We start from the raw sequence: 49,515 nt of genomic DNA on the forward strand, positions 1-49,515 counted from the left end.
GGAAGGCATGGCGGCCGACATTGTGATCTTTGACCCCGAAAAAGTACAGGACCTCGCTACTTTTGAAAAACCCCATGCCTACTCCACCGGGTTTGCCTATGTGCTGGTGAATGGGAAAGTTACCGTGGACCGGGGGCGGCATACGGGGGAAAGAAACGGAAAAACGCTTCGCAACGGCCTGTAATAATAAGCCGGCATCAAAATTATTTCTTTTCTCGGTCAGTGAGGACACTGACCGTGGCGTGGGCCGTGGTTTGTGTCCTCACAAACCACTAGTAATTACGCATTTTAATAAAATTGATTCCGGTTCATTATAAGGCGGCTGTTATAAACCCATCGCACAACACCTAAAAAGAAGAAGCCGTCCCTGTTGTAAGAGACGGCTTCTTTCCTTTAATCCTTTTCTTTATTTTACCGGATAAATTCCTGGTCAAACTGGGACAACCATTCTTTGCCCTCCAGGCCCCATTCCGTTTTTACGGGAACCGGCCATCTATGGAGTTTACTATTTCCTGGTCAGCGTCCCCACCCTAAAATTGCTCGAATTGTACCGGATGTAAATATGCGCTATATCATACCCGTCCACATAAACCGGAAAGTTCAAATGGCCTGTTGCGTTTGGATGATAAGCAACTCCATATTGGTCAACAACTTTATAATCCCCGGTAGTTGGTCCTACAAAATAAAAGGTTTTCCAGCCGGTAGTAGCATGGTAAACCTTTGTACTATCGTTAACGCCTGGATAAAAAGAGCCTACCGGGAAATCATGCTGCAGCGCCATATTATAGGCTGACGAGGTAGTGGTTTCATTTACTACAACAGCAGTGAACGTGAGAAGAAGCTTGCTGTGGTTGCCTGACACCTGCTCAACTATACTATGGCAACTTCCCCATAAAGGTTTTGGCCACCATACAGAGGCCGCGGTGGTTTTTGTGATAACAGTCAGACAAAAAAAAGCGGTAAAGAGCACAATACGTTTTTTCATGGCAATAAAATTTTAGTTTACAGGATAATACTTTATAAAGTTAACGAATATTCGTATGTATACTGCTTATTCAGGGCAAACGCATCTAAATTGGGCGAAAAGAGCACACCAGGAGCATTTTCAGGTACTGTAAGTGCCTCGTATTTATAGCAAGATATTAAAGGGAAAAGCCGGCTCCTGTAGGAGCCGCGTAAAATTTCGGGCCAAACAAACACGCGGCTCCTACAGGGGCCGGGTTGATAAAACAGCAGATTACTATAAACACGCTGCTCCTCCGGAGCTGAACAATGCTGAAATCAGATGCGTTTGCCCTGACTACTTATTATTAATGCTATTTTCATGGTATATGCATGCCTGATAAGCGGTGTTTTTGCCCTGCAACAGCAGCAATCCACCGGTAACACGTGGGAGCAGCCCGGATGATTGAAACGAGCGCTGGAGTATGCTTTTGAATTGCCATCAGATCCGTATACCAACAACTAAAATGGCTGCAGAAATTATAGTTTCTGCAGCCATTTCTTGTATTCACTTCCTTTATTTACCGGATAAATTCCCGGTCAAACTGGGATAACCATTCTTTACCCTCCAGACTCCATTCCGTTTTTACCGGAACCCTCAGCCAGTAAAAGATCTGGGCAGCCACATCCTGGGTACGAAGCAATAAGGGGGCCAGCTGCTGACCTGTAACAAAGGGCGCACAGGGACTGTCATCTACCCAGCTCCAGGCATAATCGCCCTGGATCTTGAAATCATATCCAAGCGGCGCCTTATTCTTAAACACAGCACCCGCTCCTACACCATCGTTAGCCGGCCAGTAGCCGATGAGATTGTCCTTTTTCGGGTGTTGTGCCATATCTGCGATACACAGCCCGGCCTTGATCTCGGCTTCCGTAAGCGCTTCGTTATACATTTTGATCTCGCTGAAATAGATCGGAATATCCACTGCCCCATTCGAAAACATATATCCCAGCCGAAGGGGTGCTGTTGAATTAAGGTTACCCTGTTCCGTAATTTCCATGGGAGCCGAAGAAAGGCCATCCGTAAAGGTCTGCATATACCGTTTGTCACCAACCATCTTCACAACCGTAGTAAGGGTGTGCCATTTGTTATCGGCAATTTCAAGCGGCGAGTCTTCGGTCTCCTTCCATCCGTTGTTCAAAGGATTTCCTACCGCTCCGCGCCATTTCTTTTGCGCCATCATAATATACCAGCCCCGGTCTGTTTGAGCACCGTTAGGTGCCTGGGTACCGGCAAAGCGGGTATAACCATAGCCCTGGTTGGTGGGGATCTTTACCTTCATTTCAAAGGTAAAATTCTGCTTGTCTCCAAAACTATACAGCCCGTTATCGTTGGGAATGCTGGCATTTACCAATCCATTGCCCGATGTTCCTTTTAAAAGCACCCCGGTCCGCTTGCTGCTCTGGATCTCGTAACCGGTTAACTGTTCGTTATAATAAAGCGCGAACATATTCCGCTCTGCCTCGGTAGGGCCGCCATATTTATTGCCGGAACCGCCGTGATTGGAAACCACGATCACCAGCCAGTCTTCCTTCTTGTTGTATTCCGGCCGGGCCTTTAGGGCCGCCATGATCTCGCCTATATAACCATCGATTTTTGTAACGGCATCCTTATAACCGGGATCAGAAGCGGAAAAAGCGCCCTGCTTGCCCGCCTGGTTCAGCCCGCTGAACTCCAGTACCATCAGGTCCGGGTCCCCGTTCTTTAATTGCGCCACGGCAGAATCCTTCACCTGTTTATCATCCGCCGTTTGTATCTGCTTTTTAGAGTCCGCCAATAATGTACCCAGCCAGCTCTTCCAGGAGGATACCGTTACCGTGTTCAAAAGCCCCTTGGAGGAGGTTAACAGGTAGTTGAGGAAACTCGGGTAGGTCTTTATGTTTTTATGCTCATCCGTACCCGAAGGGGGGGTATAAATAAAACTGCTGTCCCTGATCCCGTGCAGCTCATATGATACACCGGTTACCATCGATTTCCAGGTAGCCGCATCCGTTGTAGCCGTTTCGGAAATGCCATCAAAAGAATATTTACTGTGCTTCAGCAGTTCGGTAATTGCCGGCGGTTTAATGGCTTTAAACGCAGGTCCTACCCCACCATCGATGCCGATGAGCAGCACTTTACGCCCTCCCCCCTGGGTGCTATCCCCTGTGGACAGGTCTTCAAAAACGGGAGGAGGATCCGCATATTTTGTACACGCCCCAACCGTGAGCGCCAGCATACCGGCAAAAAATAACCACTTTATATTTTGTTTCATAACGATCTTCATTTTACTTTTTGGTCTTTTCATTATTGCAGGCTCCCTTGTCCTCAGGGTTTTATTACATCCACTTCTGCCATAGAGCAGAAACCCTCGGCTGTTTGGTCGTAAGTATCTTGTATAGTTGGTACCGAAAGGCGAAGGTACCGGGCCGTAACAGTAGAGCTAAAGGCCAGAGTTTGCGGGGTATTATCCGTCGTAAGCGCGTAAGGACTACCCGAAGCCGTCGTCCAGTTTACCGCATCAATACTGGTTTCCAGCGTCAGGTTCTTGACCTTTCTAAATCCGCCGCTCGTCTGGCGCTGAACAAACTGGATACCGTTGATCTTCAGGCGGGAGCCAAAGTCGATGGTAATCCAATGCGGCACAGTGCCGATAGCAGCCTGCCATTGCGGGTGCCAGAAGGTATTTATGTTACCATCAATAATAGCGCTTGCCAACCCATTGGGAGGCCCTTCTCCATTGGGTTCCTGGGAGCTAAAGGCCAGGATCGACCAGTTGGATTTGGCATAAAAATCCGGATCAAAGAAGTCATCGCCACCGGTGCGGGTAATGGGGTTGTATTCCCATATTTTCTGGGTCATCAGCGGCAGGTCCTCCATTTTACCCAATGAAATATTGCTGATGGCAATACCCCAGCGCTGGAAAAAGATCTTCCAGTTCTGTTTGGTATAGTTACATAATGTTTCGTAGAAAAAGTCCTGCTTATCCTGGTCCGAGAGCGAGATCCGGTTGGCCCTCCGGGATTTTTTATACAATTCGGTTATAAAAGCCCATCCATCCTTTTGACCCGGGAATCCCCAGTTGGCCGGTATTTTATCGATGATCTGTACAAAGGGGGTCACCCTTGCAAATGGATCGTTCACGCGCTCGTCCGATCCGTTGAACAATTTAACCGAAATAGTACTGTCCTTTGCAAAAGCGATGGCCCGTTCCATGCTGGCAGCCAGCTTGTCATTTTTTGGGGGCCAGGCCAGGGGGTCATTCACTTCATTGCGGTGCGCTGCTTTAAAGGCAAACAGGAACCCGGTGGCCTCCGCCAGGCTGTTCCAGCTCCAGTAAAGGGGCTGCTGGTTGTTATGCCCTAACTGGTGATAGACACCCCAGGCCCCGCCTTTTTTCAGTGCATCCAGGTTGGTGAACTCATCAAACCATCCCTTGTCATTATACGTTACTACCGGATAACCGGAGTGCGCATACCCTCTTGCCGGCTGTATATCCTGCACCACCCGCCAGGGCAGCAGGGGCGCCTGGTCTCTTTCATCAACCGGGTTTTCCTCTAGCCCCTGCCATTTGTAAAAATCTTCCAGGATGGCATTATCCCAGGCGCTCATCAGTGCATTGGGATCGGCAATAGGATACTGGAGGCAATACTCGCGGGGCACCACAAATACAATATTTTTGGAACGCAGCTCAATAAAAGGTACGCAGGAACCGGCAATAGCGGCCTTCCAGTCTTCATTGGAAGTAACGCCCAGCACAAAATCCGGCGATTTTACCACGTTGCTGAATTTGATGGGTACAGGCTGTTCAACTGGCCGGGCCGGTATAATATAAATGGGGCCGCCATAAAGATTGCGTACATAATTGCGCCCCGGCGCCAACTGATTACGGGTTATAATTACGGGATCCCGCAGCGAGTTGGCGATAAAGGACAGGTCGTCCGTCCAGGCCCCTACCTGTACAGACAGGGAATATTCCGTGGAGGGAATGTCGATGATTACCAGTTCGCCGGGCGCCGCATACAAGCCGGTACTGAACTGTGGAACCGGGGGACGGCTGGTACGTAGAAATTCCGCCACATACTCATACTTCAGGTCCATGTTCAAACTCACTTCCACCCGTGGCTCTTCCTTACAAACCAGCCCCGGAAATACCCGGGCTTTGTCGAACTTGCTGGCATCGATGGTGGCAATGGAAGTATCGATAGTAATAGAAGGTCCGTCTGCACCCTTATTTTGCGTGCCATCTTCGCTGATACCCGGGCTGCTCTTACGGCAGGAGATCATCAGGATCCCCGGCAGCACCAGGAACAGCATATATTTCTTAAATATTTTCATGCGCTGCATCATATTCATTTTATTCATTATTGCAAATCATTAAAGGCCGGTATCCAGTAGCGCCCGTCCAGCTTCCAGCTATCCGGCACCGCAATGCCCAGCCACTGGTATACCTGGAGCGATACATCGGCCGAATTGGGTACTGTTTTGTACACCGTAGGATCAACCTTGGGGCACACTTTATCTGTTACATCCACAAAATCGGTGGGACTGTAGGTACTTAATGTAAAGGGCTGTTTGTGCTTGCTGAGATCTGGCAGCAGCACCTTGTTGTCCTCTGTTATGGGGCTGGTGCCAGGCCAGAACCCGAGAAGATAGTCATTATAAGGATCATCCGCGGCAATTTCGGTCTTACAATAATTACCACTGATATAGCTTTCGGGCAGTGCAGTATTATAAAGCCGGATATCCGTTACGAGATAGTCGCCTAGATTTGTATTATTATCCGGTATCAGGTTACCCACGGTAAGCGGTTCCGGGCTGTTCAGGTTGCCCCAGTCCGTAATATTCCGGTTCGCCATGGATACGCCATCGTAAAGCACCCCGTCGGTGTAGGTGTACACGTTGCGGGCGGCGCCTTCCTGTTTGATTACGGCGGTTAAAGCATGCCATTTGCCATCGGAGATGGCATGGCCGCGGATCTGCCGGTTGCTGGTATTGGGCGTGGTACGCCCGAAGTTGATCTGCCAGTAATTGCCTTCGAGGAAAAATACCCATCCTGTTTTCCCCCCGGAAAAACCCTGCCGTTTTGATAAAAAAGCGGGGTACCCATAGCTTCCATTAGGGATCCGCACTTTGCACTGTATGGTATAGCTGCCGGTGGTCCCCATATCGTACAAGCCGCCATCATTAAAGACCCGGGCTCTTTGATTTTTGTTTTGGGTACCATTGTACTGAGGCGCTTTACCTCCATAGGGCACCCCCCCCTCCGGTTTGCTGTACATTTTGCTTACAAAGCGGAGGTTAAAGGAAAAAAAGAAGGTATTGTGGCGTTTATCATTAAACGCATACCAGTAGCCGGATCCCGGGTCATAGGCGGTATTGCTGCCCTTGTTGGAAGTGATGATCACCATCCAGCTCTCTGTTTTGTAGGAGGCGCGCGCCTGCAGCGCTTCTAAAATTTCGCCGATGTATTGATCAGTGCTGAGCACAGCTGCTTTGTAGCCCGCATCGTCGGCCGTATAAGATCCGGCACGGCCAGCAGCATCCACATCGCCCAGCTGCACAAACATAAAGGCAGGGTTCTGGCTCTTAAGCTCGTTAATGGCCGCATTTTTTGTTTCGGCATCGGAGGCCAATGCCTTTTTTTCGGTGGCATCCTTTGCCACTCCGTCGGGGATCAGGGCTGAGCTGCTGAACGATACGGTGCGGGCAGCAGGATTAAAGGCTTTGATCCGGGTAAAAAGACTGGGGTACTGCGCAAAATCATTGGTAGCAAAATCATTGCCGGTTACCTTATGCTTGGCACTGTTTACCCCTGTTAACAGGGTAGCCCAGCCCAGGGCATTGGTTTGCTCAATATTGTCGCTATTTGATAAACCATCCCATGTGTACATGGAAAAACTGGTAAGGTTGTTCAGGGTGGGCGGGTTAATGGCCTGCACTTCGCTTCCAACACCTCCATCCACTTCTATCACTAATACTTTGCGGGCAATCACCGCATCATCTTTGCCCGCTCCCCCATCCAGCGGATTGAGAAACGGCTTATTGCAGGCCACCATGGTGGTTCCTAACAGCAATAGCAAAGCGGCTACATTCCTGGTATAAAAAGTACGCATCTTCCGTAATGATTTATGATATTCATTATTTTAATTTTCCTTACACCGGCAAGGGTTAGGGAGCAATCCTTATTTTTACGATATTCCCCACTTCTTTGTTATCAAACCGGTTAAAATCCCCTACAATAAACAGCACTTTAGAGCCACTCACATCGGGGCGCTCCAGTATGGCGGAAATGCTGCCGCTGAACATTCCCATGGCATTACAGCCGGGCGCCAGGGATCCATCGGCTTTCAGGATGGCTATCCCTTCCCTTACAATGCCATCGTATTTGGAGAACCCGCCGGAAATAATGACCCGCCCGTCTCTCAGCTGCCCGGCATAGGAGATGCCCGTACCGTCGATAGCTTTGAGCTGGAAGCCGGAATCCACACTGCCGTCCTCATTGATCATTACCACCCCGTTGGCCGGCTGGCCATTGTAATTTTTGAACCCACCGGTCAGTAACATTTTATGAGTGGTGCTATTGTAGGTGATCCGGCTAACAGCCCCATCGGCGCCAGCCTGGCCGGCATTAAAGCTTTCATCCACCAGCCCGGTAGCGGGATCGATCTTCGTAATATAATTCACCCTTTTTTTGTTAAACGTGGTAAAGCTGCCTACTACGATAAAGCTTCCATCCGGCAGACGGATAGCGTCGGTGACAAACCCGTTACCCGCTTCATACCCTTTTTTCAGGATAGGATCATAGTTAAAGGAAGAATCAAATTCTCCGCCGTGTTTCATCTGCACCAGCTGGTCGGAAATTACATAATCGTACTGGTAGCTGTATCTGGTGGACCGCTCGTATAAAACACTGGCATAGCGGTTAAAGTTGCCAAACGCAGTGTAGGTATACCGGCCCTCGTTTTCTTTATAAAACAGGTTGGTGACCCCGCTCAGGAAACCGCCTCCAAAGCTCTGAAGCTGTGCGTTGAAGATGGGCACCAGGGCCTTACTGTCTTCCGGGTGATTGTCCGGATCCGGATTTATAACATCTACGGAAGTACGCTCCAGCGCCCCGTTCCGGCCGGTAAAAATAACCAGACCGCCCAGGTTGTTGATGGTGTCGCACCTGGAAAAGGTACCGGCGATCAGGTATTTTCCGTCCGGAGTTTCTGCTACCGATGTTACCGGACCGTCAAAGCCTGTTTTGCCCAACTCAAACCGTTCATCCCCGGTTACAAAGTCGCCGTTGCCATCGATAACGGCTATACGGGACACCGCTGCATTGGCCGTAGCCGCATTCTTGTAATCCGTAAACTCCCCGTAAACCACCAGTGAATTATCGTATCCTCTTCTTGAAAAAATGCCTCTTATGGGCGCGTTCGACCGGTAGGCTCCCGGGTTAAAATTCGGGTCTATCGACACCTTCCCGGTTACAATAAAGGAAGGGCCAAAATAGTACTCGTTGTTGATCAGTATCGATGATCCGCCGGAGCTGGCGTTTTCCGGCACTTTTACATCAATGGCATCCTCCCTTACCGCCACCACTTCGGCTTCCATTTTGTTGATAAAAAATTTGAACTGCCCTTTTTTCCCATCCAGACCTTTTACCGCAAAAGTGGTTACGATACCCGCACCCCCGCTGGCAGGTGAGGGCTTGTCGCCCAAAAACTTAACCAGGGGCAAGGGCGAAGGCGGGTATACCTCAGTGGCCTTAACATCCTCCTTTTTACAGGAACCGAAAAAAAGCAATAAGGAAGCGAGAAAAAAACAAATATGTTTCATCATGTCAATTCTATTTTTAATAAACACTATTCGATCCCGGCATTGACCGCATCCAGGTAAAAATTAAAAGGATCAAAGCCAAAAAAAGCAAGATTATAAACCACCAGATCGTCGCTATTATTATCGTTATAAGCATCCGATGCATAACTGCTCAAGGCATGTACGTAGCCGTTTGTTGGCTTAATATTGACCGAAGCTACATCCACCTTTCTCCAGCTGAAATAATCGCGTGCGGCTGCTTCTGAGGGAATGTAGGCCAGCTGCAGGTAACGGTAGCCTGCATATTTTACGCCGCCGGCACTCATTTGGATCACCCCGGCATTCATCAGCTGCCCGTCGTAAGAGGAGTATACCTGACCGGAAAAGGCAGAAAGATTCTGCGGGTCCAGTTGGGGGTAATCGTTCATTGATTTGGCTCCTTTAAACAGGTACCGGCAGAGGTATTTTTTCCAAACGGCCGGTTTGATCTGCTCCATACGGGTTACCGGGGGCTTCCCCTGGAATCCGAGGATACCGTTCACTGTCTCCAGGGTGGCTCGCACCGTAGAGTCCATGGGCGCATAAAAAGTGATGGTTTCCGTATTGAATACATTTTCCATCCCAGCCATCTTTATGATCTTTATGGTGGAATCGAAATAATGCGGCCTCGACCGGAGATACTCCAGCACGGTACCATTGAACTCCGGGGACAGGGTGCCCGTATCCCTGTAATAGTCTTTTTTACAACTGCCGCCCAATACCAGCAACGCTGCCAGTACCAAATAATAACGGGTCAATATATTACGCATCTCAATCATTTCATGGTTTTTATAAAATACCTTATCCTTAGTTGAGCCAGTACTGGTTTAAGACAATATCCGGGTTATTGTTTCTTGCGGCGGGATCAATGGGCCAGGTCCAGGCGCCCGCCTTAAACTGCTCCACGGAGCAATGGAAACCATAGCGGTACTGCAGGTTGGTGATCCGTTTGGTACGCACCACATCATACCAGTACTGCGCCTCGCCCATAAACTCGCGGCAGCGTTCATAAAAGATATTGTCCAGCAGCGTCTCTTCTCCATCATCCAGGAAGGGCGTTGCACCGGCGCGGGCCCTTACCTCGTTCACCAGCCGGAGGGCCTTGCCCCGGTCGCCCAGGTGCGTAAGGGCTTCTGCCTGCAAAAGGTTTACATCCGGCAGGCGAAACACGATCTGGTTATCATCCGGGTTCACATCCTCCGCGTTTTCGTTGGCAAATACGTTTGCATATTTAAGCATAATGAATTTACCGGTGCCGCTGTACATGGTAGCGGGGTTAAACCAGGCCGTCTTGCGCAGGTCCGGCTTATCCTGGGGATAGAGCTCATACATAAAGTCGGGGATGTAGTAAATATAGCTTTCCGTAATACCCGCCCGCTTATAGGGCGCATACAGCACATTATCCGAAAAAGCGCTCCAGCCAAAGGACTCCCCGTAGTTCACATTCTGGGGTATTTCAAAAAGTCCCTCCCGGCTGCGGCCTTTAAAGATCTCCTTGGTACGGGTCAGCGGCAGCAGTTCATAAGCCTGCTTGCCCCCCTCGTTCCAGAGCTCATCGCCCAGCGCGTCTACCTTTTTATAATAAGTCTCCTGGTTGGTTTCGTCAAAAGCAGCCAGCCACATATTGATGTGCATCTGCAGTACAATGGCAGACCCCCGCATGGCCCTTACCGCCAGCAGGGCCGGGTTATCATAGGTCCAGGGCAGGCCCTTGCGGTATTGGTCCAGGTCGGCCGAGCAGCTTTTCAGGACTTCGGCCATCGGCGCCCGCCTCAGGCTGCCGTTAAAATAGGGTTCTGTGTAATAGGGTACATCGCCATAGATCCGTATCATAAAAAAGTAGCAGAGGTTGCGCATAAAGGCCGCCTCGCCCAGGTACCGGGCTTTGTCTGCATCCGACATAGAGGGGTCATCAATACCCGGGATCCGGTCAATAGCAATATTGGCCGATGCGATGGTCTTAAAAAAACGGTCCCACTGGGTAAAGCGATTGGTATTCCAAAAGTCAACACTGTAATTTACAACTGCTTTGATGTTATTGCTGGTCAGGTACCCGAAATATTCCCTTCCGCCGCCGGGGTGCACCAGGGGAGCGCCCCTCAGGTCGCCCGTCCAGCACAGGAACGGAAATTCGCCGGCACCGGAAGGCGCTGTCATATCCGGGCGGAACACGGCCTCGCGGAACAGCTCATACAACCCGTTGGTATACCGCTCCACATCCGATTTATTGCGCCAGAAATTGTTACCGGAAAGATCGCTGGGCGGGTTCAGGCTCAGGAATTTCTTGCAGCCTAGGTTGCCCAGCAGCACCCACCCGATCAAAATAATATATAAGGCTTTTTTCATCATCGCACTGTTTTTAAAATTGAACATTAATACCCGCCGCATAACTACGCGCAGAGGGATATCCACCGGAAACATCCCTTCCCAGCGAGGTAACATTTTCCGGGTTGGGTCCGCTGTATTTGGAGAAGGTATACACATTATTGGCCGTTAACGTAACCCGGAGCTGCGAAATCCCAAAACGTTGTGTAAAGTTACGATCCACCATGTACCCCAATACAATGGAGCCTATTTTCAGATAAGAACCATCTTCCATAAACAGGGTCTGGTTGGTACGGAAGGGGTCCAGGGTACCCGCCCTGCGAAAATCAAAGGGATTCGGGTATTTGGCGCCTTCAGTGCCCACGGACCGGTCCGCATTCAGGGGTTTCCAGTAATTATACTGGTCAATCGGTGTGAGCGAACCGCCGCCGCTTACATCAAAATAAAGAGGCCGGGTGTATCGCTGAAGATCAGAAGCGGTTACGGTATTCAAAAGATCCCGTTTATACACATAGGCCATATTAATGCTTAAGGAAAGCGACCGGTTCAGCATAAATTCATTTAAAAGACCGCCAAAGAACAGGGGCTCGGGGTTGCCGATGGGCTGCAGGTCTTTTTCGTCAATGATATAATCCCCGTTCACATCCGTCCACCGGGGATCACCCGCCTGGAAATAGAACCCGGACCCGATACCCAGTTGCTGGCGTTTACCGGTGGCGGGATTTACAGGAACATCGGCCGTGCTGGCATACACTCCCTGGGTATAGTACAGCAGGTTGGATATAGGATTGCGGCCCAGGCGTTTAATAACGGGAACGGACCCACTTATCCCCTGCAATAACTCCCTGCTCCCATCCGGAAGACGGGTCAGTGTGCCCTTATTATAGTTACCCGTTAACCGTACCGTCCACTGCAACGGCCTTTCCGGCTTAAAGATCCGGAAGGTAAAGGTCCAGTCAATACCCTGATTTACCAGGCTACCGGTATTGGTTGCCTTACGCGAAAAGCCATTGGTATTGTTCAGGTCAATATCAATGATCTGGTTATCGTTGGAACGGTAGTACGGCTCTAAACTCACTTCCACCCGGTTCTGGAACAACCCCAGTTCGAGCGCCCCGGTAATATCTGAGCCAATTTCGGGCAGAAATTCAGGACTGGGGATATTTCCAAAGTCAATGGTAACTGTGGGGTCATTGTTATACCGGGGTCCGTAAATGTACTTTCCATACACATTAAAAATGTTCCCGCTGGGCCGTATATTCCGTCCCCATCCCATCCTGATGCCCCCATAGCTGAGCCAGGAAACATTTTTAAACCAGCTTTCCTTGCCAAAGTTCCAGCGGCCGCTTACAGTAGGGCTTTGGGTATAGCCCCGGGAAGGGCCGTTGATGGAAGTTCCGTCAAGCCGGTAACCAAAGTTCAGGACATATTTTGACATATAGTTGTACTCTACGGTTCCGCCATAGCCATGTTGCCGGCTGTCTGTCATGTTGGTGGTTCCCCCTTTGGAGTTTCCCCCATTGGCGCCAATGGGGCCCTCGACCTGGTCATCCGGAGTTTGCGAAAGGAAAATGGTATTGGCCTTTGCCCCGGAACTTGATACTTCATTAAACATATAGGCACTTACCATGTGTGCTTTTTCCTCACCACCAAATGACTTTACATAGCTGAGCATTGTACGGTTGGTTAAGGAATAGTTACGATCGTTATAATTCTCCGCCCTGGAAGAACCATTATTCAGAAACGATGGGGTAAACCGGTCCGAGGTTCCGGAGTTGAATCCATAGCCCAGGTCATTCTGCAGCTGGAGTCCCTGCAGCAGCTGGTACCGGATAACCAGGTTGGAAAGGATATTCGACGTTTTATTATGATCCCGGATACTCTCCGAGCTCAGCACACTGTTGTTGTCTGAAAAAAGTGTGGGCGGCGGCAACAGCGATGAGGCGTTGGCCCCGGAAGCCACCCCTGTCTGAAACAGGCCTACGCCGCTTCCGTTCTGCTTGGTGCCCAGGCCTCCCTGCAGGCTGGCGATCATCTTGAATTTTTCGGTTGGCTCATAGGTCACATTCATATTGATATTGTACCGCGTAAAGCCGGTATTGCGGATGATCCCGTTCTCCTTATAATAGTTCAGGTTGGTTTTATAGCTGAATACCCTGTCCCCTCCGTAAATGGAAATATTATGCGTTTGGTTAAAGGTGTTGCCGTAAAAATATTTCTGCCAGTTGGTAGAGTTATTATAATAGGGGTTCAGGCTATCCGTTAAATACGGGATCAGATTGATCTCCTGCCGCGACCGCTCCGGCGAGGCGGTATCATAATCCATGATGGTACGCAGACGGATGGCTCTTTCCTCCGCGCCACCCAGCACCTGCCGCAACCTGGGCGGGGTGTTCATAAAGAAATTCGCAGAATAGCCTACTACCGGCACTTTGGAGCGCCCTCTTTTGGTAGTGATGATGATCACCCCGTAGGTAGCTTTGGCACCATACTGGGAGGTGGCCGTGGCATCCTTCAAAAACTCGAACGACTCAATATCTTCCGGCGGTATCAGGGATACAGGATTGATACCCGTAGACCCGGTCTGGTAGCCATACTGGTAGCCGGAGTTCACATCTACCTGCACCCCATCGATCACGAACAGCGGGGACGTAGGCGTTAACATACCGTCTGAAGACACGCCGATGCTGGAACTACCCCGGATATTGATGGTACCCATGGCGCCCGGGGAACCGGTATTGTTCTGGATATTTACACCGGCCACACGCCCCTGCAGCAGCGACATTACGTTACCGGCGGGTATATCCTGGATCTCCTTACCGCTGATGGTAACACTGGAGCCCGTTGCCAGCTCCCTTTTGGTTTGCCGCAGCCCCTGCACCACTACCTGGTTCATCGGGTTATCCTTGGTCTTCATCACCACCCGCATGCTGTCTACCACATTGCCCGCTTTCAGGGTCACTGTTTCAAAACCAATGGAGGAAAATATAAGATTCGTGCCAATGGGTACACTTACGGTAAACCGTCCTATAGAGTCCGTTTGCCCCAAATGGTTCAGGGCGGTTTCCTTCCCCCTCGATACCGTTACCCCCGACATGGGTGTTTGAGAATCGGCATCGATCACCGTTCCGCTAACCTTTACCGTGCCCTGCGCCGATGCGCGTTCTGTTTGAAAAGCGAACAGCAGTAATACAAGGCTTATGTGCACTATGGCTCTCATATCGTATAGTTTATTAATGCTCATCAACATCCTGTGCATATCCTGAAATTAATCGTTGTCAAATTTTGGATTATCCGTTATAAACGCAAATACGATCTCCCAGTTGCCGGGCTCATAAATAGCAAAGTCGAGCGCCAGCAAACCGTTGTCTGCAAAACCGCCAAAACCGAGGCGGTCAAAGGTGAACCATACACTTGCCCGGTCGCCATTCGTATTGGTATACCTGGTAGGTAAAGTAATAGCAGGCAGCGGATAGGCTACATCATAAGTAACCTCGGTGGCCGTTTTACGCATATTAAACCCATGCACCAGGTGCGCCCAGTCTGTAGTAGCAAAACGGGCCGGGTCTATGGGATTGAAAAGGGTATCCAGGAACCGGAAGGTGAGCGTATTGCCCGAAAGCCCGGGCCGGTCTACCTTACGGATATAGACCTGGATATCAAAAGGGCCCAGGTACCGGCCCTTGGTCGTGCCTTTTATCCTGATTCCGCTGGGAAATACCCCGTTGGACACCGGCTGCCCGGTAATAGCATCCCGGTTGGAGGGCTCAAAGGGCCGCTCGTAAAAAGGCTGCAACTTCAGATCCCTGAAGTACTTCCGACCGCCGGAGTTGGATAGCTCTACATCAAACCGGTACCCCGAGTCGGGCTGGGGTTTGATCAGCGCCGCCCGCGACTCCGACCACATGGTGACGGTTCCGCTATGTTCCCCGATATCAAAGAGCGGCCGGTACTGGATCTCTCTTTTTGCTTCGATCTCGGCCACTGATTTTTCGTTACCATCGTAAGCCGCCTTCCATACTTTTACCGGGAAGATGTCGGTTAATTCGGGTGCGGGCAGGCCATTCCAGCGCCGCGGGTTTACGATCTTGAACGTAGCCGGGAACGTAGTGGTTCCTTTAAAAAAGTTATCCTGGAAAAAAGTGGTCCGCCCCAAAACCGGCTGGAACACAGTGGTGGTAAACCGGCTGTTGTCCCCTACATTCTCTCTCTCCTTTGGCAGGTTCTTGCTGCACGACACTGCCAAAAGCACTAATGCAGCCAGGCCCGTCCAATATGCGAATGTTAATCTCTTGTACATATATCTTTCTTGTGTCATGATGATTGCTGGTTATTGAATTATCGGGTCTCTCCGGTTCATCGCCCTTACAAAATCGGATCCGAAACCAAAATCATGGCCCGGCGGCAGCAGGTTGATCACCGCGTTCTTTGCCTCTATATCTACCACCATGGTGTTTACACGGGTCCAGTAACGGGTAAAGATCTTCTTGGTGCTGTCTGAACCGGGGTAGCTGAAAATAACGGAGAGCGGCCCTCCGCCCACATAGCCCGAAGCATCAGAATACCCCAGCTGCAGCTGCATATCAAAGTTGTATTTCATCGTGGGCAGGAAAACACCATCGGTGGTATGGCGCAGGTCTGCAGAATGATGCTTGTCTTTCACAAAATAGCGGCATAAAAAAGTATCCAGCACAACAGGGTCCATACTGGCAATGGAAACGGGCGGCATCTGGGGCACCGAATCTCTCCGGGCTATATTGATGTTGCCGATGGCCAGCGAAAAGCTCCGGTTGTTGACCGCAAACAGGGTAAGCTCCCTGGTTTTAAGCGTATCGCTAAGGCCGTTGATCCGGCTGATGGCCAGCAGCATGGAATCATAGAGGCCGGGCTGCGATTGCAGGTATTCATAAGCCGTGCCGGCAAACTTACCCGCTGTGGGCTTATCATCACGGTAACGGTTATCTGTTTTTGTACAGCCGGCATACCCCAGTGCCAGCAACAGCAGCCAGGCGGCTCTTTTTCGCCTCAAAAATGTATACAGCAGATCCTTCATTGTCTTACAATTTTTTATTTCCAGTAGGTATTTTGTTTCAGCTCGGGGTTCCGGGTCAGCACATCCTGGGCAACAGGCCAGTAGATACCGTCATTATCCAGGAGCTTGTTAAATTCCGGATCATTCCTGCGGATGCGATTGTAGCGTACAATATCGTACCAGCGCCAGCCTTCTCCCATCAGCTCCCGGCGGCGTTCGTCAAAAATATCCTTCAGCACATCCCCATTCTCCGAAAGCGAAACGGCTTTCAGGTTACGGTTACTTCTTAATGAGTTTAAAATAGTAAGCGCCTTCCCGTCGTCGCCGATGGCAGCATAGGCTTCTGCCCTCAGCAGCCGCAGCTCTTCCAGGCGGGTAAAAATGATGGAAGAGTTAAACACCGCGTAGCTTCCGGTACCCGTACCACCGTCCAGCACCCTTATCTTTTTGAAAACCGGGATCTCCGCATTGTAGTTTTCAAAATAAGTGGTGTACAACAAAGGGGGAGTATAGCGGTTATCATAACCAAAACGGTCGTCATTACCGGCGGCGGATGGGAACAGTTCAGCGATCACATCCTTGGGCACATAAATATCCGGCAGCTGTTTCGACATGGCAAAATTCACTGTATTAGCCAGTGCCAGTTGCTCAATATGGCCGGTGATCGTGGTTTCCTTCTGGTTCTTCGGGAACCGGAACCCCAGCAACTGCCGGTAATTATCCGTTGCATCTCCCGAAAAAAGCCCGGAAGGCGATGTAATAAAGGCCACCGAACTGGCGGAAACATTGCTCTTTGAAAAATTATTCTCAATAAAGTCGGTATAGATCACCACCTCTGTATACTGTCCCTTCCAGGCGGCAATATGGGCCAGCAGGGCATAAGCTGCCAGGCGGGTAACCGGGGCGTTGAGCCAGGTGCCTTGGCCATAGCCATAATAGTTGGGCGGAAATTTTTGTTCCGGGTCCGATCCTGAATAAAGATAAGGCAGGTTATCTGCTGCAGCGATCAGCTCCTGTTCCGCAAAGGAAAGAATTTTGTTTTTGTCGGTACGGGGCAGGGCTTCAAAATTACCGCCATCACCGGAGGAGGTCGTGAATGGCACATCACCCCAGATGCGTACCATGTAAAAGTAGGCAAAGGCGCGCAGGGCCCGGGCCTGTGCAATATCCAGCTTATAATAAGCTTCGGTATACCGCTTGTCTGCCATGCATCCCTCAACCCGCTCAATAAAAACATTAGCGGCATTGATCACTGCATAAAACCGGCGCCAGTTGGCCACTTTTTCCAGCAAGGGATAGGCGGCTGTCAACTCCCCGTCTACCACTGCTTTCAGATCCTGGCGGGATACCGATCTGAAATCCCCGGCCCTCAGCTCACCCCACATCCAGTGCGCATTATTATCGGCCAGCGCTGCCCGAAACAGGCCATAGATCCCGATAAGGCCACTTCTTGCATTCTCAAAACTTTGCCAGGAGCCCTCCTCATCAGCGATGCGCGACGATTTTTTGTCGAGGATCTTATTACAGGAAAACAGGAGGCTGCCAAAAAGCACTGCAGTAAAAACAAATTTCAGCTTATATAACATTCCGATGTTTTTAATCTATTTAAAAATTTAACCTGAACCCAACGATCACAGAACGGGGCATCCGCAGTCCAAAGCCGGTATAGACACCATTGTAATCTGCCAGCTCCGGATCATCACCCTTGAATTTTGTAACAGTGAGCAGGTTGGTTCCGGTAATATAAACCAGGCTTTGCCTGAATTTTTCAAAGAACTTTGAAGGGTTCTTTGCTTTTGAAAAATCATACCCCAGCGAAACCGTACGGAGCTTGAGGAATGATGCGTTATCCAGGAACAGGTCCTGGTCGGCCCGGTAGGGCAACACAGAACTCCAGGGATTATACTGGGGATAACCGGAAAGATCCATCTTCTTTTCCCAGAAGGTTATTTCCTTAACAGAGTTGATATCATTGTTGGCTTCCACGTTCACAAAATCCAGCCGGTTGGCCGCATACTGGTTCAGGACATTACGCCCGCCCACATAGTAGAACTGGAAATCCAGGTTGAAGGCCCCATAGGTCAGCGTACTTCCAAAACCACCGGAAAGTTTTGGCATATAATTACCAGCCAGCACTTTATCCTTCTCATCGATCACATAGTCATTGTTCTGATCGGTCCAGCGCGGGTCACCCGCCTTCAGTGCCATGCCCCGGTAGCTCAGGGGCTTGTTGGTATTGGGATTCAGCGGCACTTCGTTATCGCTGGCATAGATCCCGTTGTTTTCAAACATCCAGAAGGCATCTACCGGTTTTCCTGTTTCCAGCTTGCTGGTGCCCAGCACCAGCTCCTGCAAACCATCCGGCAGCGCCGTTACCTCGTTCCGGTTATAATTTAAGTTGGCATTGAACACCCATCCCAGCTTTCCGGCTCTTTCTTCCAGGATGCTGGCGTTTACCGAAAGATCCAGTCCTTTATTATTCACCACCAGACCCGGCTTATACACCCCGGTATATCCCCATTCGGAGGCTACCGGTATCGGCAGTAATGTTTGTTTGTCATCCCGGTTATACACGGCAACACCGGCCTGTATCCTGTTGTCCAGCAGGCCTGCGTTCAACCCCACCATCAGCTTGTCGTTATAGGCCCAGGGCATACCGTACCCCACCCATCCGGAGGTATAGGGTCTTGTAAGCCCCGGTATGCCTACATAGGAGCCCATGGCCGGCTCACCGCTCCAGCCCATATCCACCCGGTAAATGGCCCCCCCGGAAAAGCGGTCGTCTGAAAGCAATTTGCCCAGCCGGCCCCAGGAGGCATTCATCTTTAAAGCACTCAGCGTTTTACCCGGTGTAAGCAGGTGTTCTGTAATATTCCATTCCAATGCCCCGCTATAGCTGGTAAACCAGCGGCTGTCCGGCTGCATAAAGGAAGAGCCATCGCGTCTTACGATCGCATTAAAGCTGAGCGCATCCCCCATTTTCCATATTGCATTCCCAAAAAAGGATACCAGCGCCGATTCCATACGGGCGGGATAATATTTAACCTGGAAGCCCTTGGGAATCAGGTAGTCCGAAGCACTGGGATCCCCATTTACCATATTGATCTTGATAAAATCATTGGGACCGTTAAAACCGGAAGCATACTCATATTTATTAACGTCGGATGTAACACTTTGACCACCCTTGATGGTGAGGGATTGTTTGGGAGAAAAATCAAAAGTATAGCCCAGGGTATTGGAAAGCAATATCCGCTGGTTATAGCCAAAATAAGCGGATACAAAATTGTTTCCCTCCAGCAGGGTGGTGGGCCAAAAAGCATCCCGCATGTTTTCGTTATAATCAAAAGCCAGGCGCCCGTCGTAATTCACTTTGCCGATATTGGCCGATAAGGCCAGGTAACCCTGTATGCTGTTGGAGATATTATCGTCCACCACTTTGCCAAACTCACCCAGGTAAGAACCATAAACGGATTTATTGGGGGTAAGCGGGTTGGTCAGGTCTGGGATATAGCCCTGTTCGGCAATGCGATCCCGGATATTGCGGTTACGCTCCCGCGCCAACCGGGTAAAATTGATCATACTGGAAACCATCAGCCATTTTACCGGGGCCACATTGATAAAGAAGGAGCCCGCATAGCGCGATAATGAAGTGTTGTCGACATCCGACGCATTCTTCATAGCACTTCCAAAGAACCGGAAATTGGCCCTTTCAACCCCGCCGGACAGGCTGAAATCTGCTGCATATACCGGTGTATTCTTGTAATAAAGATCCGTCCAGTCTGAAGGGCCATAGTAGTTGGCGTTAGTGGAGTCTCTTAAAAAAGCGGGGTATCTCAGGCGATCGTTAAGCGTGGCGTACCGGTCATAAAAAGGCGTCCGGAACTGGTTCTCGTAGTTGGCGTTCAGCGGCGTTACTTTCTCAGCCGGCACCACCCCGGTATACGCGTTTACGCTGAACGTGCTTTTCCCGGGACGCGCATTTTCTGTAGTGATCCAGATGGCGCCATTAGCCGCCATCGGGCCCAGGAAGCCCAGGGAGGCCGGGTCTTTAATGACTTCTATCGACTTGATATTGTCAGCATTCAGGATCGAATAAAGGTTGGTAGCAGGCCCTATCCGGTTAATATCAAATTTCTGTACCTCATACGCAAAGGGATTTTCCCTTATGAGGGGAATACCGTTTATAAAAACGGCTGCCTGCTGCTCAAACAGGTCTTTTTTATTCAGCAAGGGTGCCCCGATACCGTGTACAAAGATATTCTGCTCTGTACCCGGCTCGCCACTGGGCTCCTGCACATACACACCGGCTACATTGCCTTTCAGCATTTGCTGCACCGACACATACGGCTGCTTCTGAATAAATTTAAGGGGTACTTTATTGACAGAGATGTCTGCAGAATCGGCATCAGCAGCAGCAAGCGTTATACCTGCCGTTGCCTTCAGCTTTACGCTATCCCCGGCAGTAGCCGTTGAGTCCTCCTGTGCAAACACAACACAGCAAGCCATCAGCAATACCGCCAGTAACGATCCCCTTCTCAAATTACCTATAAACCCGATCCTCATATGTTATGTATAATTTGGTTATAAACAATATACACCCGCCTATTGCTGCACTCCATTTGTACAATGACAACGGACACAACAAGAGTAATAAAAAACGTCTCCTTTCGCCTGTCAGAATGTAATCGATTACACTCCGTCAGGCCCCCTCAAACATGAAGCATCTTCACGGAATAAGAAAACTTTGTAGCTGTGGCAAACAACCTGTACATTCTCTTCTTAGCTATGTTTGATTTAATAAATTGTGTTTTGCACAATTACCCGACTAAGATAGGGGCAATTTTGAATTAAAAATATTTTTTTTTGATGCAACCGTTTGCACAAATCATTTTTCTTTAAGAAAATTTTATGCAACCGGTTGTATAAGTGTTAAATCTGACAAAAAATTGATGTGGAAAATTTTTTTTTAACACTTTGAATACTTCTCATTAATTAAAACCCCCTATTGAAAATTGCTGTTCATTAAACAAGAACAGATGACAAAAGTAGCGTATGCGGGACCCCTCCGATAGCCGGATTTTAACAGATCGTGAGCGCAATTTAACAGGTTCAATTATTTCTTTATGGGCTCCTTCAGCATTTTGCTCAGGAACTCGGGCGTAATGCCAATATAAGAAGCTACATATTTTTGGGGGAGACAGGTAATGAGTGAAGGGTATTGGCGACAGAAGCTGGTATAGCGCTGTTTTGCCGTAAGACTCAGGGAGTCGATCAGCCGGTGCTGGTGGGTGGCAATGGACCGCTCGGAAAGGATGCGGAAAAAACGATCGAGAAAGGCAATCTCTTTATACAGGCGCTGCAGATCGCCGATATTGATCAATATAACCTGGCTATCGTCTACCGCATCAATATTTAGGGAAGCAGGTGTTTGCTCCAGCGAACTGCGCATATCGCTGATCCACCATCCGGGCGGGGCAAACTGCAGGATGTGCTCAAAACCATTTTCATCCACTGAATAACTTCTTAAACATCCCTCTACCACAAATACAAGGTGGCGCTGCACTTCTCCTTCCTGGAGAAAGAACTGTTTCTTCTTTACCTGTTTTACCAGGCAAACTTCCGCCAGCTTTTCTTCCTCCGCCGGCGTCAGCGCTACATGCTTCTTGATATTTTCCAACAGGAACTGCGTTTCCATGTTCATAATTTTTTTATTTTATTGAGTAAGAAGTTGTTAGTGAAAAGTCGTTGGTGAAATGTTGTGAGTGAGCAGTGACGCATTCATCCTATTAACCATTCACTTCTCACTATCAACATCTCACCATTAACTTCTTACCCTTAATAACCCATCAGCTCCTCAATCGATTGCCCCAGCCGCTGTTTTGCCAGGAAGTTTTTTTCCAGTTCTTTATTAAAAGGGACCGGCGTATCCAGTGAGGCACATCTCAGAACCGGTGCATCCAGCATGGGGAAGCAATGTTCACCAATCCACGCGGCAATTTCCGCACCTACACCAGCAGTAAGCGTATCCTCATGCAGGACCAGTACTCTCCCGGTTCTTTTTACGGAGGTACGGATCGCTTCATAGTCCAGTGGCAGCAGGCTCCGCAGGTCCAGTATTTCAATGGATATTTCGGGGTGTGCCGCGGCAAAGTCCTCTGCCCAGATAACACCCATCCCGTAGGTGATCACCGCAATATCCTGTCCCCTGCGCACCTGCCGGGCTTTGCCGATCTCAACCACATAGGGCTTATCGGGTACCCGCCCGCTGATGCTCCGGTACAGGGCCTTATGTTCAAAGAACAATACCGGGTTTGGATCTTCGATCGCCGCCATCAGCAACCCTTTTGCATCCGCCGGCGTGGAGGGATACACGACTTTCAGCCCCGGTGTATGCATAAACCAGGCTTCATTGCTCTGGCTGTGAAAGGGGCCCGCACCCACACCTGCACCGGTGGGCATACGTATGACCACATTGGCAGCCTGCGCCCAGCGGTAGTGGATCTTTGCAAGGTTATTTACAACCTGGTTAAAGCCCATTGATACAAAATCGGCAAACTGCATTTCTACCACAGCCTTCTTTCCCTCCAGGCACAGTCCTAATGCAGCCCCCACAACAGCGCTTTCGCATATGGGCGTGTTCCGGATCCTTTGTTTTCCAAAAATAGTGACCAATCCCTCCGTCACTTTAAAAGCCCCTCCGTATTCCGCAATGTCCTGGCCCATCACCACCAGGTCCTTATCCTTTTCCAGGCTTTGAACAAGCCCTTCTCTGATCGCTTCTACAAACCGCCGCTCCGTTGCGGGCATGCCCACGGTATCTGTTGGCAAACCGGTAATACCCGGTGCGGCATAAACGGACTGCAGCTCTTCCGCGGCGTCGATCATCAGCAGGCTTCCCTGTTCTGCCTTTGCCAGCTCTTCGTCGATTTGCTGTTTCAATAGTTGCCGGGTTGCCTGCAAGATATCTTCCGTGATGATTTTCTTGTTTAAAAGCAGTTGTTCATACTGCAGCACCGGATCCTTTTGTGCCCATAATGCCAGAAGCTCTTCGGGCACATACCGGGTACCGCTGGCTTCTTCATGTCCGCGCATCCGGAAAGTCATACACTCCACCAGGTAGGGTTTGCGGTAGCGGATGCAGTATTCGCGCACGCCCTTTATTGTATCATAAACAGCAAGCAGGTCATTTCCATCAATGGTTACGCCTTCGATCCCATACCCGCGGGCCTTATCGGCTATGGAGATACAACGGTACTGTTCCTGTACAGGGGTACTTAATGCATACCCGTTGTTTTCTACCAGGAAGATCACCGGCAGGTCCCAAACGGCAGCCAGGTTCAGCGCCTCATGAAAATCCCCCTCGCTGGTGCCGCCTTCCCCGCTGAATGCCAGCACCACCCGGGGCACTTCCTTCAGCCGGTAAGCCAATGCCACACCATCGGCCACCGCCAGCTGCGGCCCCAGGTGGGAGATCATGCCACAGATATAATGCTCCGGGCTTCCAAAATGAAAACTCCGCTCCCGGCCTTTTGAATAGCCCCCCTGCATCCCCTGCCATTGCATATACAGCCGGCTCAGAGGCAAATTGCGCGCTGTAAATACGCCAAGATTCCGGTGCAGGGGCATGATCCACTCATTGGGCTCCAACGCCAGGGTTGCCCCTACGGCGATCGCTTCCTGGCCAATGCCGCTGAACCATTTACTGATCTTTCCCTGCCGGAGCAGGATGAGCATTTTCTCCTCGATCAGCCGCGGGTACAGCAGGTGCCGGTACATTTCTGTTAACTGATCCGGGCCAAGGCCCTTCAGATCCATTGTCATACCACAAACCTAATGAATCGTTTTCATTTTTTTGTTAGAAGGCACTGAGGTGTTGAAACACTGATTTTTTTATTTTCATTTCATGGCACCCATAGCAACGCTGGACCAGAAGCCTAAAGTCATCTGTACTTGTGACAAACATAGGAGAGGCACTGAAGCACTCCGTTTTCTTTGACGAAAGCCGCAGAGACGCTGAAAACTTCTGCTTTCTGTGTTTTCAGTGGCAAATGCAGTTCAAAAAAATCAGGCTCAAAAGAAACAAATACGCCGATTTATTTTTAGGTTTGCTCTTATTAACCATGAATCATTAAACAGAGCTAAAATGAAAACAATGTTCCTGATGGCCTTTATTGGCCTTACCCTTTTTTCCTGTTCCAAAAAAGATAAAGTAGATAGTAGCGGCGCTCCGCATATAACAGCAATCCCCGGTTTTGGAGACAACCAGGGCGCCATACCAGGCACTGCATTTTCCCTGCCCCAGGGCATTCAGCTCCAGGGCAGCATTACGGGTGAAAATATGTCTCCGGTTTGTAAAACAGCCGGCTTTGGTACCCTGGTGGATGTGTACCTGGTCCTTAAAAACACCACTGCGGCTGCAATCAGGGTTACATTTCCTGCGGGGCTTACGCTGCTATCGGCCAGCACTGAGGACCAAAACGGCATTGTGGCGCAAAATTATGAAATAAGCATTGCCGCAGGCATTGCCTGTACCGTAAAACTGGGAGCTTATTGCATCAATTCGTCCCGGCACCCGGCCGGCTCTACATCGCGCTACACCTGGGGCCCCGTATGCAATGCCCCGGCAATTGTATATTTATTAAACCTGCTGAAGGATAAAGACCTTGATAAAGATAATGACGACGGTGTGCAGCCTTCCGTATGGATGGTCAGCGCCGATAATACAGACCCGCAATCATCCAAACAAACCTGGAACATCGTTAGGGAATTTATAGCGGGGATTCCCAATAAGTAAGCAGGCATACAACAAGTGCCGGCAATCTTGTTAACGTTCAGGTTTGCCGTGTTTTTGTTCCTATGAACAAATGGGCCCTATTTGTATTCATTTTAACCGGAGCGATTGCTTCCATCACGGGTGCAGGAAAGCAATAACCGGCAGCAGGTACTTTGTTGTAAAAAACAAAGTGTAAAAAAATACTATTACACCCGGGACCGTTTCAGGATCAACCATTGTACAATCACTTATCCGTTGCATTCCCCATGGCCAGGGTATTATATCATTGACGGAAACGCCGGAAAACCTGAATTTCCCCCATTGAACACCCGGCCACTATCGAAGTGAGATCCTGCTGTTTGTTTATGAAGCAAAAACTCTATTTTTACGAAGAAGCAATCACCGATTAAACCCTGGATCGTGCCCATCAAGAAAGTCATAGCCGTTCTGTTGTTTTTTAGCCTGGGCCTCATGGCTCCTGCACAGGAAATGGATGCAGGCATAAAACAGGATACCGGCTACTACCGGCGATACAATCATAAACTGACCCTGGGGCCCCTCCTGGTAAAAAAGAACAGCGTTTATTCCATCCGCTCTATAGACGAGGCATTTCCTTTGCGGTACTCCACCAATAATCCTACACGGCTGGGACTCTCCATTGGTTACGACTGGCTTTCTGTAAGCGGTTCTGTAGGATTGGGCACCCTTGATCCCGATTATAAAAAAGAAAAAGGAAAAACAAAAGCTGCCAATTTCCAGATGTCGATAACCGGTAAATCTGTGCTGGGCGACCTTCATTTCCAGGTGAATAAAGGATTCTATTTAAGAGGACAACAGGACCCTGATTTTGCCTCCGGTACTTATTACGTACGGCCCGATATCAAAACACAGATCTTTGGAGCCACGATCAGGAAAATATTGAACGGGGACCGGTTCTCTATAAAGGCCCCGTTTGTATACGATAGCTGGCAGCAACGATCGTCCGGTACCTTTATGATCGGCGGCGAGTTTATTTACGGAAACGCAAAGGGCGACAGTGCCTTTGTGCCGGCAAATCTTTCATCCTTATTCCCCAATGCCTCTGTAAATTATATGCGTTATATTATGTTTGGCCCCACCGCGGGTTATGCGCATACTTTTGTAGTTAAAAAACATTTATTCGTAACAGGCCTTGTATCAGTTAACGGCGATGCAGCACAAACTCTTGAAAAAATGACCACGGGGGAACAACGTACCCGCTGGTATTTTAGTCCCAACCTGAGCCTGAGAGGGGCCGTTGGATACAATACTGAAAAATGGGAGCTGGTAGGCTCCGTGATCTCCAACCGGTTCTTTATCGGCTCCAATATACAGGCTGCTAATTACCAAAATTATTCCGACCAGTTCCGGGTGGCATACCTGCGGCGTATCAATGCCGGAAAAACCATCCCCGCAGTCATCAACTGGGGGCGCAGGGCGATCAATACGCTGGGATTTGGATGGCTGCTGGATTAAGAAGTTTCAGGTTTAAGGTTTCACGTTCAAAGTTGTGGCGAACCTAAAACTTTATCCCGAAGTTTCGCATGCGCGGCAGGTTAAGGAACATAATCTTAAAGATCAATCCTGTTATAATGAACCGGAATCAATTTTATTAAAATGCGTAATTACTAGTGGTTTGTGAGGACACAAACCACGGCCCACGCCACGGTCAGTGTCCTCACTGACCGAGAAAAGAAATAATTTTGATGCCGGCTTATTATTAGATGAAGAACGGCTGCAGAAATTTCTACCGTCAATCCCGGGATTGGTGCTCCGGATGGAGGATCGTGTTTATAGCAATGTTTCATTATTGGGATCAGGCTCCGTAGGATGCCGCGTAACACGGGGGTATCCTACGGAGCCGGTTGCTTTATGGTCACTGTTCTATAAACACGCGGTGCCCATGGCACCCAGATTCTTATATACCCCTTTTATCCCTTTAATCTTAAACCGGTTTTATGAATCCTGTTAAAGTTTGCTTGACGCACATGCGAAGTTTCGGGACTCAAACCGGGAACCTAAACCACCGTCAGCTCATAAAACGCCTCCGGGTGCAGGTATTTATTGGCCATCTCCTGCAGATCGGCGGCCGTAATGGTTTTTATATTTTGTATCGAACGTTCAAAGAAGGCATTGTCCAGGTCGTTCAGCACAATGTTCTTCCAGCGTCCAATGATATGAAAAGGCCCGTCCAGGTCGCCCAGGATCGATCCCATCATAAAATTCTTAACCAGCAGGAGCTCTTCCGCGTCAACCGGCTCTTCCCTCAGGATGGCCATTTCCCGGTATACTTCTGCTATGGCGGCGGCGCTTACCTCCCGGCCGGCTTCTGTTGATATCATCCAGCCGTTATCATAACGGTTATTCAGCAGGTAACTATGAATGCCATAGGTATACCCCTTTTCTTCCCGGACATTGGCCATCAGCCGGCTTCCGAAATACCCTCCAAATACCACGTTCAACACCTGGCATTTTAAAAAATCGGGGTGATGCCGATTAAAAAAAGGCCGGGCGATCCGTATAGAGCCCTGGTTATTTTTGTCGTCATTGATCACTTCATATTTTTTTTGCGCTGCGGGATCAATACTGAAATTCCGGTTTTTTACAGCAGCGTTGGGCAGGTCGCCAAAACAGGCATCCAGCAGCTGATCAATATGCTCCGGCAACCTTCCGGCAATAAAGATTTTCAGGCTTCCGTTCCGGTAATAGGTTTCATAAAACGACAACAGATCTTCACGGGTCAACCGGTCAAAATCTTCATGGCGGCTAAATCGGCCATAGGGATGCATTTCGCCAAACAGGTATACATCAATCAGCCGACCGGCCACAAAGCTGCTCTTTTTCAGGTTCACATCCAGCTTTTGTTTCATATTCTGCACGGCAATTTCCATCTCCTTTTGCGGCATGGTGCTTCCGGCAATGATCTCTTTTACCGCAGGTAACAATTCTTTGATGTGCTTTGTAAGACAGTGCAGGCTGATCGTTGCGGTTTCCGCATAGCAGTTCCGGTTCAGGTAGGCCCCGTAATAATCAAAATACTCATTGATCTCATACGCGCTTTTAGACCCGGTTCCGTTCTTTAGCAAATGGTTGGTTACCGCGGCCTGCAGGTTCTTTTCTTCCTGCCAGTTCCCGGCATCAAACACCCATTCGATCTGCAGCACATCTTCTGTTCCTGCGTCAATAGCATATACTTTTACGCCGTTTTTCAGCGTATATTTCTGGTACGGTTGTAACTGTAGATTGAAATTCACGGCATCCACAAAGGGAGGCGCCACGGTTCTGTCCGGCATTGTATCTCTTGTTTAGACCGCAAATATACGGTTGAAGCTTCTGAAATACGGATGATGAGGAAGGGTTTACCGGAGGGCCTTCCGGTACCAGCCAATGAGCAGGTTGGCGATAAAGACCAGCTGCACTGCAATAAGCCCAGCAATGCTGCCAACCAGGACGGCATTAGCATTCCTGAAAAAAGATACCGGCTCCTCACCCGGTTCCGCCATATACCGGCGGGGCAGATGTGATAAGCCGTTGGGATGCCTGTATCCATACCACAAAATAAACAAAAGGATTACCAGGGTGGCCAGCGTGTGAAACCAGGTCAGCTTATTTGAAAAAAGGATCCTGTGGGTTGCCATATAAATGAGCCATAATAAAAAGAGAAAAAAAGCGGCAAATCCCAAAATATGCGCCTGCGCCATAACAAACATGGTATCATACAGGTGAATATCGATCCATTCCCTGTTGCTGGTAAAAAGCCCGGTAACAAATAATACAACAGCGGTCACCAGCAAAAATACGTAGGGCATTCTCTTAAGCATGTATCGATCCTTTATCCGGCAAATATAACGAGATAAAAGGACCAAAGCCCCTGTCTGTGAGAGGGAATCCGGTACCGGTGCTCAACCCGGAAAACACAGCCGGTCTTCAAAAAAACCTACGCGTCCGTTTTGCCCTGCTTTTTTCCTTCTGGTTGCTTATGCCGGTTGGGCTTATGCCTGGATTGCTGCGGGCGCCCGCCTTCTGCCTTTTTTTGCTGGGGCTGGGAAGATGGCTGCTTTGCGGGTTGCTGCCTGGGAGCCTGGGCCTGTTTCTGACCCGTAGCCTGCGAACGTTGCTGCTGCTGTTGATTTTTCTTTTGCTGGCGCTTTTTTTTGTCGGCCCGCTCCAGGCTGCGCAGGCTGATCTGGCCCACCACATCCACAAACTCCGGCTCCACCTCCACCGGCTTTGAACTGGTTACTTCCACCGGCTCCAGTTCTTCGGGGATCACGTTCTGGCGGTTCAGCGATTTTATCTTACGCACCCTTTCAATGGTCAGCGGGTACTGTTTATTACTGTCTGGCAGGGCATACCACATCAGGTTTTTGAAGATATCCTTTTTGATCAGGTAAGCATTACCCTTGGCCACCTGGATCTGGTCACAGTCGTTCGGGAATCCCTGAAGCGCATCCAGGTAAGTGTCCAGTTCATAGTTCAGGCAGCATTTCAGACGACCGCACTGGCCACTTAATTTGGTTTGGTTGATGGAAAGGTTCTGATAACGGGCTACCGTGGTATTCACAGATTTGAAATCGGTTAACCAGGTGGAACAGCACAATTCTCTTCCGCAGCTTCCAATACCGCCCACTTTCCCCGCCTCCTGGCGGGCACCGATCTGGCGCATTTCTACCTTTACCTTAAATTCCTGGGCATACACTTTGATGAGCTCCCTGAAATCCACACGACCGTCAGCAATATAGAAAAAGGTCGCTTTCCGCCCATCTGCCTGCATCTCTACCTGGCTGATCTTCATGTTGAGATTCAGCTGCTTGGCAATTGCCCTACTCCGGATCACCGCTTCCGGCTCCCGGTCCTTATTGATCCTGCGCTGGTCCAGATCCCTGTCTGTTGCCGTCCGCAGCACTTTCTTCATTTCGGGGTTTTCTTCTTTGACTCCATACTTTTTCATCTGGAGCCGCACAATTTCGCCTGTAAGAGAAACTTCTCCCACATCAAAACCGCTTACGCCTTCCACGGTCACAAGATCCCCTTTCTCAAATAATTGTAATGTTGTATTCCGGTAAAAATCCTTCCTCGTTCCTTTGCTGAAGCTTATTTCCACCACGTTGCACTGATCTTCGGTGTTTGCCATGGGAAGGTTGCGTAGCCAATCATAGGTATTCATCCTGTTACAACCACCTGTACTGCAACCACCATTACTTTTACATCCATTCGGTTTTCCACCAGTGGCGGTACCGCAATTTGAACAACCCATTCTGAATTTTTTATAGGGAGGGTGGCAGCGTGCTATGAACTTTTGATGTAATATTATTATACCAGGCCAAACAATATATTGGTCTTAATTGCAATAATAACCGGAAAGTCGACCGGTTATGATATATCTGGCTAATAAACGGCAAAAATCAAATTCACAAAACGCACAAAAACTTCAACACCCCATTTGTTTTTAAAAAATCAATTCCTCTCCTTACCAAACACCTCATTCATTCAAAAATACGATTTTGTCTTTAATGATATGATAAATTTTAATGGTAAGGGCCATAAACAGCATTTTACTATTAGCGTTCCGTTCTATATAATAAGCAGCATTATCCAGCTCCGTAATAATCGCTTCCTGCTGCTCCATACCCGTGATCTTGTTAAAACGGCCCGCAAAATCCCGGTCTTTCTCCGGATATCCTTCGCCGGCGTTCTCCAATACCTGCATTTTTAGCGCCAGTTGCAGCAGATGATTGAAATACTGTAAAAATTGCTTCTGCTTTTCCCGGCCCAGTTTACTGACCTCATCCACCCACTTTGACTGGGCTATGGGCCCTGTTTTCATAATGGCGTTCAGCCAGTCGCGCAACAGCTCCTGCCAGTCTTCATCTGCATGCTGCACCATTTGCAGGGCAGTATGATAGTTTCCCTGGCTTACAGCGGCAATCCGGGCGGCTGTTTCCTGTGTTGTATGATTGTTTTCCGTCAGGGCCATCTCAATATCCCTGTCTTCAAGCAGCGGCACTTTTATCAGCTGTACACGGCTGAGGATGGTTGCCAGTATCTGGCTTTCATTTTCAGCCACAAATAAAAATACCGTGTTGGGGGGCGGTTCTTCAATCAGTTTCAAAAGCTTGTTACCCTCGTTGCCCAGGTACTCGGGAAGCCACATGATCAACACCTTATATTCGCTCTCAAAGCTTTTTAGATTTAATTTTTTTATGATATCATTACATTCCTGTGCGGTGATATTTCCCTGTTTATTCTCTGCGCCAATAAACTGCAGCCAGTCGTAGGCATTACCATATGGGTATCCCCTTAAAAACTCCCGCCATTCTGTAATATAATCAGTGCTAATGGGCGGAGTTCCGGATTTTTTGGTAACCACCGGGTAGCTGAAGTGTATATCCGGATGGGCAAAAGCTGCTGCCTTTACACAGGATGGACAGGTACCGCAGGAATCAGCTTCCCCGCTTACTTCCGGCACCGGGGCCGGCGTCAGGTCGCCAAACAGTGAAGCGCCCTGCTGCGGAGGATTTTTGGGGGAAGCCCTTTCACAAACAATATACTGGGCAAATGCCAGGGCCAGCGACAGGGCACCACTGCCTTCTTTGCCTAAAAATAAAATGGCGTGTGCCAGCCGGTTCTCCTTCATCAGTTCGGGGAGTTCCTTTTTCAGCGTATGCTGACCAATAACCTGCTTAAACTGCATGCGGCAAATGTAGGAAGATAATACCACTGAGGCACTGAAGCTCAGAATTTTCAATATTCCCCGTATGGAGTGTCCGGTAGAATACATGTGCAAGCAGGTGGTTATGGCTCAAAAACCAATTCCTACTGTTTATATATAGTAGTAAATACGAACTTTGCACCTTGAATTTTTCTGAATATGAAAATAGAACAGATCTACACCGGATGCCTGGCCCAGGGTGCTTATTACATATCCTCCCGGGGTGAGGCGGCCATTATTGACCCCCTGCGGGAAGTTCAGCCTTATATTGACAGGGCCGCAAAAGATGGGGTTACCATCCGGTATATATTTGAAACGCATTTTCATGCCGATTTTGTGAGCGGACATATTGACCTTGCCGCAAAAACCGGCGCACAGATCGTGCTGGGCCCCACAGATGCCCACCTGGGCTATAACGCCCACATAGCCAGGGACGGGGAAACATTTAAGATCGGCAACGCCACCATAAAAGTGCTGCACACCCCCGGGCATACCCTGGAAAGTGCCGTTTATTTGCTAATAGACGAAACCGGGAAAGAAACCGCCATTTTTACGGGGGACACCTTATTTATAGGAGACGTGGGCCGGCCGGATCTGGCCCAAAAAATAGCCGGGGATCTTACCAAAGAAAAGCTGGCCGGGTTGCTGTTCGATTCGCTGCGCAATAAGATCATGCCCCTGCCCGATGCGCTGATCGTTTACCCGGCACACGGCGCGGGGAGTGCCTGTGGCAAAAATATGAGCCGCGAAACCACGGATACCCTGGGGCATCAGAAAAAAGTGAACTATGCCCTGGCCCCTGAACTGACCAAAGAGCAATTCATTACAGCGGTTACCGACGGGCTGACAGAGCCCCCCCAGTATTTTCCCCAAAATGTAAAAATGAATATTGAGGGATATGATAGTGTGGATGAAGTGCTGGAACGGGGTAATCATGCGCTGGACCCCGATGCATTTGAAGACGCGGCCAACCATACCGGCGCCATTATGCTGGATACCCGTACACCACAGGACTTTGCAAAATCCTTTATACCTAACTCGATCAATATCGGGATCGATGGCAGCTTTGCTGTTTGGGTAGGCACCCTGATCCCGGACCTTAAGCAGGAGATCCTGATCATTGCCGACGAAGGCCGTGAAGAAGAAGTGGTAACCCGGCTGGCGCGCGTGGGTTACGATTACAGCATTGGCTACCTCAAGGGTGGTATTGACGCCTGGGAAAAGGCCGGTAAGGAAACGGATCATATTGAAAGCATTTCCCCCGATCAGCTGGCCGCCATTAGCCAGCCTCATATCCTGGACGTACGCAAGGAGAGCGAGTACCAGGCCGAGCATATTGAAGGAGCTGAAAATATACCGCTGGACTATATCAATCATCATATTGCAGCCATCGACCGGAACCAGCCTGTTTACGTGCACTGCGCCGGCGGTTACCGTTCCATGATCTTTTCCTCTATTTTAAAAGCCCGTGGGTTTCACAATGTGATCGATGTACAGGGGGGATTTAAAGCCATTAAGGATTCCGGCAGGTTTAACATTACCGACTTTGTGTGCTCCACCACCAAAAAATAGATTGTTAGCCTGCCATACTTTAAGAGCCTGTTTAAAATTCATTCAGTGGCTTTATTATGGCTGTTTTGGGCTGCAACTGCGTTAAATTTTTCGCCATAGTGGCCTACCATGCCTGCAAAATTTTCCTTGTTTCGCTCCAAAATAGCTTCATAATAAATTCCATCAATAAAATTTAAACAGGCTCTAAGATACCCCGTTACAAATGACTTCAGCGATTTTGAAATAGTATCCGTAAAAAACATGACCGGCACCCCCTGAGGAATGACGAAACATTAAGCCCCCCTTAACTACCCTTCATTTCTTAATGAGTCAATATCAACCGTACATGATTCTCAATCGATCGGTTTTACTTTCTAACTTGCCCTTTTGTGCTGCAGGAGCATGTCCATAGCGTGCTCAAGGGTTCCCGCAGGGATCAGCTCACCGGCATTGACAAAGAAAATTTCGTCGGCATTTTCGATCGTATTCAACCGGTGCGCAATGATGATCTTCGTGGTGGTTGCGGGCAGCCTGTCCAGGATCCCGTCCAAAAGCTTTTCCGTTACCGTATCGATATTGGCTGTTGCCTCATCCAGGATCACGATCTGCGGTTTACGCAATACAGCTCTTATAAATGCAATCAACTGTTTCTGGCCGAGACTGACAGAATCCGCCGAAGCCGTCAGCCGGGTTTCCAAACCGGCATCAAAACGGGCAAGCAGGTCGCCCAGCCCCGCATCGCTGATCACCTGCAGTAGCTGCCCGTCGCTCAGCCGGTGCAGTGTTTTATTGCCATACAGGATGTTTTCCCGTAGTGTTCCTGTAAATAAGAAGGGTTCCTGTAAAATAAACCCGATCGCGTTGGTACGCTCTTCTGCTGTATAGGTACGGATATCACTTCCGTTCAACAGTACTGTTCCCTCTACGGGATCATACAACCTTGCGATCAGGGCTGCCGTCGTGCTCTTTCCCCCGCCTGTAGGCCCTACCAGCGCATAGGTCTTACCGCTTTGCATTTCAAAACTGATGTCGTGCAACACTTTCTTGCCTCCGGGATAATGAAAAGATACATGCTGAAATGCCATTACCGCTTCAGGAGCCCCTGCGATTGCACCCGGTTTGCCTGCTATGGGCAGGTTCGATTGCCGGGAGAGGATCACCGAGATGCGGTCCCAGGCAGCCAGCGCCGTCTGGAAGCTGGCCCACAATGCTGCCAGTTCGCGCAGCGGACGGTAAAAGAATTGCACATAACTCATAAAGCTGATCAGCAAACCAAGCGTGAACTGCCCGTTCAGGATCAGGTAGATCCCAAAGCCCAGCACGATCAATTGAGCCAGGTTGGAGAAAAATCCAAATACCGGGGTAAACAGGTTATTGGCAATACCTGCTGTAACGGCGGTTTTATAGTTTGCATCATTTGCTTGTGCAAAACGATCCCTGAAATAGTCGCGCCGGTTAAACGCTATAATGGTTTTAAAATTTTGCAACCCCTCCTGTATATTGGCACTCAGCCCCCCGTTGGCTTTAAGACTGATCGCGTTCTTTTTCTTCACCCAGGGAGAAACCAGCAGCACAAACAACAGGATAAAAACAGCAGGTACCAGGGACGCTGCCCCCAGTTTCCAATGGATCGACAGCACAAAGACAGCCACGCCGATCATGGAAAAGATGCTATCCATGAACCGCATCAGCGACTGCGAGAAGAACTGGTTCACAGTATCAGTATCATTATTGATCCTTGAGATCAGGTCTCCGGAGCGGTTACTGTTAAAAAATGCGACCGGCAATTGCTGCAGTTTATCAAATACCTCGTTTCGCAGCAGGTACAACATGCGCTGTCCTACCCCACCCATCAGTTTAGCCTGCAGGTATTCTGTGCCGGCCCATACAATATAAATACCCAGCAGCAGGGCACTGTACTGCATCAGGGGGCCATATTGCTTTTTAAGAATAAAATGATCCACAATATAGCCGATCAGGTAAGGGGTAAGCATGGTGATGCCGGCGTTCAGCACCATAACAAAAAAGGCCACCAGGAGGTTTCTTTTTTCACCCTTCATAAACCGGAACATCTTGCGCAATGCAGCGCCTGCAGAACTTTTCTGTTCCCGGTCGAGGTTATAATCCGTTTGATGATTCCCGCTTTCTTCCTGCATTCTGTTTAAGCTTCAGTGGTTTGATAATTGTTCAGACTCTGCTGGCTCTGCAGGATCTGGTTATATTCCGGGTTGGAGCGCAACAGTTGCTCATGGGTGCCTCTGGCGATCAGTTCGCCTTCCATCAGCAAAATGATCTGCTCGTAATCCTTTACCGGGTCCAGGTTCTGGGTAATAGAAACGATGGTGATGCCCGGGTAATTTTCCGCAACATTTTTCCAGATCCGCTGCTCGGTATTCCGGTCTACCCGCGCCGTAAATTCATCCAGCAACAGGATCCGGGGGTTACCTGCCAGGGCCCTGGCCAGCATGATCCGTTGTTTTTGCCCTCCGGACAAACTGAGGCCCCGTTCAGACACCTCGGTATCCAATCCCCCGGGAAGACTGTCGACAAAATCGGACAGTTCTGCCGTACGCACAGCCTTTTGCAGCGCTGCTTCCGAAACATCCGCGTTGAAGGCGATGTTTTCCCGGAGGCTCATATTAAAAATAATGGCATCCTGGAACACCAGCCCTATCTGCCGCAGCAGTACTTCCTGGTTATAGGTTTGTATAGGTACCCCATCATAACAGATCGTTCCCTGCTGAGGGTTGATCAATGTGGTTAAGGCATAAAACAACTGCGTTTTGCCGGCGGCAGTGGGACCAATAATAGCGGTACGGGAGCCCGCTTTTATACTAAAGGAAACATGATCCAACGCTTTTTTTTCACCAAACATTACTGTGAGGTCCTTCACTTCAATAGCACCTTCCAGCTGTTTCTCAAAACTGCCGCCCTCTTCGGTATCCGGGGCATTCAGTACTTCATGAATGCGGCTATACGAGGCGGAAGCCCGCGCTATCAGGTTACTCATAAACCCGATCAGCAAAATGGGAAAGATCAAAATAGCGATATAACTGTTAAAAGCGGCAAATTCTCCCATGGTCATGGATCCCGTAATAGCATAGTGCCCGCCTATTGCCACAACTGCCAGCACCGCAAGGTTGGCCGTAAATACGATGATAGGGATCAGCGTTGCGAACAATTTCAGAATCGACAGCCCCAGGTTCTTTGCCTCACCGCTGGCTTCCATAAATTTATTGTACTCCAGGAACTGTGCGTTGAGTACCCGGATGAGAGCTGCCCCCAGGATCGATTCATTAATGGTCTTATTGAGTTTGTCGATCACCTCCTGTGATCGTTTGAACAGTGTTTTTATTTTTTTGAACACAAAAACAAACGCCAGTGCGATGATGGGGATCACCCCAAGCACGATCAGCCCCAGCCGCCAGTTGATGCTCAGCAGCAGGGCAGCCGTGCCCAGGATCAGTACCACCGACGATATAATATTGACGATCGCCTGCGAAACAAAGGTCTTCACTGCGTTTACATCCGAAGTGATATTGGTCAGCAATTTATTAGGGCTTGTATCCTGTATAAAAGCATGCGTTTGCCGGGAAATTTTATCCGCAAGCTGTTTCCTCAGATCCCGGGCAACCCTTTCCGATGCATAGGTTTGCACCAAACTCTGAAAATAGGTAAGCAACAGGATCAGCACCGATACAGCCAGGAAATAGACCACCAGCCGCTGCATGTGGAACCGGCTCTGCGAAAAATCATCGATAGCCGACTGTATGAGTTTCGGCACAACCAGGCTTAGCCCGTTACTGAATAACGCAAGGACCAGTAATAAACTGATAAGTCCCCTGTAGGGCCTGAGCATGCGGAACATGCTTGGCTTTGCTGCCTTACCGATATTTGTTGTTTGTTCTGTCATATACACTTTACAGGGGCAATTCAGCAGAATTGATGCTGCTTTTATTGATAACGAATGGCACGCTTCTTTACTTTAAACCTTAACCCCGCAGGATTGCGAAATTAGAGATAAAGCCACAGAGATTCTGAAACACTGAGTTTTTTTATTCTCATTCTCCGGCAGCCATAGCAATGGTGGATCAGGAACACCTGCTTTTTGATATGCCCTCCCTCAACCGGCAGCCGGGAGGTTTTAATTCGGAAAAGTAAAGTATGCTGTGTTCCGACCGTTCGGAACGGTGCTTCAGTCGTAAACCGGCAATGAGGTCAGGGATCAGTTACGGATCTCCCTTCTCATAAAGCGCTGATACGCCAGGGCAAAACACAGCAAGGTTGCAGCCAGTAAGCCACACAACTGCGGCCATACGATCAATAGGCTCTCCCGCAGCGAAAGCGGTGTAGGAATAGCTCCTGACATCTGTTCCATCGACAGGGGCCCCAGGCTTCTTACCGAAGGCATCAGCAAAGTAGTCGTCCCATCTGCATAAAGCTGGCTGGGCACCAACCTCAGAAAGGTCATGATGGTGTTATTATAACCGGTTACTTCATCCGGCGAAAGCAGGGCAGGATCCGGCAAAACGGCTTTGATCACCAGGCTCATGATCATCTGGTAAAAGACAGTAAAAAATAACCAGATCCCGATAGCGGTGAGTGCCGAGGTGGCCGCCTGCTTAAACACAACCGAAAGCAGGATAGAAAGGTTCAGCCAGAACCCCACATAAACAATCGTCAGCACAATAAAACACAGGATGCGCAAAAACTCCTGAGGCTCTATACGCACCCCGGTAATAATAAGCCCGCCCCCGATCATCAGCAACCCAAGCGATAAGAAAAGCACGCTGATCACAATGAGCGCACCTGTGAACTTTGCCAGCAACAGGTTATCCCGGTACACTGGTTGCGCCAGTAAGCGGATCAGTGTACCATTATTCTGCTCGGCATTGACCGCATCAAACCCCAGGCCAATGCCCAGCAGCGGCCCCAGGAAACCAACAAAGATGTGAAAAGGCGGCAAGCTGTTATCGGTGATGGTCAGTAACTTCAGGTATAAGAACAGGCTGTCAGGATCCTCGGCATTCCCAACGGCTTTGGAGATATTGGACAAGGATACATACATAGACCCCAAAAAAGTAAGCAGCATCAGGACCAGTAAAATAATGAACCGCCAACTGCGTATATGATCCGCTACTTCTTTGCGGACCATCACTGAAAACGGCCGGTCGCCCACCTTCGTACTCCTGCTACTTACGTTTCCTGAAAAAAGACCTTTGAAATAAACCGCTGGATTTTTCACTGGAACTATTCTCGTTTAAATTGGTTTCAAAATAACGTTCATAAATTTCATCTAGCCCATAGGAGCGCTGCTGCACGCCTGTAATATGCATTCCCTTTTGAACAAGGAAGCGTACCAGGTCCGGGGTGCATCCTGTACTGCCCGATATCTGCAATAAATGATCATTTACCAGCACCTTCTTTACGGTTTCGATAGCCAACAGATCCGTTTCCAATGTTGGAGGAACCGGGTTTTGTACAGTCACTTCAACTACAAAAGGCTCGCGGGCAAACAGGTTGCCAGCCAGGGTGTCAATATTTCCTTCCGCTAACAGCTTTCCTCCTACAAAGATCCCCACACGGTCGCATACCTGTTGTACCTGGTGCAGGTGATGTGAGGAGAGCAGTACGGTAAGCCCTTGCTGCCTGCTCAGCTGTTTGATTAGCGCCAGGAAATCCTTTACCCCACTGGGGTCAATCCCCAGCGTAGGCTCATCCAGGATGATCACTTCCGGCTGTTTAATAAGCACATCTGCCAGGCCCAGCCGCTGTTTCATCCCACGCGAAAATGTGGCCGTCCGCTTATTCATGGCACCCGAAAGTCCTACCTCTTCCAGCATTTCCCGTGCCCGTTCTTTTACCTCAGCTTCAGCAATACCATTCAGCCGGCCTACATACACGAGGTTTTCCAACGCAGTCATATTGTTGTAGAAACCGATATTATCCGGCATATAACCAACCTTTTGCTTAACCGGTATGGGGTTTTTGGTAGCATTGAAACCGCAAACCGTGGCCACGCCTGAAGTGGGTTCGGTAAGCCCCAGCAACATCAGGATCGTGGTAGATTTGCCGGCCCCGTTGGGTCCCAGCAGCCCAAAGATCTCTCCTTTATTAATGGTAAGATCCAGGTCATCCACGGCTCTTAATGAACGGTAACATTTCGTTAACCCCTTCAGTTCAATGATCGGAGCTTCCATGATTATCGTCTTCCATATTTACGGATCAGATAATAAATGATACCGATCGCCAGAAGGATCACCAGCAATCCGATCCAACCTGATAACAGCGAGGTTTTTACTGTCATACGGAATGCCGCACTGGAATTAGCGTTTGGATTTTTAACACTGAAGTTGGTTACATAATCTCCTGCAATAGTTTTCCCGGGTACCTTCAGGGTTGCTGTTACGTCGAGGGTCTTCCCCGGTTCCAGCTGGTTGATCTTTGAAGGCTCAAAAGAAGCATCCCATTGTGAAGGCGCCTGTGCAGAAAGCTCCAGGTTATCCAGCGCAATAGTACCGGTGTTGCGTACAACAAGATGCAGCTGTGTATTGCTGCCCTCGGTTACTTCATCGCTCAGTCTTCCTGTTGGGGTACTCAGCTCCACGGCATAGGCCCCTTTTACTACGGCTTCAATAGTTAAAGCAGCGGTATCCATTCCGGAAATCGCTTTTAAAGGGATACTGTACTTACCAGGCCGGGCAACAGGCGAGGGATTTACCTCTATGGAAATGTCCTGCGTTTTGTTTGAATCCAGGCGGAACGATGCAACCTGGCTGCCTTCCACTTTAAAGGCCACGCTCCAGCCGATGGGTGCATCCGACCTTAATTCATAGATCCGGGCCTGCCGGGCGCCATTATGCAGGGTGGCATTATACCGGAAGGTTTCATTAACTGCAGCTTCCAGGTTCATTAACCGGGCCGTAAAGGCTGAACCGGTCCCTCCTCCGGATTGGGAAAACGAAGATCCCGGATAAAAAACAATTGCTGATAAAAACAGCAGGCAGCGGAATACCTTTCTCTTTCCGCCCCGAAACGAAAGTAGACTTTGTTGTGCTAACATATACATTAATAAATAATAAAATTCATTAATAAAATAATAGCGCCTCAAATATGGGAATACCTTTTTGAGTGCAAACGTTGATTGTTCTTGAGTAAAAGGTGGACTAAAATTATAAAAAGATTGGTTTCCACAAAAAAAAATGGATGAACGGTAAGTTCGCGCTTACAACTGGTCTGTTCCCGCCGGTATTATATCAACCCTACATGCACCTGTTTGCCGGAAGGGTAAGCCGGCCTTAAGTAATTTTATTCTATTGGCTTTTCACATGCGCGCTACATCGCTACGCGGGTACGATATAGTTGATGCGCTTTTGTAAAACTTCGCCGGCCAGCTTTGTACTCGGGTTGCAGAGCTTCGGCGTTGTGCTATGTACATGCAACATAGCCTGATCAAATTCCTGGTAATAAATATTCCGATAAGATCGGACCCTTCTTCTACATTCCGAAGGCAGATGCCTTCCCAGATGAATACTCAACGCTTGTCACCGGCCCTGCGCCTGTCGGACTGGCTGAGCGCCAGCCCTGCCAATACCAGTATTACTCCAAGAATAGTAAAGATGCTTACAGGATCCCGTACCCAAAGCGCTGCAATGATAATTCCGAATACCGGCGAAATAAACAGCCACATTCCTGCCTTAACAGCATCCTGTTTCAGCAGATCCAGCCAAAGCAGCACGGCCCCTATGGAAACCGGTATTGCCAGCCAAAGCGTACCACCCCAAAACGCCCAGGTATAATGGTTGGCAGGTGCTTTATAGGTAACCAGGGCTACCGGCAGCATCAACAGCCCCCCAAAAAAAGTTTGCCAGCCGTTGATCACAAACAGGTGCATTTGTCCCCAGCTCCTTGAAGAAAAATACATGGTTCCGATAGAGTAAGAAAGCATACTGGCCAGCAGCAGTACAAGGCCCCATGGCGTAACCGAGGCTCCGCCCAGCAAGGGCCAGGCCACTACCAAAATACCCAGGAGGCAGATACAAATAGCCAGGATAATGCGCAGCGGTAAGGGTTTTTTTAGAAAGAAAACGGATATAAAACTAATGAATACGGGGCTCACAGCCACTGTCAGGGCCCCGATGCTGGCGGTTACCTGCTGCATGGCAAATACATACAGACCCAGGTAAACGGTGATGTTCAGCATACCATAAATAACCAGGGGCTTCCATTCTCTTTTTTGTGGCAACGGTTTGCGAAGCACCAGGTGTGCTATTATAAGCATAATGAGAGAAGCCACGCCAAAACGTGTTACAGCAATCACGAGCGGTTGGGCAACGTTCAATGCAACTTTTGTTGCTGTTGAAGCAGATGACCACAATACGGCAAATACCAGCCCTGCCAGTATCCATTTTAACCCGTTATGTTTTTTTTGCATGTTCACCTAAAGAATCCGGCAAAAATACGGGGTTAGCGGAATAATGACGGCATTGCATTTTTCAGGCACTATGAATAACTATAGCTCCATAATAAAAAGGACGGTCACTAAACAGATAGTGACCGTCCTTTTTCGCTATTTCGAAAATCTTATTTGCCCTTCTCTAAAGACGCCCGGATCTTTTTTACAAAGTCAAGCGATACTTCAGCAGCATTTATGACCTGCTCATCCGTAAAGCCAAATTTGCTGATCAGGTTCGTAACAACTTCTGCCTTCCCTTTAGCCTTTCCTTCTGTTATTCCAATTTCCTCGGCGGTCTTTAACACTGCGTACCCGGTCCATCTATCCAAAACATCTTTTTGATATAACATAAATTCCCTCGCTTTTAAGTTAGCTACCTTTGCCATTTCAAACAGTTCTTGAAAAACTTCTCCTTATAAAGTCACCGGAATTTCTTCTAATTTCCCCATATCGCGCAGCGCATACAATCAACGCTCCAGGTCCGTTTTTATATCCTTTTCCTCAAGCTTAAAGTTCGGTAATGCTAAAAATATGAACTCCAATTTATTATAAAATACGGTACCATCGTCTTACCCTATGCAGGTATTTTCGGGGCTGGGAACGGTTAAAATTAAAGTCTGCCAGCCCAATAAAGTATACTTCCTCCAATTCAAGATCCCAATGTTTATAGCCCTTCGGCCCTTACTCATGCAGCCTGCTTGCAGTATAAAAGATAGCCCGGTCTATAAACCGTTTCTGAATGGTCCGTTGTACTTCAATGATAAAGATCTCCCCATCTGCCCCCGTGCAGGTAACATCAAAAATGGCCTTACGGTAATGCCGTGCAGGACCATTATTTTCCTGTTGATTATAGACCAGGTCGCATATTACCTTACAGCCTTTGAACAACTCGTTCAGGAAAGCGTTCAGCAACTCTTTCTGAGTTGAGCCGAATATTCTTTTAACGCCAAAATCAGTTAGCAGGTCAATATACCAACCTGTCGGAGGAGCCTCCGTTTCTTTCATAGCAGCCATGCTTAAGGATACAAATTTTCAAAATAAGAAATCCCTTTTTTACAGGTCCGGCATGCCGTCAGCGTTTTACTATATTTACAGTACCTTAAAATCATCATTTAATGAGCACAGAAAAAGAAAAAATGCTTTCCGGTGCACGCTATACACCTGCAGACCCGGAGCTGCGGGCCATGAGCACCCTTGCGCACCGGCGCTGCCAGGAATATAACCGGTACGATGCAGCGGAATATGAAGCAAAAGCTTCCCTCCTCAAGCAACTGATCCCGCACCAGGGAAAAGATCTATACATTGAAGCTCCTTTCTTTTGTGACTATGGGGTAAACATTGCCATCGGCGATCACGTCTTCTTTAACTTTAATTGCACCATCCTGGATACCATGCGGGTGACCATCGGCCATCATTGTATGTTTGGTCCCGGTGTACAGATCTATACGCCCCTGCATCCGATGAAAGCGGCCGAACGGAACACAGGACTGGAGTACGCCCAAGAGGTCACAATCGGCGATAACGTTTGGGTAGGCGGTAATGTTACAATATTACCCGGGGTACATATTGGCAACAATTGTGTTATTGGCGCAGGAAGCGTGGTCACAAAGGATGTGCCACCCGATAGTTTTGCCGCAGGTAATCCCGCAAGGGTCATCAGAACAATTCAACAATAAACCCTACATTTGCCGGCAAAAATTGAAGCAATGGCAAATGACTCCACAGAAAGAAGCAAGAATGGCTGCGAACTTTGTAAGAGCACTACAGGTATAAGAGCCTATGAAGTAGCCCCCAAAGCGCAAAACAGCGCCGACCAAACGATCTTCATCTGCAGCAAATGCGAAGCGCAGATCGAAAAAAGGGAAGAGCTGGATGCTGCGCACTGGCAATGTCTTTCGGAATCGATGTGGAGCGAAGTTCCCGCCGTACAGGTAACGGCCTGGCGGATGCTGAACCGGTTGCGGAATGAGAGCTGGGCGGCAGATAACCTGGACATGCTTTACCTGGATGATGAAACGCTGGCCTGGGCAAAGGCCACCGGGGATCATGAAGACGATGGCACCGTTGACCTCCATAAGGACAGCAACGGGAACATATTGCAGAACGGGGATACCGTAGTACTTACCAAAAGCCTTGATGTAAAAGGCTCTACCCTGAATGCCAAAATGGGCACCGTTGTAAAAAATATACGGCTCGTAGAAAACAACACCGAACAGATCGAAGGAAGAATTGAAGGACAAACCATCGTGATCCTTACCAAATACCTGCGCAAACAAGGAAGTTAGAACTCTAAAATACCCCACTTAAAATATTAAATTTTAAAGTATTTAAGGCGCTGACGGTACAGTTCCGGGAACCGTCGTCTAATCATGTAAAACCAGTTCCATTGCTGCATTTTACATTTAAAATTTCACAGTTGATACTCCCCACCAGGGACGGCGGCCGGTTAACGAATGCTTCCTTTTATACGCACATCATCGATACTAAACGTGCCCCCCGCAGATTCGCTGTTGAAGCCATAAAAACGGACGGTCACCGGCTCCGTCAGCTCCATAAATGCGGTACCCATTATCACTGCGCATCCTGTATTATCGGTGGTTGAAGCATCGCTTACCCGGAAGGTATTTTCATCTGCTACCTGCACATTTTTATTCCCCGGATCCACGGCAACGGGGAGGTTCTGCTTAAACCGGTCCCTGCCGGAGCGCACCACTACCTGCCGCACGCCGGTACCAGAGCGCCGTAAGGTGAAGCTTATTTGAAAAAGATTCAGGAATGCTCCGGGCGAAGGTCCGATCGTTACCTCATAATACCTGCCGTCATCAACAGCGCCACTCAACACATCCGATCCATTGATGGCACCCGTGGGCCATCCACTGAACGAAAAGCGCCCGCCGGCAGTAGCATGATCACCTACTCCAACCGCCTTGAAAGGTGCAATAACCAGGTTAGGGATCTCCTGCAATGGCGTTGGGTCCGTAGCTCCTGTTTTGTCAGATACTCCTGTAAAACTGAACAAAGCCGTAAACGGCACAGCAGGCACAAACCCGGTAACATCATCCGTATTCCGCAAATAAAACTGCGTGTTACCATTATTACTCCCTGCAAATCCTGTCCAGGACTGCGGTCCGGGAGGAAGAAGGGCGGATGCGAAAACAGCTGCCTCCTGCGTATATAGCCTTATAACATCGCTGGCATCCTGAAGCGCATGGATCCCTGAAAAAAAGCCAGGTTCAGCAGTTGCCTGAAAAATGGTGATCAGTGTTGATTCCGGGTTCCTGGCATCACCCAGGGGCAATTCCAGTGCCGTATTCAGCTCCTGTATTGTTCGAACGACCGGCACAATGGTACGTCCTGTTGCTGCAGGTGCCGGCTGTTCGAAGTTTTTATTCATCTTTAGCTGCAATACGCCCCCGTAGTTGACCAGAGAGTCTGCATCGCTGAGATTTAAAACAACAGAATCCCCGGTATGATAGGTGACGGCGCTTCCAATATTTATCATTAGCCCGCTGCTGCCGCTTTGCAACACCACCCATCCAAAGGGGATATTCCCGGATCCCGCATCCGAGATCACTGTGCCCCCCACGGCATAACGATCCAGGGCAATGGATTCTTCTTTATATCGTTGCCTCAATGCAGCGATTGTTATGGGTATTGCCGGCCCCTGTCCGCACCGGGGCTGCAGGAATTGTACATCCCCTGTATCCCGTATAAAAAGCTGCTGCGTCTTATTAAAAATGCTGTAAATACCTGTAATGGTCCCGTTTCCACCAGGTATTTTTAATGCAGCAAAACTGGCATAACTACTGTTCCGTAAAACGAGGGATTGTTGTCCGCAATCGCGGAGGGTAAAATTCACTGCACTTACCTCCTTTCCGGGATCTGCATAGGTTTGGGAGGTATCCCGGACTGCAAACTGGAAGTCCTCCAGTTGCACCAGCATGCTTTGTAAAGGATCCTTTATATTGGTTGAAAGATCTGCCGGTGTGATCAGTCTGGGCACTACGGTATTGCCAAAAGAGCCTTTGACAATGAACTGGTCGAACTGCACAACCGGTATGCGTCCAAGATTCAGGTATTCCCCATCGCGCACAGAATCCAGGCCCAGCTGGATCGTTCCCCCATAATCGCCCAGCATCATTCCTTTTAGCCTTACAAAAACCCGGCGGCCAACCGGATACAAGGTATATACGCTATTTCCATCCAGCAACACGGGGATTGCAGCGGTTGCATCCTGTATCACGATCTGCTTATAAAAATTACCGGAGCGGTCATTGGCGGTTACCACACCTGCAATCGTTATATCATCATAGATCTTTTGAAAAATGCCATATCCCTGGTAGCGCTCCTTCAAAGCCGCGATGGTCATATTGACCGGTACTTCCGGATCCATATTTACCAGGGGGGTGTCAAATGTTTTATTACAGGAAATGATCAGCACTGCAGCGCGGACCAGGATTATGCGGAGGAAGGAATAGTATGTTTTCATAAAAATGTTTTTATTTTTTGCGACAATACGGGTTAGCGGCCCTGGTTTATTTAAACCGGAACATAATGCTTGCATAATAATTGAGCCCATATGCATAATAGTACTTGGGGGGGAACCGGCTGGTATCCTTGTCTTCCATATCAAACCGCAACTGTTCAAAACCACCGGAGCGGATTTTTGTATTATTCAAAAGATTATTCACCCCGATACTGAGCACCAGGTACATGGGCTTTTTATGAATATTGAAGGACCGGGGCAGGCGTTTTGACCAACCGGCAAAAAGATCCAGTGTGAACTGTGCGGGGAATTTCTCCTGTACGGTCATTTGATCGATCAGCTCCTGAATGCCGGGCGAAGCGGGATCTGCATCGCCAATAGCAGCAATTGTCCTCCGGATCGGATTGATGCTGAGCCAGGCGTTATCGAAATAATTCCCCGTAAGGCTGATAAACCAATATTGTGGCGACCGGTAAAAAAAACCCGCGCTGTAGGCATCTTGCGGAGTAGAAGGCACCCGGAAATTCTTCAGATAGACCAGCTGCTCTGCCAGCACTACCGCACTATTATCTGCAGTAACAACCGCATTGGGGCGGCTATCATAATAATACCTGCCCGTTGATACCGCCCCGTTAAAACTCAATGCTGGGCCCAGCCTGATCTCTGCCCCCAGCTCTCCACCAAAGTACACTGTATTGATCCCGCTCAATGCATAATTCACAAAATTCCTGTATTGATCATGATAGAACGTCATTACATCATAAGCATCTTTTATCCGGGTATAATACCCCGTAAGTCCTATTTTCAACCGGGGGCCGTTTAATTTATATCCAGCCTCCGCCAGCCAGGTCTTTTCGCTTTTAAGCAGATCCTCCTGCATTGTATTCCGGGTCCTTGGTGAAACAAATACATTGTCAAATAAGGGTGGCGTTCGAAAAAATCCGCTGTTCAAAAAGAAGTAATTCCGGCCATTCAATTTGTAGGTTCCTCCCAGCTTCAAACCAGGGCTGATAAACCGCTGGTGAACAGAAGGTCCGTAGGAGTTCTCAGGAAAAAGACCATTCCGGTTCAGCCCGTACCGGTAGCATTGAGCCCCGGCGGCGCTGGCTCCAAAAAACAGATCAACCCGGCTCCAGGTAATAGCCAGCTGTACCCAGGCCATCAGGCGGCTCATGATCATCTGGTAATGATAGCCATATTGTTCCCCTGCTTTTTTAAGCTGATCCGGATGATCCAGGTCATTCTGTGCAGAGCCGGGATCATTGGGAAAATCCCGTTCCGCAAACTGGTTCACATTCAGCCAGAAATCGCCATCCAGCAGGTCTTTCACTTCCTGGTACTGCCGGTTCTCCTGGAACTGATAACTGAGGCCAGCAGCCAATCCTATCTCGTTAGAAAGTTTTGTATTGTATACAGAGCTGCCAAGATACCGGCGCAGATCAGTTACCCGGTTGGCTATGATATAAAGCGACCGTTTGCCAACAACATCATTCCCGGGAACTCCTGCGGCATTGCGGATGGTCACCCGGTTTGCCCGATTCACTTCGTACAGACGGTCCCAATTTACCTGCAGCAGGCCGGGGGTACCGGATAATAATGCCCGCAAGGATTCGGCAGCAGCGGGCTGCGTTGAGGCGTAATAACCAGGCAGGTAACGGTAATAGTCGGGGCGCGGGTCCGGCGCATTGTACCAGTCAAATCCAGAAAGTTTTCTTTTTCCAGAGACGTAAGCCAGCGTGGTCATCCAGCTTGTTTTAGTATTGGGCCTGTGCTCGTACACGACCATAAAAACAGGCTGGAACGTGGTTGTTACCGCAGCATTCCGTTGCTTTCCGTTTTGATAACCCCAAGAAGGATTGTAAAAACGGGTACCCGCCAGGTCCATCGCCTCCTGCACGCTTGCCGCTTGTCTTCCGCTTTCTGTAGGCGCACCAAAAACAATGGCAGAAAAAACATTCCGGGAATTCGTCCTCTTATCAACCGCGGCATAATAGCTGAGGCTCCGGTAAAAAGTGCCCGGTACATATCCCTCTTTGGCATACCGGGTACTGAGCATATAACTATAAGCCCAGCCTTTTCGATTAAAACCGGAACCATGTGTCAGTAAAAAACGATGCCGGTAGTTCCTGTTCGAGGCAGCATATCCTGCCTGTGTCTGGGGCCATTGAGCACCTGCCCGCATATCAATATTGGTATTGAGCCCTGGTTTGCCCGGGGTAAAATCGGCGGCTTCTAACCCATAGGCATTTTGCCGGACACGCATTATATTGGTAAGCCCGGACCACAGGGCAAAAGAAGGAACACCATTATCCAGACCGGTAAAATCCGCACCATTCAGATAAACAGCGTCTCCGTTACTATAGCCGCGGAGTCGGAAGCGCATTGGCGAAAAGTTGAAAGCAGCTGCAGCCAGGAAAGGATTTCTGCCAGCCGCAAGTACCGATGAAACTGTAGTACTGCTGGCTTCGTCCGGATCTGCTTCATCCAGACTGATCACAGGCAGTTGTTCTGCAACTTCAACTTTCAGCGCGCTGATGAGCGAATCGGTTTGCGGAATGGTATCTCGGGCGGTTAAAAACGAAGGGGACTGCGCATTCCCGAACAGGTACACGAACGCAAGCGTTAGGGTGATGGTGGTTTTCATTTGTGATCGTTTTTGATAGGTTACTGTAAATATAGCAAAAACATTAAATATTAAAAACTTTTTATTTGAAAACATTTTCCAATCTTTGTATTGGGAACGGCGATAGACGCTCATACAAAGGCCACAGACGGATTTTAAAAAATCTGTGCACATCTGCGGAATCGGTGAGAGAAAGAAACGAGGAACAACTATCGAAGACACCATCCCTCACGGATTACACGGATTTCCACAGAAAGACTTCAAAAATCTGTGTACACCTGCGGAATCGGTGAGAAAAAGAAACGAGGAACAACTATCGAAGACGCCATCCCTCACGGATTACGCGGATTTCCACAGACGGATTTTAAAAAATCTGTGCACATCTGCGGAATCGGTGAGAGAAAGAAACGAAGAACAATTATCGAAGACACCATCCCTCACGGATTACACGGATTTCCACAGAAGACTTCAAAAATCTGTGTACACCTGCGGATTCGGTGAGAAAAAGAAACGAGGAACAATTATCGAAGACGCCATCCCTCACGGATTACACGGATTTCCACAGAAGAGTTCCAAAAATCTGTGCACATCTGCGGAATCAGTGAGAAAAAGAAACGAAGAACAACTATCGAAGACGCCATCCCTCACGGATTACGCGGATTTCCACAGACGGATTTTAAAAAATCTGTGCACATCTGCGGAATCGGTGAGAG

Annotated in this window: 35 protein-coding genes and 1 pseudogene; 7 read left to right on the forward strand and 29 right to left on the reverse strand. The window is 49.0% G+C overall.

Annotated features, from left to right (window positions below; all coding sequences use genetic code 11):
* A pseudogene (locus BLS44_RS24685) lies at nt 1–184 on the forward strand (D-aminoacylase); the annotation flags it as partial.
* Nucleotides 185–505: 321 nt separating this feature from the next.
* On the opposite strand, the gene BLS44_RS24690 reads toward BLS44_RS24685, so the two are convergent.
* The 14 genes from BLS44_RS24690 to BLS44_RS24755 form a co-directional block, all read right to left on the reverse strand.
* The gene (locus tag BLS44_RS24690) at nt 506–985 is read right to left on the reverse strand and encodes a hypothetical protein (RefSeq protein WP_090393437.1); all 480 of its coding nucleotides are present in this window, start codon (nt 983–985) and stop codon (nt 506–508) included.
* 538 nt (nt 986–1,523) lie between these two features.
* Nucleotides 1,524–3,257: an alkaline phosphatase family protein gene (locus tag BLS44_RS24695; RefSeq protein ID WP_176954549.1), complete on the reverse strand. Its 1,734-nt coding sequence runs from the start codon at nt 3,255–3,257 to the stop codon at nt 1,524–1,526.
* 53 nt (nt 3,258–3,310) lie between these two features.
* Complete coding sequence (locus BLS44_RS24700; RefSeq protein ID WP_090393439.1) at nt 3,311–5,347, reverse strand: M60 family metallopeptidase; 2,037 nt, start codon at nt 5,345–5,347, stop codon at nt 3,311–3,313.
* Nucleotides 5,347–7,098, reverse strand: a complete 1,752-nt coding sequence (locus tag BLS44_RS24705) for a DUF4983 domain-containing protein (protein WP_090393440.1) — start codon at nt 7,096–7,098, stop codon at nt 5,347–5,349. Before BLS44_RS24705 ends, BLS44_RS24700 begins: the two co-directional genes overlap by 1 nt.
* Nucleotides 7,099–7,153: 55 nt before the next feature.
* Nucleotides 7,154–8,812 carry a DUF5008 domain-containing protein gene (locus tag BLS44_RS24710; RefSeq protein WP_143019924.1) on the reverse strand — a complete coding sequence of 553 codons (1,659 nt, stop codon included), beginning with the start codon at nt 8,810–8,812 and terminating at the stop codon, nt 7,154–7,156.
* Between the two features lie 23 nt (nt 8,813–8,835).
* Entirely contained in the window at nt 8,836–9,606 is a 771-nt protein-coding gene (locus tag BLS44_RS24715; protein ID WP_090393442.1) for a hypothetical protein, read from the reverse strand.
* A gap of 28 nt (nt 9,607–9,634) precedes the next feature.
* A complete protein-coding gene (locus BLS44_RS24720) occupies nt 9,635–11,176 on the reverse strand; it encodes a RagB/SusD family nutrient uptake outer membrane protein (protein ID WP_218127814.1) in 1,542 nt (513 codons plus the stop codon).
* 10 nt (nt 11,177–11,186) lie between these two features.
* Nucleotides 11,187–14,411 (reverse strand): SusC/RagA family TonB-linked outer membrane protein, encoded by a 3,225-nt coding sequence (locus tag BLS44_RS24725; protein WP_090393443.1) that lies wholly within the window; start codon nt 14,409–14,411, stop codon nt 11,187–11,189.
* 9 nt (nt 14,412–14,420) lie between these two features.
* Nucleotides 14,421–15,470, reverse strand: coding sequence for a DUF5007 domain-containing protein (locus tag BLS44_RS24730; protein ID WP_218127815.1), 1,050 nt, complete (start codon nt 15,468–15,470; stop codon nt 14,421–14,423).
* 12 nt (nt 15,471–15,482) lie between these two features.
* Nucleotides 15,483–16,205, reverse strand: a complete 723-nt coding sequence (locus tag BLS44_RS24735; protein WP_090393445.1) for a hypothetical protein — start codon at nt 16,203–16,205, stop codon at nt 15,483–15,485.
* Between the two features lie 14 nt (nt 16,206–16,219).
* The gene (locus BLS44_RS24740) at nt 16,220–17,770 is read right to left on the reverse strand and encodes a RagB/SusD family nutrient uptake outer membrane protein (RefSeq protein WP_090393446.1); all 1,551 of its coding nucleotides are present in this window, start codon (nt 17,768–17,770) and stop codon (nt 16,220–16,222) included.
* Between the two features lie 19 nt (nt 17,771–17,789).
* Entirely contained in the window at nt 17,790–20,747 is a 2,958-nt protein-coding gene (locus tag BLS44_RS24745) for a TonB-dependent receptor plug domain-containing protein (RefSeq protein ID WP_090393447.1), read from the reverse strand.
* 550 nt (nt 20,748–21,297) lie between these two features.
* Complete coding sequence (locus BLS44_RS24750; RefSeq protein ID WP_090393448.1) at nt 21,298–21,885, reverse strand: Crp/Fnr family transcriptional regulator; 588 nt, start codon at nt 21,883–21,885, stop codon at nt 21,298–21,300.
* Between the two features lie 134 nt (nt 21,886–22,019).
* Nucleotides 22,020–24,005 carry an alpha-ketoacid dehydrogenase subunit alpha/beta gene (locus tag BLS44_RS24755; RefSeq protein ID WP_245729418.1) on the reverse strand — a complete coding sequence of 662 codons (1,986 nt, stop codon included), beginning with the start codon at nt 24,003–24,005 and terminating at the stop codon, nt 22,020–22,022.
* 322 nt (nt 24,006–24,327) lie between these two features.
* Here BLS44_RS24755 and BLS44_RS24760 point away from each other — a divergent pair, with 322 nt between their 5' ends.
* Together BLS44_RS24760 and BLS44_RS24765 are read left to right on the forward strand one after the other, a co-directional pair.
* The gene (locus tag BLS44_RS24760; RefSeq protein ID WP_090393449.1) at nt 24,328–24,978 is read left to right on the forward strand and encodes a hypothetical protein; all 651 of its coding nucleotides are present in this window, start codon (nt 24,328–24,330) and stop codon (nt 24,976–24,978) included.
* 399 nt (nt 24,979–25,377) lie between these two features.
* Complete coding sequence (locus BLS44_RS24765; protein ID WP_245729419.1) at nt 25,378–26,451, forward strand: DUF4421 family protein; 1,074 nt, start codon at nt 25,378–25,380, stop codon at nt 26,449–26,451.
* Between the two features lie 542 nt (nt 26,452–26,993).
* On the opposite strand, the gene BLS44_RS24775 is transcribed toward BLS44_RS24765, so the two are convergent.
* From BLS44_RS24775 to BLS44_RS24790, 4 genes are all read right to left on the reverse strand, one after another.
* The gene (locus tag BLS44_RS24775; RefSeq protein WP_090393451.1) at nt 26,994–28,268 is read right to left on the reverse strand and encodes a M16 family metallopeptidase; all 1,275 of its coding nucleotides are present in this window, start codon (nt 28,266–28,268) and stop codon (nt 26,994–26,996) included.
* Between the two features lie 66 nt (nt 28,269–28,334).
* Entirely contained in the window at nt 28,335–28,796 is a 462-nt protein-coding gene (locus BLS44_RS24780; protein WP_143019925.1) for a hypothetical protein, read from the reverse strand.
* A 116-nt stretch (nt 28,797–28,912) separates the two neighbouring features.
* Nucleotides 28,913–30,142: a PSP1 domain-containing protein gene (locus BLS44_RS24785; protein ID WP_090393453.1), complete on the reverse strand. Its 1,230-nt coding sequence runs from the start codon at nt 30,140–30,142 to the stop codon at nt 28,913–28,915.
* Nucleotides 30,143–30,457: 315 nt separating this feature from the next.
* Nucleotides 30,458–31,669, reverse strand: a complete 1,212-nt coding sequence (locus BLS44_RS24790; RefSeq protein WP_090393454.1) for a DNA polymerase III subunit — start codon at nt 31,667–31,669, stop codon at nt 30,458–30,460.
* Nucleotides 31,670–31,846: 177 nt separating this feature from the next.
* Here BLS44_RS24790 and BLS44_RS24795 point away from each other — a divergent pair, with 177 nt between their 5' ends.
* The gene (locus BLS44_RS24795; RefSeq protein WP_090393455.1) at nt 31,847–33,259 is read left to right on the forward strand and encodes an MBL fold metallo-hydrolase; all 1,413 of its coding nucleotides are present in this window, start codon (nt 31,847–31,849) and stop codon (nt 33,257–33,259) included.
* 353 nt (nt 33,260–33,612) lie between these two features.
* Here BLS44_RS24795 and BLS44_RS24805 read toward each other — a convergent pair whose 3' ends face one another.
* From BLS44_RS24805 to BLS44_RS24840, 9 genes are all read right to left on the reverse strand, one after another.
* On the reverse strand, nt 33,613–35,394 hold the full coding sequence (locus BLS44_RS24805; protein ID WP_090393457.1) for an ABC transporter ATP-binding protein: 1,782 nt from the start codon (nt 35,392–35,394) through the stop codon (nt 33,613–33,615).
* 5 nt (nt 35,395–35,399) lie between these two features.
* Nucleotides 35,400–37,151, reverse strand: a complete 1,752-nt coding sequence (locus BLS44_RS24810) for an ABC transporter ATP-binding protein (RefSeq protein WP_090393458.1) — start codon at nt 37,149–37,151, stop codon at nt 35,400–35,402.
* 312 nt (nt 37,152–37,463) lie between these two features.
* Entirely contained in the window at nt 37,464–38,483 is a 1,020-nt protein-coding gene (locus tag BLS44_RS24815; RefSeq protein ID WP_090393459.1) for an ABC transporter permease, read from the reverse strand.
* Nucleotides 38,431–39,438, reverse strand: coding sequence for an ABC transporter ATP-binding protein (locus tag BLS44_RS24820; protein ID WP_090393460.1), 1,008 nt, complete (start codon nt 39,436–39,438; stop codon nt 38,431–38,433). The genes BLS44_RS24815 and BLS44_RS24820 overlap by 53 nt, the downstream gene beginning before the upstream one ends.
* A 2-nt stretch (nt 39,439–39,440) precedes the next feature.
* Entirely contained in the window at nt 39,441–40,151 is a 711-nt protein-coding gene (locus BLS44_RS24825) for a COG1470 family protein (protein WP_245729421.1), read from the reverse strand.
* A gap of 430 nt (nt 40,152–40,581) precedes the next feature.
* Nucleotides 40,582–40,776 (reverse strand): DUF4180 domain-containing protein, encoded by a 195-nt coding sequence (locus tag BLS44_RS27235; RefSeq protein WP_394332484.1) that lies wholly within the window; start codon nt 40,774–40,776, stop codon nt 40,582–40,584.
* Nucleotides 40,773–41,672, reverse strand: coding sequence for a DMT family transporter (locus tag BLS44_RS24830; RefSeq protein ID WP_090393461.1), 900 nt, complete (start codon nt 41,670–41,672; stop codon nt 40,773–40,775). The genes BLS44_RS27235 and BLS44_RS24830 overlap by 4 nt, the downstream gene beginning before the upstream one ends.
* A 149-nt stretch (nt 41,673–41,821) precedes the next feature.
* Complete coding sequence (locus tag BLS44_RS24835; protein WP_143019927.1) at nt 41,822–42,043, reverse strand: hypothetical protein; 222 nt, start codon at nt 42,041–42,043, stop codon at nt 41,822–41,824.
* A gap of 331 nt (nt 42,044–42,374) precedes the next feature.
* Nucleotides 42,375–42,707 carry a PD-(D/E)XK nuclease family transposase gene (locus tag BLS44_RS24840; protein ID WP_090393463.1) on the reverse strand — a complete coding sequence of 111 codons (333 nt, stop codon included), beginning with the start codon at nt 42,705–42,707 and terminating at the stop codon, nt 42,375–42,377.
* A gap of 101 nt (nt 42,708–42,808) precedes the next feature.
* On the opposite strand from BLS44_RS24840, the gene BLS44_RS24845 reads away from it, so the two are divergent.
* Together BLS44_RS24845 and BLS44_RS24850 are read left to right on the forward strand one after the other, a co-directional pair.
* The gene (locus tag BLS44_RS24845; RefSeq protein ID WP_090393464.1) at nt 42,809–43,369 is read left to right on the forward strand and encodes a sugar O-acetyltransferase; all 561 of its coding nucleotides are present in this window, start codon (nt 42,809–42,811) and stop codon (nt 43,367–43,369) included.
* Nucleotides 43,370–43,399: 30 nt separating this feature from the next.
* A complete protein-coding gene (locus BLS44_RS24850) occupies nt 43,400–43,978 on the forward strand; it encodes a PhnA domain-containing protein (protein ID WP_090393465.1) in 579 nt (192 codons plus the stop codon).
* A 161-nt stretch (nt 43,979–44,139) separates the two neighbouring features.
* Here BLS44_RS24850 and BLS44_RS24855 read toward each other — a convergent pair whose 3' ends face one another.
* A complete protein-coding gene (locus BLS44_RS24855) occupies nt 44,140–46,182 on the reverse strand; it encodes a DUF5689 domain-containing protein (RefSeq protein ID WP_143019928.1) in 2,043 nt (680 codons plus the stop codon).
* A gap of 46 nt (nt 46,183–46,228) precedes the next feature.
* Nucleotides 46,229–48,823 carry a TonB-dependent receptor gene (locus BLS44_RS24860; protein ID WP_090393471.1) on the reverse strand — a complete coding sequence of 865 codons (2,595 nt, stop codon included), beginning with the start codon at nt 48,821–48,823 and terminating at the stop codon, nt 46,229–46,231.
* Between the two features lie 145 nt (nt 48,824–48,968).
* Here BLS44_RS24860 and BLS44_RS26870 point away from each other — a divergent pair.
* On the forward strand, nt 48,969–49,515 hold a 547-nt coding region (locus tag BLS44_RS26870; protein WP_218127816.1), incomplete at its 3' end, for a hypothetical protein.

Source organism: Niabella drilacis, assembly GCF_900101395.1.
Taxonomy (GTDB): domain Bacteria; phylum Bacteroidota; class Bacteroidia; order Chitinophagales; family Chitinophagaceae; genus Niabella; species Niabella drilacis.

Excerpts from the sequence above, each read along its gene's own strand:
- BLS44_RS24690 (WP_090393437.1), bottom strand. The coding sequence starts at position 985 with ATGAAAAAACGTATTGTGCTCTTTACCGCTTTTTTTTGTCTGACTGTT.
- BLS44_RS24695 (WP_176954549.1), bottom strand. The coding sequence starts at position 3,257 with ATGAAACAAAATATAAAGTGGTTATTTTTTGCCGGTATGCTGGCGCTC.
- BLS44_RS24700 (WP_090393439.1), bottom strand. The coding sequence starts at position 5,347 with ATGAATAAAATGAATATGATGCAGCGCATGAAAATATTTAAGAAATAT.
- BLS44_RS24705 (WP_090393440.1), bottom strand. The coding sequence starts at position 7,098 with ATGCGTACTTTTTATACCAGGAATGTAGCCGCTTTGCTATTGCTGTTA.
- BLS44_RS24710 (WP_143019924.1), bottom strand. The coding sequence starts at position 8,812 with ATGATGAAACATATTTGTTTTTTTCTCGCTTCCTTATTGCTTTTTTTC.
- BLS44_RS24715 (WP_090393442.1), bottom strand. The coding sequence starts at position 9,606 with ATGATTGAGATGCGTAATATATTGACCCGTTATTATTTGGTACTGGCA.
- BLS44_RS24720 (WP_218127814.1), bottom strand. The coding sequence starts at position 11,176 with ATGATGAAAAAAGCCTTATATATTATTTTGATCGGGTGGGTGCTGCTG.
- BLS44_RS24725 (WP_090393443.1), bottom strand. The coding sequence starts at position 14,411 with ATGCACAGGATGTTGATGAGCATTAATAAACTATACGATATGAGAGCC.
- BLS44_RS24730 (WP_218127815.1), bottom strand. The coding sequence starts at position 15,470 with ATGACACAAGAAAGATATATGTACAAGAGATTAACATTCGCATATTGG.
- BLS44_RS24735 (WP_090393445.1), bottom strand. The coding sequence starts at position 16,205 with ATGAAGGATCTGCTGTATACATTTTTGAGGCGAAAAAGAGCCGCCTGG.
- BLS44_RS24740 (WP_090393446.1), bottom strand. The coding sequence starts at position 17,770 with ATGTTATATAAGCTGAAATTTGTTTTTACTGCAGTGCTTTTTGGCAGC.
- BLS44_RS24745 (WP_090393447.1), bottom strand. The coding sequence starts at position 20,747 with ATGAGGATCGGGTTTATAGGTAATTTGAGAAGGGGATCGTTACTGGCG.
- BLS44_RS24750 (WP_090393448.1), bottom strand. The coding sequence starts at position 21,885 with ATGAACATGGAAACGCAGTTCCTGTTGGAAAATATCAAGAAGCATGTA.
- BLS44_RS24755 (WP_245729418.1), bottom strand. The coding sequence starts at position 24,005 with ATGACAATGGATCTGAAGGGCCTTGGCCCGGATCAGTTAACAGAAATG.
- BLS44_RS24760 (WP_090393449.1), top strand. The coding sequence starts at position 24,328 with ATGAAAACAATGTTCCTGATGGCCTTTATTGGCCTTACCCTTTTTTCC.
- BLS44_RS24775 (WP_090393451.1), bottom strand. The coding sequence starts at position 28,268 with ATGCCGGACAGAACCGTGGCGCCTCCCTTTGTGGATGCCGTGAATTTC.
- BLS44_RS24780 (WP_143019925.1), bottom strand. The coding sequence starts at position 28,796 with ATGCTTAAGAGAATGCCCTACGTATTTTTGCTGGTGACCGCTGTTGTA.
- BLS44_RS24785 (WP_090393453.1), bottom strand. The coding sequence starts at position 30,142 with ATGAATACCTATGATTGGCTACGCAACCTTCCCATGGCAAACACCGAA.
- BLS44_RS24790 (WP_090393454.1), bottom strand. The coding sequence starts at position 31,669 with ATGCAGTTTAAGCAGGTTATTGGTCAGCATACGCTGAAAAAGGAACTC.
- BLS44_RS24795 (WP_090393455.1), top strand. The coding sequence starts at position 31,847 with ATGAAAATAGAACAGATCTACACCGGATGCCTGGCCCAGGGTGCTTAT.
- BLS44_RS24805 (WP_090393457.1), bottom strand. The coding sequence starts at position 35,394 with ATGCAGGAAGAAAGCGGGAATCATCAAACGGATTATAACCTCGACCGG.
- BLS44_RS24810 (WP_090393458.1), bottom strand. The coding sequence starts at position 37,151 with ATGACAGAACAAACAACAAATATCGGTAAGGCAGCAAAGCCAAGCATG.
- BLS44_RS24820 (WP_090393460.1), bottom strand. The coding sequence starts at position 39,438 with ATGGAAGCTCCGATCATTGAACTGAAGGGGTTAACGAAATGTTACCGT.
- BLS44_RS24825 (WP_245729421.1), bottom strand. The coding sequence starts at position 40,151 with ATGAACCTGGAAGCTGCAGTTAATGAAACCTTCCGGTATAATGCCACC.
- BLS44_RS24830 (WP_090393461.1), bottom strand. The coding sequence starts at position 41,672 with ATGCAAAAAAAACATAACGGGTTAAAATGGATACTGGCAGGGCTGGTA.
- BLS44_RS24835 (WP_143019927.1), bottom strand. The coding sequence starts at position 42,043 with ATGTTATATCAAAAAGATGTTTTGGATAGATGGACCGGGTACGCAGTG.
- BLS44_RS24840 (WP_090393463.1), bottom strand. The coding sequence starts at position 42,707 with ATGGCTGCTATGAAAGAAACGGAGGCTCCTCCGACAGGTTGGTATATT.
- BLS44_RS24845 (WP_090393464.1), top strand. The coding sequence starts at position 42,809 with ATGAGCACAGAAAAAGAAAAAATGCTTTCCGGTGCACGCTATACACCT.
- BLS44_RS24850 (WP_090393465.1), top strand. The coding sequence starts at position 43,400 with ATGGCAAATGACTCCACAGAAAGAAGCAAGAATGGCTGCGAACTTTGT.
- BLS44_RS24855 (WP_143019928.1), bottom strand. The coding sequence starts at position 46,182 with ATGAAAACATACTATTCCTTCCTCCGCATAATCCTGGTCCGCGCTGCA.
- BLS44_RS24860 (WP_090393471.1), bottom strand. The coding sequence starts at position 48,823 with ATGAAAACCACCATCACCCTAACGCTTGCGTTCGTGTACCTGTTCGGG.